This window comes from Alkalicoccus saliphilus, from assembly GCF_003044065.1.
Taxonomy (GTDB): domain Bacteria; phylum Bacillota; class Bacilli; order Bacillales; family Salisediminibacteriaceae; genus Alkalicoccus; species Alkalicoccus saliphilus.
Genome location: NZ_PZJJ01000007.1, coordinates 1 through 57671, shown reverse-complemented (window position 1 = coordinate 57671; position 57671 = coordinate 1). Strand labels below are relative to the sequence as shown.

Annotated in this window: 44 protein-coding genes (1 of these 44 running past the window's edge); 14 read left to right on the top strand and 30 right to left on the bottom strand. The window is 47.4% G+C overall.

Going from position 1 to position 57671, the window contains the following annotated elements; genetic code table 11:
* Positions 1-75, top strand: partial view of a CapA family protein gene (locus tag C6Y45_RS06165; protein ID WP_160058167.1) — the 3' portion only. The gene continues 2688 nt to the left of window position 1, outside the view; only the last 75 of its 2763 coding nucleotides appear in the window; its start codon lies off the left edge, out of view; its stop codon occupies positions 73-75.
* A gap of 168 nt (positions 76-243) precedes the next feature.
* On the opposite strand, the gene C6Y45_RS06160 is transcribed toward C6Y45_RS06165, so the two are convergent.
* From C6Y45_RS06160 to C6Y45_RS06115, 10 genes are all read right to left on the bottom strand, one after another.
* The gene (locus C6Y45_RS06160; protein ID WP_107584321.1) at positions 244-2430 is read right to left on the bottom strand and encodes a CapA family protein; all 2187 of its coding nucleotides are present in this window, start codon (positions 2428-2430) and stop codon (positions 244-246) included.
* A 1041-nt stretch (positions 2431-3471) separates the two neighbouring features.
* Positions 3472-5064 carry an acylphosphatase gene (locus C6Y45_RS06155; RefSeq protein WP_107584319.1) on the bottom strand — a complete coding sequence of 531 codons (1593 nt, stop codon included), beginning with the start codon at positions 5062-5064 and terminating at the stop codon, positions 3472-3474.
* Between the two features lie 27 nt (positions 5065-5091).
* Positions 5092-6639 carry an ATP-grasp domain-containing protein gene (locus tag C6Y45_RS06150; protein ID WP_107584317.1) on the bottom strand — a complete coding sequence of 516 codons (1548 nt, stop codon included), beginning with the start codon at positions 6637-6639 and terminating at the stop codon, positions 5092-5094.
* Between the two features lie 3 nt (positions 6640-6642).
* Positions 6643-8199: a hypothetical protein gene (locus C6Y45_RS06145; RefSeq protein ID WP_107584315.1), complete on the bottom strand. Its 1557-nt coding sequence runs from the start codon at positions 8197-8199 to the stop codon at positions 6643-6645.
* The gene (locus C6Y45_RS06140; RefSeq protein WP_107584313.1) at positions 8196-9407 is read right to left on the bottom strand and encodes an ATP-grasp fold amidoligase family protein; all 1212 of its coding nucleotides are present in this window, start codon (positions 9405-9407) and stop codon (positions 8196-8198) included. Before C6Y45_RS06140 ends, C6Y45_RS06145 begins: the two co-directional genes overlap by 4 nt.
* 12 nt (positions 9408-9419) lie before the next feature.
* Positions 9420-11216 (bottom strand): glycosyltransferase family 2 protein, encoded by a 1797-nt coding sequence (locus C6Y45_RS06135; protein ID WP_107584311.1) that lies wholly within the window; start codon positions 11214-11216, stop codon positions 9420-9422.
* Positions 11217-11258: 42 nt separating this feature from the next.
* Positions 11259-12794: an ABC transporter ATP-binding protein gene (locus C6Y45_RS06130; protein ID WP_107584310.1), complete on the bottom strand. Its 1536-nt coding sequence runs from the start codon at positions 12792-12794 to the stop codon at positions 11259-11261.
* 16 nt (positions 12795-12810) lie between these two features.
* Positions 12811-13587, bottom strand: coding sequence for an ABC transporter permease (locus C6Y45_RS06125; protein WP_107584407.1), 777 nt, complete (start codon positions 13585-13587; stop codon positions 12811-12813).
* 4 nt (positions 13588-13591) lie between these two features.
* Positions 13592-14383 (bottom strand): glycosyltransferase family 2 protein, encoded by a 792-nt coding sequence (locus C6Y45_RS06120; protein ID WP_107584308.1) that lies wholly within the window; start codon positions 14381-14383, stop codon positions 13592-13594.
* On the bottom strand, positions 14373-15515 hold the full coding sequence (locus C6Y45_RS06115) for a glycosyltransferase (RefSeq protein ID WP_107584306.1): 1143 nt from the start codon (positions 15513-15515) through the stop codon (positions 14373-14375). Before C6Y45_RS06115 ends, C6Y45_RS06120 begins: the two co-directional genes overlap by 11 nt.
* Positions 15516-15837: 322 nt before the next feature.
* Here C6Y45_RS06115 and C6Y45_RS06110 point away from each other — a divergent pair, with 322 nt between their 5' ends.
* Positions 15838-19131, top strand: coding sequence for a peptidoglycan-binding protein (locus tag C6Y45_RS06110; protein ID WP_107584304.1), 3294 nt, complete (start codon positions 15838-15840; stop codon positions 19129-19131).
* Positions 19132-19174: 43 nt separating this feature from the next.
* On the opposite strand, the gene C6Y45_RS06105 is transcribed toward C6Y45_RS06110, so the two are convergent.
* From C6Y45_RS06105 to C6Y45_RS06095, 3 genes are all read right to left on the bottom strand, one after another.
* Entirely contained in the window at positions 19175-20029 is an 855-nt protein-coding gene (locus C6Y45_RS06105) for a GNAT family N-acetyltransferase (RefSeq protein ID WP_107584302.1), read from the bottom strand.
* Positions 20030-20482: 453 nt separating this feature from the next.
* Entirely contained in the window at positions 20483-21847 is a 1365-nt protein-coding gene (locus C6Y45_RS06100) for a CAP-associated domain-containing protein (RefSeq protein ID WP_107584300.1), read from the bottom strand.
* Positions 21848-22426: 579 nt separating this feature from the next.
* Positions 22427-23254 (bottom strand): helix-hairpin-helix domain-containing protein, encoded by an 828-nt coding sequence (locus tag C6Y45_RS06095; protein WP_107584298.1) that lies wholly within the window; start codon positions 23252-23254, stop codon positions 22427-22429.
* Positions 23255-23696: 442 nt separating this feature from the next.
* Here C6Y45_RS06095 and C6Y45_RS06085 point away from each other — a divergent pair, with 442 nt between their 5' ends.
* Both C6Y45_RS06085 and C6Y45_RS06080 read left to right on the top strand, forming a co-directional pair.
* A complete protein-coding gene (locus C6Y45_RS06085) occupies positions 23697-24374 on the top strand; it encodes a hypothetical protein (protein ID WP_107584294.1) in 678 nt (225 codons plus the stop codon).
* 235 nt (positions 24375-24609) lie between these two features.
* The gene (locus tag C6Y45_RS06080) at positions 24610-25557 is read left to right on the top strand and encodes a D-alanyl-D-alanine carboxypeptidase family protein (protein WP_107584292.1); all 948 of its coding nucleotides are present in this window, start codon (positions 24610-24612) and stop codon (positions 25555-25557) included.
* 195 nt (positions 25558-25752) lie between these two features.
* Here the strand turns inward: C6Y45_RS06080 and C6Y45_RS06075 are convergent, their stop codons facing one another.
* Together C6Y45_RS06075 and C6Y45_RS06070 are read right to left on the bottom strand one after the other, a co-directional pair.
* On the bottom strand, positions 25753-26079 hold the full coding sequence (locus tag C6Y45_RS06075) for an NfeD family membrane protein (protein ID WP_107584290.1): 327 nt from the start codon (positions 26077-26079) through the stop codon (positions 25753-25755).
* A gap of 341 nt (positions 26080-26420) precedes the next feature.
* Positions 26421-26897 carry an MgtC/SapB family protein gene (locus C6Y45_RS06070; RefSeq protein ID WP_107584288.1) on the bottom strand — a complete coding sequence of 159 codons (477 nt, stop codon included), beginning with the start codon at positions 26895-26897 and terminating at the stop codon, positions 26421-26423.
* Positions 26898-27107: 210 nt separating this feature from the next.
* Here C6Y45_RS06070 and C6Y45_RS06065 point away from each other — a divergent pair, with 210 nt between their 5' ends.
* Positions 27108-27440 carry a metal-sulfur cluster assembly factor gene (locus C6Y45_RS06065; protein WP_107584286.1) on the top strand — a complete coding sequence of 111 codons (333 nt, stop codon included), beginning with the start codon at positions 27108-27110 and terminating at the stop codon, positions 27438-27440.
* 601 nt (positions 27441-28041) lie between these two features.
* Here C6Y45_RS06065 and C6Y45_RS06055 read toward each other — a convergent pair.
* Positions 28042-28824 carry a formate/nitrite transporter family protein gene (locus C6Y45_RS06055; protein WP_107584282.1) on the bottom strand — a complete coding sequence of 261 codons (783 nt, stop codon included), beginning with the start codon at positions 28822-28824 and terminating at the stop codon, positions 28042-28044.
* A 675-nt stretch (positions 28825-29499) separates the two neighbouring features.
* Between C6Y45_RS06055 and C6Y45_RS06050 the strand changes: the two genes are divergently transcribed.
* Complete coding sequence (locus C6Y45_RS06050; protein WP_107584280.1) at positions 29500-29913, top strand: potassium channel family protein; 414 nt, start codon at positions 29500-29502, stop codon at positions 29911-29913.
* A gap of 54 nt (positions 29914-29967) precedes the next feature.
* Here C6Y45_RS06050 and C6Y45_RS17390 read toward each other — a convergent pair whose 3' ends face one another.
* Together C6Y45_RS17390 and C6Y45_RS06040 are read right to left on the bottom strand one after the other, a co-directional pair.
* Positions 29968-30348 carry a hypothetical protein gene (locus C6Y45_RS17390; RefSeq protein ID WP_160058165.1) on the bottom strand — a complete coding sequence of 127 codons (381 nt, stop codon included), beginning with the start codon at positions 30346-30348 and terminating at the stop codon, positions 29968-29970.
* Positions 30349-30415: 67 nt separating this feature from the next.
* A complete protein-coding gene (locus C6Y45_RS06040) occupies positions 30416-31864 on the bottom strand; it encodes a DASH family cryptochrome (protein ID WP_107584276.1) in 1449 nt (482 codons plus the stop codon).
* A 121-nt stretch (positions 31865-31985) separates the two neighbouring features.
* Here C6Y45_RS06040 and C6Y45_RS06035 point away from each other — a divergent pair, with 121 nt between their 5' ends.
* The 3 genes from C6Y45_RS06035 (at position 31986) to C6Y45_RS06025 (ending at position 34639) form a co-directional block, all read left to right on the top strand.
* On the top strand, positions 31986-32786 hold the full coding sequence (locus C6Y45_RS06035) for a carbon-nitrogen family hydrolase (RefSeq protein ID WP_107584274.1): 801 nt from the start codon (positions 31986-31988) through the stop codon (positions 32784-32786).
* A 225-nt stretch (positions 32787-33011) separates the two neighbouring features.
* Entirely contained in the window at positions 33012-34193 is a 1182-nt protein-coding gene (locus C6Y45_RS06030; protein ID WP_107584273.1) for a DUF2157 domain-containing protein, read from the top strand.
* A complete protein-coding gene (locus tag C6Y45_RS06025; RefSeq protein ID WP_107584271.1) occupies positions 34190-34639 on the top strand; it encodes a GDYXXLXY domain-containing protein in 450 nt (149 codons plus the stop codon). Before C6Y45_RS06030 ends, C6Y45_RS06025 begins: the two co-directional genes overlap by 4 nt.
* 165 nt (positions 34640-34804) lie before the next feature.
* Here the strand turns inward: C6Y45_RS06025 and C6Y45_RS06020 are convergent, their stop codons facing one another.
* Positions 34805-35539: a sulfite exporter TauE/SafE family protein gene (locus tag C6Y45_RS06020; RefSeq protein WP_107584269.1), complete on the bottom strand. Its 735-nt coding sequence runs from the start codon at positions 35537-35539 to the stop codon at positions 34805-34807.
* Positions 35540-35717: 178 nt separating this feature from the next.
* On the opposite strand from C6Y45_RS06020, the gene C6Y45_RS06015 reads away from it, so the two are divergent.
* Entirely contained in the window at positions 35718-36653 is a 936-nt protein-coding gene (locus C6Y45_RS06015; RefSeq protein ID WP_107584267.1) for an AEC family transporter, read from the top strand.
* Positions 36654-36796: 143 nt separating this feature from the next.
* A complete protein-coding gene (locus C6Y45_RS06010; protein ID WP_107584265.1) occupies positions 36797-37135 on the top strand; it encodes a hypothetical protein in 339 nt (112 codons plus the stop codon).
* Positions 37136-37613: 478 nt separating this feature from the next.
* Here the strand turns inward: C6Y45_RS06010 and C6Y45_RS06000 are convergent, their stop codons facing one another.
* The 10 genes from C6Y45_RS06000 to C6Y45_RS05955 form a co-directional block, all read right to left on the bottom strand.
* Positions 37614-41315: a chitobiase/beta-hexosaminidase C-terminal domain-containing protein gene (locus tag C6Y45_RS06000; protein ID WP_107584261.1), complete on the bottom strand. Its 3702-nt coding sequence runs from the start codon at positions 41313-41315 to the stop codon at positions 37614-37616.
* Between the two features lie 481 nt (positions 41316-41796).
* Positions 41797-42741: a 5-oxoprolinase subunit C family protein gene (locus C6Y45_RS05995; RefSeq protein WP_107584259.1), complete on the bottom strand. Its 945-nt coding sequence runs from the start codon at positions 42739-42741 to the stop codon at positions 41797-41799.
* Positions 42738-43505, bottom strand: a complete 768-nt coding sequence (locus C6Y45_RS05990) for a LamB/YcsF family protein (protein ID WP_107584257.1) — start codon at positions 43503-43505, stop codon at positions 42738-42740. Before C6Y45_RS05990 ends, C6Y45_RS05995 begins: the two co-directional genes overlap by 4 nt.
* On the bottom strand, positions 43502-44221 hold the full coding sequence (gene pxpB, locus C6Y45_RS05985) for a 5-oxoprolinase subunit PxpB (RefSeq protein WP_425427858.1): 720 nt from the start codon (positions 44219-44221) through the stop codon (positions 43502-43504). Before pxpB ends, C6Y45_RS05990 begins: the two co-directional genes overlap by 4 nt.
* A 66-nt stretch (positions 44222-44287) precedes the next feature.
* Positions 44288-46090: a sensor histidine kinase gene (locus tag C6Y45_RS05980; protein ID WP_107584253.1), complete on the bottom strand. Its 1803-nt coding sequence runs from the start codon at positions 46088-46090 to the stop codon at positions 44288-44290.
* Positions 46091-46120: 30 nt separating this feature from the next.
* Positions 46121-47122, bottom strand: coding sequence for a BMP family ABC transporter substrate-binding protein (locus tag C6Y45_RS05975; RefSeq protein ID WP_107584251.1), 1002 nt, complete (start codon positions 47120-47122; stop codon positions 46121-46123).
* Positions 47123-47417: 295 nt separating this feature from the next.
* On the bottom strand, positions 47418-50180 hold the full coding sequence (gene ppc / locus C6Y45_RS05970; RefSeq protein WP_107584249.1) for a phosphoenolpyruvate carboxylase: 2763 nt from the start codon (positions 50178-50180) through the stop codon (positions 47418-47420).
* Between the two features lie 513 nt (positions 50181-50693).
* Positions 50694-51146 (bottom strand): hypothetical protein, encoded by a 453-nt coding sequence (locus C6Y45_RS05965; RefSeq protein WP_107584247.1) that lies wholly within the window; start codon positions 51144-51146, stop codon positions 50694-50696.
* Positions 51139-51942 carry a DUF3100 domain-containing protein gene (locus C6Y45_RS05960; protein ID WP_107584245.1) on the bottom strand — a complete coding sequence of 268 codons (804 nt, stop codon included), beginning with the start codon at positions 51940-51942 and terminating at the stop codon, positions 51139-51141. Before C6Y45_RS05960 ends, C6Y45_RS05965 begins: the two co-directional genes overlap by 8 nt.
* An 11-nt stretch (positions 51943-51953) precedes the next feature.
* Positions 51954-53255, bottom strand: a complete 1302-nt coding sequence (locus tag C6Y45_RS05955; RefSeq protein ID WP_107584243.1) for a M20 family metallo-hydrolase — start codon at positions 53253-53255, stop codon at positions 51954-51956.
* Between the two features lie 369 nt (positions 53256-53624).
* Between C6Y45_RS05955 and C6Y45_RS17385 the strand changes: the two genes are divergently transcribed.
* Positions 53625-53783, top strand: a complete 159-nt coding sequence (locus tag C6Y45_RS17385) for a hypothetical protein (RefSeq protein WP_160058163.1) — start codon at positions 53625-53627, stop codon at positions 53781-53783.
* 153 nt (positions 53784-53936) lie between these two features.
* Here C6Y45_RS17385 and putP read toward each other — a convergent pair whose 3' ends face one another.
* Positions 53937-55418 carry a sodium/proline symporter PutP gene (putP, locus tag C6Y45_RS05950; RefSeq protein ID WP_107584241.1) on the bottom strand — a complete coding sequence of 494 codons (1482 nt, stop codon included), beginning with the start codon at positions 55416-55418 and terminating at the stop codon, positions 53937-53939.
* Positions 55419-55742: 324 nt separating this feature from the next.
* Between putP and C6Y45_RS05945 the strand changes: the two genes are divergently transcribed.
* A complete protein-coding gene (locus C6Y45_RS05945; protein WP_107584238.1) occupies positions 55743-57191 on the top strand; it encodes an aldehyde dehydrogenase family protein in 1449 nt (482 codons plus the stop codon).
* Between the two features lie 220 nt (positions 57192-57411).
* On the top strand, positions 57412-57671 hold a 260-nt coding region (locus C6Y45_RS05940; protein ID WP_107584236.1), incomplete at its 3' end, for a transposase.

Below are 57671 nucleotides of genomic sequence, written 5' to 3'. Positions count from 1 at the left end.
CTTGAAGCTTCTCCTGAAAAGCTTCCTTTCAAGAAAAACCCAATTTCAAAAGTACTAAAAAAAGTATTACCTTAATTAATAAACTAGAGATGAGCCTGCGGCTCATCTCTAGTTTATAAGTAGTGTATCTAAAATGTATGACAGCTAGTGTTGAAAGTTCTCTAGAAACTTGACAGCAAAAAATATTTGCATCAGGTAAGTAGTTCCATAGGTAGATTCAAAAAGTCGATTCTGCATGTATTATTATTCCTTTTTATAAAAATGTTCAGGCACACGATCACGGCTTCCTTTTCTTACTCTTCTTTCCTTCATAACGAAAGAAATAACTTCCTCAGTCAAATCTCCAAATACACTTCGTTGAGAGGCTAATTGATAGAGCCAAGTTGCTCCACTAAAGTTTGCTTCCATTAGAATTGGTTTCTCGTCTTCGCCTACTACGATATCCCAAGAAATGTAATCTTGATGCAGAACTTGTTCATGGAGTTCTTTTGCGAACTTTATATATTCTTCAAAATTTGGAATTTTAACTTGATTTTTAAATGAATATCCGGAGGTTGGGTGAGTTTCATGTTTACGTGCATGTTCGTCTACTGCAAAATTCATAAACTCTCCCTCGTCCGTTATACCTAGACAGACTCCTCCAGTCCCCGCATTATCATTCACACTATTATTCGCTCCAAATCTAGCAAATGTTAGGAGATATTCAATCTTGCCTTTCCAACGCAAAGTTACCATTCTAAGCGAGTTTACTGAACTTGGGTGAGGTTCAGCCATAATAGGATGCTGTTTAAGAACATCTTGGATTACAAAATTAGGACCAAACCGTTCTTCTAACGTTTCCAATGATATTTCTTCATCTTTGATATAAGCTCTGTTGTTGTCGAAATGAATTTTATTTATTCCAACTCCATTATTTGTGACGGTAGGCTTTATTATTACTGCTTCTTTTTGAGATAATAAATGATCCCAAGCCTCTTTCTTGTTTAAATGTTTGTTATCCCCGGTGAAATAATTCTCTCTTACTCTTTTCAATACTGCTTTAACTAAACGATCCGTTTGGAAAAACATATCATATAAATTTTTATCGGCATACATATTAAGTTTCCCAAGAATGTTGAAATAAGGTATAACTTCAAATTTCATTACTTCGCGAGGCATCACTCTAACTTCTTTTTTACCTGTCAGGTTCTGAAAAGCTATGTGAAGTGCAGGGTCTACTTGCTTCCCTGAAAGATTGTTCCAATAGTCAGTTACTTCTTGAGCAAACTTTTCATCTACTGGAGATAACAACTCTGCCAATTCATATTTTTTATACATATTCCCAGTTATATTACTTCCATACTTAGCTAAAAGTTTATCTGAATACTCGGTAACAAAATATTGTCCCTTTTGATTTTTTTTCCTTTTGATGCGATAAGAACTTTTCAATTCAGAAGTTTTTTCTAAAATATCTGATTGAATATCTTTAAATTCGGTTCTTCTCACTTTTCTCGTTTTATATTTGGTAGATTTGTTGTTGGTTACAATCGGATAAATTAAAGGCTCTACACTCCATTCATCCTCTGTTTCTTTGACTTCTAAATTTACTATATAACCGTATGGAGGTGCTGCCTCACTTTCAAATCGACCTGCAGAGTTAAATATATAGTTGCCCAAGGAGTAGATAATAATGCCGTCTTCATTTCTTTCGATTGGAGAGATCGTATGAGTCCCATGCCCTAATACAAGGTCAGCACCAGCTTTTAAAAAATTTTGACATAGATCTCTATATTTCTCTATAAGGCTGAATGTTTGATAATCATTTTTTATCCAATGAGGACTTACAACAATAATACTATTCAAATCTTTTTCTTTAATTTTTTTAATTTGCTTAACTATTTTGTTGGTTTGCAAAGCATTCCATCCTGGTTTAGTTTCTTCTGCGAAATAAGGGTTTTGCTCTTTAAATTGTTTAGAGGTTCTCATTCCACTTAAAATATATAGGTTTCTACTAGAATTATCTCCTTCAAGTGTTCGAATGATAGGTTTCTCCGCTTCACTTTGATTATTTCCAGCACCCACCGTTTCGATCCCTTGTTTTTCAAGGGATTGTTTCATGAATTGCGCCTTTTCCAAACCAAAATTCATTGTATGATCGTTCGCAATATTTACACCTTTAACTCCTAATTCTTTCAAAAGAGATATACTTCTTTGCAGCTCATCCCAATTTTTTCTATTATTTTCATTTAACTCTTCCTTAGGGTTTGTTAATAACGTCGTCTCTAAATTCAAGAAGAAATAATCACTTTCTGATGTGATAGGTATCACTTTTTCAAAGAAAGATAACGGGTGCTCTTGTAATCTTTTTTTTAGTACTTTTTCCCCCTTTTTATCGAAGTAATAATCTCCAATACTCATGTCTCCAGCAAAAGATAATGTGAATTTTTTCAAAAAATCCTCCCCTATTAATAATATAATTTGATATAAAGATTCGATATTTCATACTCCCGAGTGTACTATCAAAGGCCTCTAGAGAACAACAACACGTGGGTTTCGCACTACTAAAAAAATAATTTGGGAAAGCCATGAGTGAGGCGTATGGTCATAAATTCGAGTGTTCACAAAAGAAAGAACTAAGCTGGAGCATTTACCTCAACTACAAAAAGGTTGTATTTGTATTGCTGTCTATAAAAAAGCAGATATTTCGAGGTCAGTACTTGGCTACTCTTCAAAAAAACAATGATTAATAACTATATAGAAGGCATAACTTGTTGAAATCTCTACAATTACCCCCCCCCCCCGACCGATGTCGGTGTTTTTTCCATATTCGACCGGACTCTTGAATTGACCATCCAGTATATAGAAAATGAATAGTGGACTCGTGCTAATTTGTGGGGTGTCACTTTTTTAAAATACCTTGAACTCAGAAGTACTCTTTGACCTCCGGACTAAAAAACACCCTCAAAGAAGTAACTGAAGCTTAAAGAGAAATCAGCACTATTTTATTTGAAAATAAATTGATGGTTCAATATTACTAAGTGATCCAGCGAACGTAGTTTTAGAAATGAAAGCACCGAAGTGCTCCTACATATTCCCAGCCTTAAAGTATCAACCTCATCGGTGCTTTAAACTATGAAATCGGATCAAATATATGTTCGAGAAATCAAATGTAAGATTCAACCATTTTTCTTAAGTTCCTCAAAAAAGTATTTCATCATTATCAGCCTGGAAAAATCTTAATGACCTTAGATAACATATGGATTTTTTGGCTTTTTCTGAAAGAGAATCACCGCAGAACAAAACTCGTATTCTTGTCGCCTTGTAATTACTTTTAAATCTAATATGTGGATAGAAGAAGTTGCTATTAGAATTATATATTAACAATAGCTTTTTTGAGCATACAAAAGATTGCAAAAATCCCCAAGTTCCCGCACTTCTTCGTTTTTTCCAGGAGATCGTTAAACAGTATTTCTCCAGCATACTTCAATTACATCACTTCTTCCCTTTACGGATAATTTTCTTTATGATGTCAAGCGTCATACGGACAGGCTTTGTCATTTTCCACGTAGTACTGTGGACAAGCTGGTCATACTTTCTCGCTACTTTTTTGTATTCCGATTTAGAGAGCCCGCGGTAATTACCCTTATTGTATTTCTTTTTTGCCTGTTTCGTCGCAAAGCCCATTCGGACCGGCTTCGTCCATTCTTCTTCGAGAATTTCTTCCACTACAGCTTTTTCCGGTCCTTCTATAACAACTTTTTTAAAAGTCTCTACCTTCTTTTTGTCGGGATGACAAACTACGACAGAAACGGATCCGTCTGCTTCATTTCTCGCATATCCGTGCAGCTCACGTTTCAACGCTTCACGTTTGATCCACGCGCGGTAGCCGACACCCTGAACATTTCCCCTTACAGTATACAGCTTTCCGTAAAGTTCCCCTTCCGGAGGTTTCGGCACTTCCACCATTGTGGCGGACCGGCTTTTAATCGGGGCGATGACATTATCGAAATCGAAGTACAGATTGGATCTCGGATAATCGGCCGTTTCGGGAAAATAGTAGTCGATAAACGCCTTCGCAAAGTCGCGTGGTGTCCCGAGCATCGGGAAAAGATGTCCGCCAAGACCGGGACGGGAGTTGACTTCGATGACCGATCCGGCCCCTGTTTCGTCGTCCACGATAATATCCACACCGCTCTGGGCAAGTCCCGGTATCGCCTTCGTTGCCTCGATCGCAATACGTTCGAGTTCCGGAGACAGCTCTTCCGTTACATCCACAGAATCCCCGCCGTTCGATAAGTTACTCTGCACGCGCAGGTAAATCCGCTTACCGTCTTCCAGTACAGAATCCAGTTCGTACCCCGCCTGATCAATCATATAAAGTACTTCTTTATCGATACGGATCATCCGGCTCGTTAAATGAGGATTCAGCTGGCGGAACTTGTTTTTATCCTGAATCAGCTTACGGATCGTCCGCTGGCCGTCCCCGACAACATTTGCCGGAATACGGTGCATGGCACCGAGTACGATTTCTCCGAGTACAATCACCCGGAATTCCTTCTCCCCGGGAATGTGCGTTTCAATAATTACTTCTTTGTAGCCGAGTTCATCCCGGACATATTCAATCGCTTCTTTCAGTACCTGTTCTTCCCGGACGTTTGCAAAAACGCCTTTCCCTCCGTTTGCACTTACCGGCTTCAGAACGAGTGGGTAGCCGAGCTCATTACCGTAGGCCAGAATTTCTTCATTGGAACTGTCCTCGGGAAACTTTCTTCCGAGCGGTGTCGGTACGCCTGCTTCTGCCAAATATTTTTTTGTCAAATCTTTATCATCACATATGTCGAAAGCTTCATCTGTTACAAGATCTCCTTTAGACAAGGCAAAATGATGTTCTTTATCATTATGCTTCAATGAGTAACGGACTTTCAGCTTCATTTCTTCATCAAATTCCCGGTAGAAGCGGAGGCGGATTCCCCGTCTCCATCCTTCGAGTGCGACAGTGTACGTGCTGATACGTTTTCCCTGGCCTGCTTTAGGTACGGCCCCTTCAAGATGAGAGAGCCATTGATAAGTCGTTTCCTGTATCACGCTTGTTTTCCTCCTGTACGCGCAGATTTATTCTCTGCCGAATCGTTTCTTTAATCTGCTGCGGAAGCCGGACGCTTCTCTCGCTGTCCGGGCGGCAGCTTTTTCTTCTGTCTTCCACTCTTCCACGAGCCGGCGTCTTTCCACATAGGTTTCCACATAGGACGGATTTGTATCATCCTTCCATGTTAATTCGTTGGCCGTCGGTCCATCAGCTGCCGATAAAGTGAGGTTTTCCGGGAACAGCTCTTTCAGAAAAGAAGCCGCCCGTTCCAGATCGCCCGGTTTTCCGGCGAGCTTTGCACTGATGGATTTATTTTTTATAATATGAACTGTGCCGATAAGCGGCAGCTCCTTGATAAACCGCTCCAGCCGGTGTTTTTTCTGTTTCAGATCAGGGACGGTCCCTTCTGTCAGTCTTACTTCCGGCTTTTCATCCGGTGCAGGGGCCACCGTGATTTCCGAGGCTCCAGCTGCTTTCACCGCCGCTTCAATCGTGCGGAGATCAAAAAATACGTCGTCAGCGCGCGGCGTTTTTTTTGTTTCAGGAAAATAAAAGTCGATCAGTGCCCGGGGAACATCACGGCTTCTTCCGGTAATCGGAAACAGGTGTGAGCCAAGTCCGGGCTTCGTATTTACTTCGATCACGACTGCTTCCTTCCAGTCCGGGTCCACCATTAAGTCTACACCACAATGGGGCAGTCCGGGAACCGCTTCTGCCGCTCGCACTGCTGTTTTTTTTATCCCTTCGGAAAGAAGATCGGTCACATCCACCGGATCCCCCCCTGCGGAAATATTGCTCACGCGTTTTACAACGATTGTTTCTCCTGCTTTCGGCACCGTGCGGAGCGTCCAGTTGGATGCGTGCATCGTATTGTAAAACTGCCGGTCAAGCTTGATCGGCCGGTGAAACAGGTGGGGTACCTGCCGTCTGTCTTCATTTTTCTGTTCAATTAACCGTGCGACCGTTTTTTTTCCGTCGCCTGTAACACTTGCCGGGCGCCTCTGCACCGCTCCAAGCACTTTGCCGTCGAGTACCATGACACGGCACTCTTCCCCTTCGACAAATTGTTCTACGATCACATGCTTTAAGTTCAGCTCCTGCCGGACGTATGCAACAGCCCGCCGGAAAGTTTCTTCATCACGGATGTTGACGATGACTCCTTTTCCGCCGGAGGCATTAGTCGGCTTTAGTACGAGCGGAAATCCTTTTTCCAGAGCATAAGCCGTAATTTCTTCATCACCGGCCGCTTCGGAAAAAGTTTTTCCATGAGGTACAGGAACACCGTGCTTTTTAAGCGCTTCGTTAGTAAGGGATTTATCGTCACAGACAGCGTCCGCCTCGTCGGTAATTTTATCTCCTCTGGATCCTTGAAACTGATGGGTTGTGCGGCCGTCCGACAGCTGAAAGCGGAGCTGAAACTCCCCGTCGTCTCCACGGATGGACCAGAATGTCAGTTCCAGACCTCTGCGCCATCCTTCCAGAGCGATGGTGTAGAGGCTGATTTTTTTATCTTTTGCGGAGAGCGGTACCGCCCCCTCCAGATGAGGGAGCCAGACCGGTTTTGTCTGTTCCATCCGCTACGACCTCCTTTTCATAAGCTGCAGCGGAAGCCTCCCGGGAAGTCCGGCACTGCTCTTAAGCGCTGTAAGTACTTTTTCAGTACGCCGGCGCTTTTTCGCTGTTTTCTCTATCAGTGTCCGAAGCTCTCTGCTGTCACGCCTGATTTCTTCCCGGCTTTCAAAGACGGTGAACGACGGTGTCACAAATGCCGGCCCGGTGCTGAGCTGTGCTCCTGATCCTGCTGCTTTTAAAGCCATTCCGCCCAGTTCGCCGGCTTTTTCCCCGGCGGCGTAGAGATGCCACCCGGGCGCTTTTTGTTTCAGCCATCCCATAAGATGAAGTTCCATCGCTTTCGTACGTATGTCCTCACGCTCTGTTACCGTAAGATCGCCTTCCAGTATCCAGTGGATGCCGTGCGGCGTTTCAGCTGGACAGTCCGGTACTCTGGAGCGCATTGCAGCTCCTGTTTCCAGTGCCATAAGGCTGCCTGCGAGCGAAAAATAGGCGTGGGAAGCCCGCTTCTTTCCTATTGTTTCCGGAAAATAATAATCAATAATCGCTTTTGGAATATCCCTTCCGGTTCCGCTCATCGGGAACACCATGAGGGCAATCTGGGCAGTCGGGTTTACTTCAAGCACGACAGGTCCCCGGTCCGGCGAATGAATAATGTCCACTCCACCGTGCGGAAAATCCGGGAAAGCTTTTAACGTGCGGACGGCCGTCGCTTTCATTTGTTCAGGTATATCGTCCAGCACGTCCACCGGATCGCCGCCGAGGGAAACGTTGCTCTGCTTTCGGAGCGGAACAAGTTTGCCTTCCGGAGGAGAGCTGTCGAGCGTCAGTCCCTGGTGCTGAAGTTCGGTTTCCAGCGCACGATCAACTGTAATAAGAGCAGTTGCCAGCCGTGGATTCTTTTTCCGCTGACGGTTTTTCTGCTCTATAAGTGCCCGCACCGTGCTTTTTCCATCCCCGGTTACGGAAGCCGGATCCCGCCGTACCGCTCCTACTGTGTTTTTCCCTACCACGTACAGCCGGTACTCCGGCCCCTCCACGTGTTCCTCCAGCAGAATTTCCTCGCCGGGGTGCTCCTGCTTTAATTCTTCAAATGCTTTCCACAGGTCAGGAGTCGTTTGAAGGTTTGTTATTACCCCTTTTCCGAAGCTTCCTTTACTGACCTTGAGTACGAACGGTCCGGAAAGGCGGGCGGCTTCTTTCTCCAGCTCCTCTTTCCCATGGATAAGAGCACCCCGCGGTACCGGCACTCCTGCTTCATCAAGGAAAGTTTTCGATACAGCTTTATCAGCACCGGATTTCACCGTTTCCGGTGCTGTGCCTTCCCCCCGAGAACGAAAAAAGCGGACGGAATGATCCCCGTCGGAAAGTGTGAACAGCCGGCCCGGCCGGTGTGTGTACCAGACAGGTATATCTTCAAAAAGACTGCTTTTATTTGAATGGAAGTGAAGATCGAGTCCTCGGCGCCAGCCTTCAAGCGCAATTAAGTAACCGCAGAGAAGCGGGCCTTCTGCCTGCCGGACGATATCTTCGGGCAGATGAGGGGGCCATGATCGATTCATAACAAATTCCTCCAGTGTGGGTAGGTCGCTCCGTTCAGGAGATCCTGAAACAGCCGCTCTTCCGCGTCAAGAAACGCTTCACCGAGTGCTGTATCAATTTTTTCATTAAACTGGTCGTAGTTTCCCGGTTTCGGGGTGCATTCCCCGAAAACGAGACCTTCTGTCGTCCGGAGAAAATCAAAGCGGCAGAAAGGGGCCGGGAGGGCTCCGCCTAAACGGCCGGCTGCCTCCAGCTCCTCCTCCCTGATCCCGCTTCCCTGCATAAGGCTCTCACTGTATTTACCAGTATTCACCGATTCTCCTTCCGGCGTCCACCAGCAGTAGCCGATTTCCGGACTGCGGGTAATCTCCAGAATGAGTACTGTTTTCCCGTAAAACGTGTAGCACTTAATATCCCGTGCAGGCCCGTACGATTCGTCGTCATAATACAGTTTTTCCACAGTCCAGCTGTCTTCTGCCACACGGCCTTTGTTTAGATCTTCGTGCATAAGTTCTTTCAGTTCAGACGTTGAAGTCAGGAGACCGGACGTTTTAACATTCAATATATCCGCTTCGGAGCGGATAATATACACGCCCCGTCCTCCGGCACCGGAAGACGGCTTAACAACCGTGCCTTTCTGCAGCGGCAGCTCTTTCAGCGGCGTCTTTTCTTTCAGCACTTCCGGTACACGGAGCCCGAGGTCTGAAGCAAACCGGGTGGCCTTCTGCTTATCGTCCACCACCCATTCCGGCAGCTGATGTCCCTTCTGCCTGCGCCTCACGCGGGAAGTCAGCTGACCGCGGAAGGAAGCGATTGGTTCCAGTGACGGTACGTCCCGGGACTCAATGCCACGGACAAACCGCTCGGGAAGCTCCGATGCCGTAAACGAAGGCAGCAGCAGATGACGCATCCGGTCCTCTGCTGCTTCTCCTTCTCCGGAGGCCTGTTTGAGTGCTTCCAGCATTGCTTCCCGGAAATAATCACCCGCCCCCTGCCTGCTTAAAGCAATATCAGCAGCCAGCTCAAACAGCGTCCCTTCCCGCCGGGCGGCACGGACGGTTTCTCTCACACGCTCCAGCTCTACCGGCTGCTTTTCCGGGAGCGGGGGCGGGGAGGTTACTTCCTGTTCATAAATCCGGCGGCGGAGCTTTTGATTTTCCTTCTCCAGCCTCGTTATTTTACTGCCGAGCAACCGCGCCCGCAGTCGGGAAATCGGAGATGGCTGCATGCAATTCCTCCTTTACTCGTTCCACTCAGGTGCTTTACCGCTTATGCGGTGCACCGCTTTTTCAATTTCAACATGATCTCTGTTCCGGGTCTTTCCGCTGATTACAGCTCTGCCGGCTTCGATAAGCGGCACGTAACGCTGTTTTTCCTGCAGAGCTTCAATGTCCGGAAAACGGACTTCCCCGGCTTGGATTTTTTCCCGGTAAACGAGCATTTCCGCTGCACCATTGTTAATAAGCTTTCTCCACCTCGGGTGAACGTGGGGGAACGGCGAAGCATTGTATCGGTATAAAAGTACAAAGCCGATTCGTTTATTTTCCTGTTCGGCAGACTGGAACTCTTCGGACGGCAGGGCATCTTCTTCACGGAAATCTGCCGCAAAAACGATATCAAACTTCCGGCGCCCATTTTCCTTTTCCTCGCGCTCGGGAAGCATCGGTTCCGGCACGGCGAACGGCCTTTCTGTCTGATCCGGATCGTAGTAGAGCGAGCGGCCGTGCTTATGATGATAGTCATGCGCCATCTCATACTCACGGCGCACACCCATTTTGTAGTTTGGAAGCCCGAAAGCTTCGTTTCCTGTGAGCGACTGGTCCGACTGGCGCTGAAAAGACAGCGGTCCGGTCGTCAGTTCCACAACAGACTGCTCTCCGAAAAGACGCCTTACACGGAAAATAAATTCCGAATCTGCAGCAAAACGGACCCTGTCCCATGAACCGAGCTTTTCGAGTACCTTTTCTCTGCGGAACATAAAGGAGGACATGTTGTTAAAGACAAATTCCCCTGGTCTTGCCCGTCGGTGAAGGGTAAGGTCTTCAAACATCCGTGCCTGCTGAGACATATTTCCTACGACGTTGTCGTTCGCGAGCAGGTGCCTTACCTGCTTTTCTATTTTTTCCGGATGAGACCAGTCGTCCGCGTCGTTCACCGTAACAAACATTCCTTCCGCCTGTTTCAACGCGAGGTTGCGTGCAGCATAAGGGCCGCCGTTCTGTTCCACCTGAAGCACTTTAATGCGCTCATCTTTTTTAGCCAGGGCTTCTGCTGCCTCGACTGTACTATCTGTGGATGCATCATCAATAATGAAAATTTCCAGATTCGACCACGTCTGAGCCTGCAGTGAGCGTACAGCGGTCTGGAGCGTTTTTTCTGCGTGATACACCGGCACGAGAACGGTTACTTTCACATCTTTAAGCGACGGCTGATTGACAAGCTCTTTTTTCACACGCGCCTCGAGCGCATCGTAGGCCGACAGTTTCTTCTGAACGTCCTCGTTCAGCTTCACTTTTAAAAGCCCTGCGTCGGAAAGTACTTTATTTAAATAAGGAATCCGGAATTCGCTGCCTTTCAGCGTGTTCACACGGGCCAGGTAAAGATCAGGGTGCGGCTTCTTTTTAATAAGCGCATCGAGCATCACTCCTGCGCGGTCGGTCACACCGAGATGTACCATCGCTTCCGCTGCGAGAATAGAAGCCCGCCGGATTGTTTCCTGGTTCACCTCTGTCTTCAGCATGTCCAGCAGATAGTCGAGTGCTTTCTCCGAACCCTCTCTGGAGTACTGATTTATATACCAGAGAGCCAGCTCAAAAGCTGCAAATCTTTTTATTACCGGATTTTTTGCGTGCTCGTACAAATACTCCATATCCTGAAGACCCCGTTCGGTAAAGCCGAGGTTGTTCAGCTTCCATTTCGCTGTTTCAACTTTTGCTGTGGGAAGACCGATAAACGGAAGGATCTGTTTCATCCGGTCCCGCTGTTCTTTTGTCATTCTCGAACTTACGCTTTTTTTCATTGTCTGCAGTCTGCTCATGAATTGGTCCACCTGCTTTCGTTATTACACGCGCTGGAAAGGTTATTTTTTGCGTGTTTTCAGTCTGGTTTTCTTTTTCACGTTATACTTTTCCTTGTAGCGGGAAATCGCTTCCCCCGGGTCGCCGTCGTAAAGAATACGTCCCTGGTCCATCCAGATGACACGGGTGCAGATTTTTTCGACAAAGCTCATGCTGTGGGAAACGATGATAACGCACTTTGCCATTTCGATCATTTCCTGAATCTTTTCGCTCGCTTTCTGCTTAAAGGCGATGTCACCGGTCGACAGGGCTTCATCAAGAATGAAGATATCAGGCTTCAGCGTCGCGGCAATGCTGAAGCCGAGCCGGGCCTGCATACCGCTCGAATAGTTCTTTACCGGCTGGTCAATCGCCCGGCGGATACCGGAAAATTCCACGATCTGCTCGTAGTCCTCATCAATTTTCTTTTTGGATATTCCGAGGAGCATGCCGTTCAGGTAAATATTGTCGCGGCCTGTAAGCTGCGTATTAAATCCGGTTCCGTAACCGAGAAGTGAGGTTGTTTCCCCATTCAGTTCGAGCTTCCCTTCGTCAGGAGTGAGAATATTTGTCATCAGTTTACACAGCGTACTCTTTCCTGCCCCGTTATGACCGATGATACCGACAACTTCTCCTTCCTTTATAGAGAATGAATTCTCTTTCAACGCCCAGAAATCCTCTTTATTAATATGGTATCTCACACCAATATTTTCTGCTTTTACAATTGTTTCGTCAGTGATGGTCGTTTCTGTCTTTTCAATATCCAGACGCTTCTGGGCACGCGGCTTTCGTTCAGGAACCGATTCTTTATACTGCTCCGTCACTTTTTTCGGGTTGCCGTCTGCACGTATGACACCTTTATCCAGCCAGATGAGCCGGTCACAGTTTCTTCTTGCATATTTCAGGCTGTGCGTCACAAGAATAACCATTTTTGCTTTTTCCACAAGCTCTTTCATTTTGTCAGCGGCACGCTGGCCGAAGGAAGCATCCCCGGTGTTGAGTGCCTCATCGAGAATCAGAATTTCCGGCTCCAGATGAGCGGCCACGCTGAATCCAAGACGTGCTTTCATTCCGCTGGAGTATGTTTTCGTCGGCCGGTCAAGAAACTTTCCAAGACCGGAAAACTCATGAATATCATCGATAAATTCGTTAATGCGGTCTTTGGAGATTCCGAGCATCATTCCGTTCAGATAGGCGTTTTCACGTCCTGTCAGCTCTTTGTCAAAGCCCATACCCATCGAAAACAGGGCCGACACCCGGCCGTTTACCATAAGCTCTCCTTCATCTTTTTCGAGTATGCCGGAAAGCATTTTGCATACGGTCGTTTTACCGGAACCGTTGGAACCGATAATACCGAGAATTTCTCCTTTGTATCCCTTAAAGCTGAGATCCCGGAGCGGCCAGAAAGCTTCTCCGGCATTTGGATCCTTCTCCCGTTTAATGAAGCGGAGAGCGAATGATTTATAGTCGTCCGTGCGGTTTCCGGTATGGAATTTAACACCGAGGTTCTTCGCTTCGATCACCACTTCCCGGTTCTCCGCAGCTTGTTGTTCACTCATGCTTCCACCTCCTTACTTAAAGAGCTTTAATAATTTTATATTCGTTCCGGCTGTAGTAGAAAAGGAACGCGTAAACGAGCAGCGCCGACACTCCGAGAATGATGGACAGCGCAAGAAAATTCGGCGACTGCTGGTACATCAGAACGTCCCGGTAGGAATTGACGATGTGAGCAATGGGGTTGATATCCACTACCCACTGGTACTCCTCCGGAAGCCGTCCTCCTTCCCAGATAATCGGGGAGGAGTAAAACAGGATTCTCGTAACATGCGTAAGCAGGTTTTCAATATCCCGGACAAACACGGAAGTGTATGCCAGAAATAGACCGATCGCCAGCAGAAAGACGAGCTGTACGATGATAATCACCGGCAGATAGACCGCCTGCCAGCCCGGCATTACGCCGAATGCAACGAGAAAGACGGCTACAATAACGAGCCCGAATGAAAAGTTGACGAGCTGGGAAAATGTTCTCGTAATTGGAAAAATCGACTTCGGCAGATACACCTGATTAATAATCGAGGCATACCGCAGAATAGATTTCGCCGAGCTGTTAATAACTGTATTCGTCCACCGCCAGGAAACGAGTCCGATGACGAGGAAGACGGCAAAGTTTTCTCCGCCGCGTCCGAGTATAAAACTGATTAAAAAGTAATAGACGACCACGCCGAGCAGCGGGTCGAGAAGCCACCAGAAATAGCCGAGATAGCTGTTCCGGTGCTCCGCTTTCAGTCCGGATTTGATCAAATAAACGATCAAGTCCTTCCGCTTTATTATTTCATCCATGTATTGTCGCATAGCGTTACCTGACACCGCCGTTTCCTGACGTTGAAGCACGTCGGTATTTTTTCCATTTGTTTAGTGCATAATGCATAAAGTAATAGCTGCTTTTCAGCAGATTCAGACGCTCTACTTCCCGGTACACTTTCCAGTTCTGCCGGGCCATCTTCTTTTTGTCGCTGGAAATCGATACATTCCGGCGGCGGTAAACAGCCAGCGGCTCGCCGAGTCCATAGGCGGTGAATCCCCGCCGGCACAGTTCGAGCCACAGCACGTAGTCCTGACGTGTGCGTATGTCTACCATCCGGAGCGGGCCTGTCTGTGTCAGGTCCACCACTACCGTCAGGCAGCCGATCATGTTCTGCTTAAGGAGATCCCGGTAGCTCACCTGCGGTGGAATAACGTCTCCCAGTCCGAGGTTCCGGCCGTCACTGTCAATGACGTAGTACTGGCTGAACGTAAATGCCGCTCCGTATTTTTTCATCCAGGCGATCTGGCGCTCTAGCTTATTCGGGAGCCACTGGTCATCACTGTCGAGAAAGGCAGCAAACGATCCTGACGCCTGCTCCAGTGCCGCATTTCGGGCAACTGCTGCTCCGCTGTTTTCCTTCAGTTCAATAAGGCGGATACGGCTGTCCGCTCGTTCGTATTCCCGGACAATATTTCTCGTTTCGTCTGTGGAGCAGTCATCGACGATGAGCATCTCCCAGTTTGTATGAGACTGCTTCATAACGGAAGTCATCGTTTCTTCTATAACTGCTGCTGCGTTATATGCCGGTGTGATCACCGACACAAGCGGCTGATTATCTGTCATCATCTTCACCTGCTTTAATGCCGTTAAGGCGGTCGTATAGTGCGGTCAGTTTTTCTTCTTCCCGTCCCCAGTGAAGATGTTCCCTGACGGCCTTCCTCCCCCGTTCTCCCATCGCTTTTGCTTCGGCAGGATTTTGGCGGAGTGTTTCCACGGCTGTTTTTATTTCCTCCGCGTTTTCCGGATCTACGCAGATGCCGCATCTGTATGTATCCATAAACTTTTTCCAGGCCGGGTAATCGGAGCAGAGAACCGGCAGCCCCGCGGCCATGTATTCAAAAAACTTCGTCAGTTCTTTCTTCATATAATGCTCGGTCTTCGGGAAGAGTGCAACCCCTGCAAGCCATCCGTTCTGTGCGTAGGCAGCATCAATGTCTTTTTTCGGTACGTAATATCCTTCGCCGTGCAGATGGAGTTGTGCTGCGTTTTTCCCTGCGGTCTGCTTCATTTCCGCTGCAAGATTTTCCGGGCAGTAGCCGTAAAGATGCACGTTAAGATGATCAGCTGCTCCGGGAAGCACCGCGTGCTGAAGAGCACCCCGGTCTTTCGTAACGTTTCCGGTATAAAGAAGGCTGTCTGCTTTTTCAAAGGAACGGTCGATTCCCGTTAACTTCTCCTGAAGCAGCGGATAGTTTAAAATGCATGTGCCCTTTGGATATTTTTCCTGATAATACTTTTCCGCAAGGATGAGCTCCATTTTCCGGGTACATACCGATTCCACTTTTTTGTAAATGAATGCGATAAACTTTCGGACAGGCTGGTTGAAATACTGTCTCTGCACGATGCCTGTTTCATAGTCTTCATGTATATCGTAAATAACGTGGTTCCCCTTTTTTTTTAACAGCCAGCCAACCGGAAGAAGCTCCGGGTCATGGATATGATACACATCCGCCTTTTTTTTTCTGGCACGAAAATAGGCGCGTACCGTTCCAAAAAGAAGACCTTTCCAGCGGCTTTTGTATTTCGGAAGCGGCTCAAACGGAACCTCTCCCTCTTTTATGTCTGACGGCACCGGTGCAAGAAGCGTTACGTCGTATCCGGCTTTTTTTAATGAAGCACACTGTTTATAATAAATTCTTGGATCGAGCGGGTGATGCAGTGTCGTCATGTGCAGCACCTTAACTGACTGTCTCATATGAAAACTCCCGGTTTTTCGGATTTTGTAGCGGATGTCACGGGCATTCCAACGTCATATTATATCATAATGAAAGTCATTTTCGTTTAATTGAAATGATATTTCATACAATTGAAAGGAAAGAAATGTTACAAGATTATTAAGTTTGCTTATCTACGAAGAATATCAAGAAAAGTAGCATGTATTATTGTTTAGGATGTAATAAACTTACTATCGTGGTGAATATTTTCCTTAATTTTTCATCCATACAAAACAATGTAAGTTGTCTGGAAGCTCAAGTCATTCACGACAAAGAACACAAATAGAGAAAGGAGCGGATTTATTGAAGAAGCACTTAGCAAAAAACACAGGTATTACTGGCCTTGCTTCGCTGTTATTTATGACTTCCGCCCTCCCTGCATCTGCAGGATCGGCAGAGGACGTTTTAAATGATTTATTTCCAGAAAAGGAAACAGCTGAAGCAGAAATTTCACCAGCTCTGTTTAACCAGCAGCTGGAAGAGGAGCTGCATCTCTCATTTGAGAAAACTCCTGATGATGATGCGCTCGCATTACTCGACGAAGACGGTTTATTAGGTGAAATGAAGCTGGAAGAAGAAGAAAAGGGATTTAACTGGTCCTTTGAACTTTTGGAAGATGAAGAAATTATTGAGCTGGATCTCGAGGACGGCCGGTACTTTATCGGGTCTTTAGAAGATCCGGATATTACGTATGGCTCTTTCATTCACTTAAGTGAACAACCTAAGCTGGATATCGAAGATGAAACTTTATCCGGTACTGCTGCGAGTCCTCTGGAAGATTACGGACTCAGTGCGCAGAACCTGGAATTAACGATGGATTCCAAAGCTCTTGAAGAGGTTGAGGAGCTCCATATCGAAATTGCCGAAGACGGCACTTTTTCCATCGAGCTTCCAGAAATCACTGAGGACACAGAATTCATTTTTCAACTGCTGGATCCAGCCGGTAACAAAACAGAAACTGCTCTCGAGCTCAGCGCTGAATCGACAGATGAAGAAAACGCTGTAAACGAAGACGAAAACTCCGAGGAACACGCTGTTGAAGAAAACAGCTCCGAAAATTCCTCCGAAGAAAACGCTGTAAACGAAGACGAAAACTCCGAGGAACACGCTGTTGAAGAAGACAGCTCTGAAAATTCCTCCGAAGAAAACGCTGTAAACGAAGACGAAAACTCCGAGGAACACGCTGTTGAAGAAGACAGCTCCGAAGAAAAAGCTTCTTTCTCTTCCTTCTCTACGTTTTCTACTTTCACTGCAGATAACGACTCTACCTACACATACATTGGTGACTTCTACAACGGTGCTTCCGGCGAGTATATCCGAGACTTGAAACTTGACCTGACGAACCTCGGGTTTGGAAACTTCCCGTCCTCCCCCTCTGACCGTTTCGGTCCAGTAACAATGGGTGTTGTCGAAGATTTCCAACGGGCTTTCGGTCTTAAAGTAGATGGTCTGCCAACAAATGAAATGCTCGATATGATGAAAGCGGAATTAAATGGTGACTTGAAAGCATTAAGTCAAACTTCTACTTCTATCGGTGAATTTTATGACGGTGCTTCCGGTGAGTATATCCGCAGCTTGAAGCATGACCTGACAAACCTTGGGTTTGGAAATTTTCCGTCTTCTCCCTCTGACCGTTTCGGTCCAGTAACAATGGGTGTTGTCGAGGATTTCCAAAAAGCTTACGGCCTTGAAACAACAGGCCTTCCCACGGAAACCATGCTGACTCTGATCGCAGAGGAACTTGAGGGAAGCTTTTATAACGGGGCATCTGGCGATTATATCCGCGATTTGAAGCATGACCTGACAAACCTCGGGTTCGGAAACTTTCCGTCCTCACCGTCCGACCGCTTTGGTCCGGTAACGATGGGTGTTGTCGAAGATTTCCAGCGGGCTCACGGGCTTTCCGTCACCGGCATCCCGGATCAGCGCACGCTTGATGCGGTGACCCAGGCTCTGACAACCGCTTTTTATGACGGAGCTTCCGGCGAACACATCCGCGATTTGAAGCATGACCTGACAAACCTCGGGTTCGGAAACTTTCCGTCCTCACCGTCCGACCGTTTCGGTCCGGTAACGATGGGTGTTGTCGAAGATTTCCAGCGGGCTCACGGGCTTTCCGTCACCGGCATCCCGGATCAGCGCACGCTTGATGCGGTGGCCCAGGCTCTGACAACCGCTTTTTATGACGGAGCTTCCGGCGAACATATCCGCGACCTTAAAATCAATTTAACGAACCTCGGGTTTGGAAACTTCCCGTCCTCACCGTCCAACAAATTCGGCCCGGTAACAATGGGCGTTGTTGAAGATTTCCAGCTGGCCTACACCCTTCCGGCGACTGGTATCCCGGATCAGTTCGTACTTGATACTATTACTGAAGCTTTAAAAACTGCTTTTTATGAGGGAGCTTCCGGTGATCATGTCCGTGAGCTGAAACGGGACCTCGCTGATCTCGGCTATGGTAACTTTTCATCCACTCCATCAGCTTCTTATGATGCCGCTACAGTTCAAGCTGTACGTGCTTTCCAGTCTGCCAATGGACTTACAGTAAACGGCATTGCAGATGATTCAACGCTCGAAACTTTGTCAAAACTGCTCAATGAGGCAGCTATGACTGGTGTTGTTACAGCCACTGCACTAAATGTACGCAGCGGGCCGAGTACGAGTTATGGTATCGTCGGTTCTATTGCCAACGGCACGGTAGTAACGATTGTTGGTGAACAGAGCGGCTGGTATCGAATTATCTTTAACGGAGGAACCGCCTTTGTTTCCGGAAGCCTTATTAATACCTCTTCAACTCCGGATCCAGGAAGCGATTTTAATGGGCCGAATCAGATTGCCTACACGAACGGAACTTCTTTAAATGTTCGTTCCGGTCCAGGGTCCGGTCACAGAGTCCTTGATAATCTCGGTTCTAATACACGAGTTGAAGTTCTTTCCACTCACAGCTCTGGTTCTGCAAACAGCTGGCATCAGATCCGCTATGATGGTAATAAGACCGGATATGTTTCTGCTGGTTACGTGCAGTTCGCCTCGAAGTCGTCTGCAGGTTCCGGCCCACTAGCTGGACGCACAGTTGTGCTCGATGCCGGACATGGTGGGCATGATCCAGGCGCTGTATCGGGCAGTCTTAGAGAAAAAGATATTGTACTCGATGTTAGTCTTCGTGCGGAAGAACTGCTGCGTGCTGCAGGTGCGGAAGTAATTATGGTCCGCCGTACAGATATCTTTTTCTCCTTAAGTCAACGTGCCTTTGTGGCAAACCGTTCCGGTGCCGATGCATTCCTGAGCATTCATACAAATGCATTTAATGGAGCGGCACACGGGACTGAAACATTCTGGAACAACCGTTTTCAGGCTAATAACAGCCAGAGACTTGCCAATCATATGCAGAATCATACAGTAGCAAAAATGGGGACACGGTACCGCCGTGTTGATCAAGCTAACTTCACTGTGATCAGTTCCACCCAGATTCCAAGTGCCCTGCTTGAAATAGCTTTTACAGATCATCCTACTGACGGAAACAAACTCCGTCAGAATTCCTACCGCGAGCTTGCAGCGGAAGCTATACGCGATGCCTTTATCGACTATTTCAATTAATTTTTCAGAAAAAAACTTCCACCTCATCCGGTGGAAGTTTTTTCTAGTTTGTTTGTTTGCCATAAAGCGTCCATCTTGACCGCAGTTCAAACGGGTGGTTTTCAGGCAGGGCCCCGCCGTCCTGAACATCCAGCCAGATCTGCAGCTGTTCCTGAAGTTCATGCTCTGACCGTGCTTGTTCAGCAGCAATTGTTTCCCACAGGCCGTTTTGATTCCTGTAATCCTGCCACGGATAAATGACGTGCAGGTAGGTCCGGTCCTTCGTATCAATTTTCGTGAGCATATAGCGGGTGCCTGAAGAATTTTCATAAAAACGCCACGTATTTAAATTTTCATGACCAAAAAGTGCTTCATCAGCCGGAAAAGGATAGTAGCACTCATACGGAAATATTCTCCCTGATTCAAGAAACGTTTCCCGCAGCCAGAGACGTTTCTTTTTATCATCGGTGATCTGCCGCCACGGGGCTTCTCCTGAAGCAAGGTCGTTGACTTGATCGGCAGCTGCGATCTGCAGTACAGCCTGCTTCTCCAGTCCGATATTGGAGAGTACATGTCTTGCCGGTGCATTCTGCTCCTCGGTGTTTCCCCCAACCCATTGAATATGCGGCCTCGAGAGCGCCTGTTCTTTCACATAATTCATGAGTGTCGTCGCGAAGGAACGGCCGCGGTAATTTCTGTCGCTCCTGAGACGACCGAGCATCGCGTAGCAGCCGGCAAACAGCGTATAACCGGCTGTGCTGACGAGACGGTCCTCTGTAAACAGGCCGTACATCTCACTGCGCCCTTCTGTCAGCCGGTCGAAAATACGGACGATATAGTCGTTTTCAATTCCCGTATCCATTTTCTCATAAAGCCGGATATCGTCCCCGTTAAGCATCCGTATGCTGTAATCGTTCATAAGGCTTCCTCCCCGTCTCAAATTCCATCTTTGTAAAGTATAGCTGAATTAGAAATCAGCGGCAAAGAAAAACGGCAGGGCTTAATGGAACAAAAGAGGAGGGTGGGACAAAACTCAGTTTATAGAAAGAGAGCTCTCCTTTTTAGCAGATCTCTCTTTTTGAGCGGCTATCTGTATAGGAAGGGCGCAGCCCAACGCTCGCTTGCCGCCGGCAAGGCTTCAGCTAACCGGGGAATGTCTTCCCCGGTGGATCTTCAGCTCTTGCTTTCCCGCAGGCGTCCCGCGATGGCCCCCCGCCCGGAAACGTCCTGCGGAGGCGAAAGCAGGGAAGTGCATAGGCATGTATAAAAAACACTTTATAAACCAGCCTGAAGACCCGCTGTCAGTTTAAAGACAGCGGGTCTTTTTTTATGAAGAGTAATATTCCGGAAGAGCAGCTTCATCCCGGCAGAATTACCTCGTATAAAATTTCTGCGTAAAGAATGGACGATCTTCCTCGTCAAAATCTGTTCCAACTCCCAGCTCCTCAAACTGGCTGCTGAGAATGTTGCGGCGGTGGCCTTCTGAGTTCATGAGTCCCTGCTCTGCCATAATCGCACTCGGCTGGCCCGCTGCAATATTTTCTCCTGCACGGGTATACGTCAGGCCTTCATCGTCCAGTCTGTCAAAAGGAGACGTCCCTTCCGGTGACTCGTGACCAAAATAGCCTCTTTCTGCCATATCTTCACTATGCCCGAGAGCTGCCCGGGCTACTTCATCGTTCCATTCCAGTGGTTCCTCATCAAATTTCACACGGTCGGCATTAACAAGATCGAACATCTGCCTCGAGAAGTCTTCTGCGAGCTCTTCGGAACCTTCTGCATAATAGCCGCTCAGTTCCTGCTCAACATCTTCGTCTATCAGCTGCACTGCTGTAGCCGCATCTTCCCTGTGTACGTCGTAGTAAACGGTTAAATAGCCATCGTAAACTCGGAACAGATCCGTTTCCTCTGTGTCTCCCTGAGTATACCTGGTTGTCCCTTTCAAAATAGCTTCTTCCGGCTCCCCGAAAATATCACGGACCTCATTCCGTGATGTTTCCAATTCCAAATTGTCCGGAGAATGCAGTTCATTTGTATTTGTGTACAGAGCTGCCACTTCCCCGTTCACTATACCGGCTTTTCGAAAATTGTCATAATCGTCATGATACGTATACCATTCAAAGCTGTAGTGGCTGTCAGTTACTCTCTCAGGGTCTCCCCATGCCTCTGTCACTTCGCTCTGAGAATCCCCGAGTGAAACACCATATACTTCCAATGTTTCTGCTGTGTCACTTTCCTTCGTGGCTTCTTCAGATTCGTCTTCCTCTATCAGTACCTTAATTTCCCGGTGGTCATCTTCGATCAGCACCGTACTTTCTTCTTCCAGCCAGCTCACTTCCGCATCAAAAGCTTCGGCAGTAAAACGAACAGGAACATAGACTGTATCCTCCATTTCAACCGGAGGAGTTTCCATTTCTTCTTCCTCTTCGTTTACAAAAACGGCTGTTTCTCCAACTGTGAAAGAGATCCGCTCCTCTTCACGCTCCGCATCAATCGTATCTTCCTCTTCCTCCCATGACACGTCCATCGCTTCAAACAGCTCCCTTAAAGAAACCATGGTGTGCCCATCTTCTATTTTCCCGCCTTCAATAACTATTTCTTCCGTGGAAAGTGTTTCCACGCTTTCTGAATCGGCATCCCTCAGCTCCTCTGTCACTTCAAACGGATAAAGCCAGATGAAGAAAATAACTCCGATAAACAAAAACGTGGAAAACCCGCCCCCCTGGTTTCTTCGCATTGTATGTTTCCTCCTGTTTTCTCTGGAGTAATTTTCTCGTTTTCAAAGCAGTAATTCAGCTCCGGAAGTATATTATAAAACGTTTTTCATCCGAGGCATACCTTTCTGCCTGAAAAGCAGAAGAGGCATGGAAAACTTTTTTCAAGCCTGCATTCATTATATAACACAGCTCTATTAGAGCTCCGTAATGACAGAGGGACCGTGGCAGCTTTTGCTGCGAAACGTTTACGTTCGGTCTTAACTAATAGGCTGCCTTAAAAATAAAGCTATGTTAAAGTTCGCTGTTGATGCCAGGAGAAACACTTCGCTTCCAACCGGCCTGCCGTGGAGGAGATTTTCAGCTTCCTCAGGCTTCGCCCTGCGGGATCTTCCAATCTCCTTCTTCCACGGGCTGCTTTCCGCTTCGTTTTTTTCTTCGTAAATATAAAAATACTGCTTTTCATGAACGATGCTCTTAAGGCCGTAAAATCAATGCCCGGGCAGAGACGCCTCCAGTTCTTAAAAACAACCCGGAACTTTAACAAAGTCCATAAAAAAAGAAAAGCACACCAGGAAAAATCGCGTCCTGGTGTGCCTGTATTAAGCTTCGACGAATCGGCTGATCTGTGTCAGCTTCCGCTGACCGATGCCGCGGACTCTTCCGAGATCATCCACACTTTTAAACCGGCCGTTCTCTTTCCTGTCCTCTACAATACGGGCTGCGAGATCGGCACCAATGCTCGGGACATTTTCCAGATCTTCGGCTGAAGCTTCGTTAATATTATAAAAAACCGGCCCCAGCTTTTCAGGTGTTTCTTCGTCTTCTTCTTTCTCTTTTGTTTCAGAGGAATCACTTGCTTCCTTATTTTCTGCTTTTTGTTTCTGTTTACCTTTTGCCGCTGATGTTCCCTTTACTTCTTTTTCATCGGATGTCTGCTCTGGTGCTTCTTCCGTTTCCTCTGCATCTATCCGCCTGCCTTCATCTGCAGGTGGTTTTCCTTCCGCTTCTGCCTCCCCTTCAAGCAGGGAGGTTTGTACGTAGGATTCTTCTTCCGTAGAACTCTTTTCAGCGTCTGCTTTTTCTGCACTTTTCTTTTGTGTTTTACCGGTATTTTTATAAGTATCTTTTTTTGCAGCACTCTTTTTCCCGGTTCCTGACTTTTTCTTAACTGCCGAAGCAGCTTTTTTCTTTTTTCCTTCTACGGTCGTACCGGCCTTTTTCGCTCCGCTTTTCGTGCCTGATTTTGTACCGGTACTTTTTTCACTGCTGCTTTTCGTGGTTTTTTTCTTTGGAGCCGAGCCTTTTTTACGAGAGCTATCTTTGTCATCTTCTTCAGTGTTTCTCCATTTTTCCACTGACTTTCTGGCGTATGGTGCCAGTTTCCATGCTGCCAGTGCAGATGATACGACTGTAATCCATCTTCTCATGAATATAAACCCCTCTCCCTGTGCACGTTGAGGTGCACATTATTGGCAGACAAATCCCGTTACGTGATTCCATAAATAGTCTTTTCCCTATATCCAGCTGAAAAACACCTCTTTTTTTCATTCTGTAAAATTTTTCTTCAAAATAGAGGACTTTTGGAAAAGATGTGGAATTATTTATTACTGAAAGAGGCGTCGGCAGGTTCCGGCATGAGGACCTGCATGTAAACCGCCCTATAGTTTAAAGTGCTCTCTGCAGAATTGGATTTATTAGTACAGGCTCTCCTTTTTTTGAGTCCGGAATCCGGAAATGAAATTTTCCACCGGCTCTGCTTTCTCACAGCAATTATATAAAGATACATATTACTCCTGCAGCCTTTTTATAAAGAAAGTATTTTATCGATCCGCCCTATCATGACTACTATAATAGAATAGGAAGATTTCCATGATCCGCAGTTCTCATATGTATAACGGAAATTTTGTATGTGTCCAGGCAGACACCGATGCCGGTTTTCTGGAAGAAGCCAACCGCTTTAAATTTCTTGCCCTTGTCAGCGAGGCTAAAACTATTTTTTCTTTCCATCTGCATGCTTACAGCCTTACGCCCCGCCGGACACTTCTTTTAATTGAAACGGCTGCTCCTCCAGGTGCTGTTATCCGTTTTTTGCAAAACGCCTACCGACAATACCTGACGGATAAATACCCGGCGGAAAGTCACGCAATGAAAATTCATTATATAGAACAGAAGGTGTGGACCAGACATTTTTTTATTGAGCTCTGTAAATTTATACATCTTGCTCCATGCTTTGAAGGGCTCTGCAGCCGTCCATCTGAATGGAAATGGAGCAGCTATGATTCCTATATCCATATCAAACCTGCCTCTCTGACCGACAGAGCACTTTTATACTCTTTTTTTCCTGCAGAAACCTTGAGTGCTCTCCGTACGTTTCATGAAAGAGAACTGGAAAGCGGAACAGCTGCCGGAGACTTATTTGCTATCTACACGTCCTACCTTGCTTCGATGCACGCTATCCACAAGAAAACGTCTCTGTTTTCCTTTGATCAGCAGCAGGATAACGCATCTTTTTTCCTTTCTGAAAACGTTTCCTGTACAATAGAGTAAATAAAAAGCCCCCGCTTCTGACCAGCACCACCGGGCTGCAATACCGCTTTTCGTCTTTGCTGCAACGGTTAGAGATAAACATTGAGCTGGACGTTTTTATCCCTTTAAGAATTCGAGATAAACCGCACCATCTGAAGTGAAAAGTATTACACACGGCTTTCTGTCCGTATAAAGCACAATTTCCTGAAAACACCTTAAGAATAACTACACCCTCTCTTAGAAAGGATTTTTCTTTATGCACCCATGGAAAGCTTCATTACTGTCTTTTCTGCTTCTGCTGTTTGTTTTTCCTTTTTCTGCAGAAGGTAAGACGAACGAGTATTACGCACTGAGCAGCTTCTCCAAAAAAAGTTCCTACGGGGAGGAAGCTTTATACGATCTCCCGGTCAATCCAAAATCCGCCGGAGTTCTTATAGCAGAAAACGAACCGGATAATATACTTTACCATCAAAATGGCCAATCTTTGTTTTACCCTTCGAGTACCACAAAAGTCATGACCTTATATCTTGCCCTTAAATACGGGGACCTTGATGAAGAGGTGGTTGTTCCGGAAGAAATACAGGAAGTTCCCTACGACAGCTCTCTCGCACATCTAAAGCCCGGGGAAAAAATGACATTCGAAACGCTCCTGCACGGGCTGATGCTCCCTTCCGGCAACGATGCCGCTGTAGCAGTTGCACACCACATCAGTGGCTCTGTATCCGATTTTGTCGAGCTGATGAATGAAGAAGCACAGAATCTCGGTGCAGAGAATACTCATTTTATGAACCCGCACGGCTATCACGAAAGCAGTCATTATTCAACTGCTTACGATTTAAGCTTGTTTATGTTCGCTGCTCTGGAGTATGAAAAAGGTGAGGAAATTATGGGGAGTCATACTTATTCCGCTTCCTACGTAAATCCGGACGGAGCAGAACGGAAAAGAACGTGGCGGACGACAAATGACCAGCTGCTGCCTGACTCCCCTCATGCCTCCCGGTATGTATCCGGTGGGAAAACAGGATATACGAGCCAGTCCCTTTACAACCTTTTAAGTTTTTCCAGAGTAAACGGTGATTTATATGTTACAGCGGCTTTGAGAAGCGGACGCCAGAACCGCTACCAGGATACTACCCGGATGGTTCTTCAAGTACTTTCAAAAAAACAGGAGCAGAACTACTCCCACCGCCCGGTTTCTCTTTAAAAATCAGATTCCCGGTCCTGATGCAGAATAGAAGCACGCAGCTTTATTTATATTACAGACTGAAAAAAGAGAGCAGGACGGAATTTGTCCTGCTCTCTTTTTTCATCCAGTTCTTATTGGGGCGCCGTTAATAGAGCTGCGGCTTCCTTTCCTGTAACGTTTCATCGCAGCCTCCTATTCTTCGGCACCGATTCACTACCAGCCTCTTCTTTCTTTTCTTCGCTTTCTTTTTAAAGGAATTACTACGTTGTAATTAATAAGTGCCATAATAACTGCCGCAAGAATAATACTGGCAATTAAAATCACCGCACTCGGCGCAATTCCGAGTACCTCCCCAACGTATCCGAGGCCGCCGAGCAGAGTGATGTAGCCGATCAGGCTGACGGCATTTAACGCGTCTCCTGCGAAGTTAAGCAGTCCTTCCATCCATTCTCCCATAACAATGTACAAAAATGCCAGACTGACTCCGGTAAAGAGCAGTACGAGATAAACAACTGACATAGGAAGACCGAATAATTCCATTATAATGCCTCCTTATCTGTGGTCGATGGCTCTCCTCTGCTTATCTCCTCAATAAAAAAGAGAAAGCTCCGGTTCTTTTTTCAAAACCGCAGGATAAAACCAGCCTTTATTTAGTAGTGCTTTAGTATTTATTTACCCTGTGAGCTTCTCTGTTAATCCAGTTCATTTTCACCTTCCGGCAGATAGAGAGAGACTTTATCCCCAGACGGGCCTTTATACTTCAGGCTTATATTGTTCTATCGAAAATCGCAGTTTGCTCATGCGGTATGAAAACGAAAAAGAAGCTCATCTCAGGTATATTTAAAGTTCAAGCAGTCCTCCCGGCAGAACGCGGCTTTTCATTATCTCACTTTGCCATCGAGTTTTTCTTCAATAAAATTCCCCGTATGTGCAAGAATAATGGTAGCAATAACCGCTGTAAGCGCCAGCCCGTAAAATCCTGCAGCAATACCTATTCCCACGCCGCCGACAAAGAAAATCATTGCAGCTGACGTCAGTCCGGTTACGTTAAACCCGTCCTTCAGAATAACCCCGGCTCCCAGGAAACCAAGTCCAGAGACAATCTGGGCAGCGAGACGCATTGGATCCATCATAATATTATCGGAGCTTTCGGCAAAATGAGTAACACTGTGAATTGAAATAAGTGTAATAAGACATGTCGAGGCACACACATACATATATGTTTTAATCCCTGCTGGTTTACTTTTCGAATAACGGTCCAAGCCAATAATAAAGCCAATCACGGAACTCGCTATAATTTGCAGAAGCATTTCCAGATAAGGAGTCACATACTCCCCTAAATAATGCCATTCAAGCATTTTTACATCCCTCCTTATACATCGAGTAACGATCTGCCTACAGTTTACTGTATCCAGGCAATTCAATGTTAAACTATTTTTCCCTTTTTCTCATTATTTCATTCAGTTCTTTTTTAAATTACTCAAACTTCTTTTCTATACATAATTGAGCGCTCCTCTTTTCATTTCCTCCCTGTTTTTAGTATCATGAGAGGAAAGGAGGTGGCGAGCATGAGTGATGAAAAACAGGAATTAAAAGACCGGGTGATGGCGGAACTGGAAAATGTAACCGACCCGGAACTTGGGGTCGACATTGTAAACCTCGGCCTCATATATGAAATTCAGCTGGATGAAAAAGATAATGTAACGGTCATCATGACGTTGACGTCAATGGGCTGTCCACTCGCCGGCACCATTGTAGGTGACATTAAAAAAGCGCTCAGCGAACTTCAGGAAATTCAGGAAATTGGAGAAGTGGAAGTCGACATCGTCTTTACCCCTCCGTGGGATAAGTCTATGATGTCCCGTTATGCCAAGCTGGCTCTCGGAGTAGCTGACAATTAAACATCCACAGCTTCTTTCGTACGAATCAAAAACCGGCAGTGCCTCCCTGGCACTGCCGGTTTTTCAGACTGTTGATTACGTCTTGATTTCAGAATAATTATGCTTTTGAGCGTACAGCTTTCTCCTGCACTCTCCGGCGGAAGCTTGCCGTGGGGCTCGCCGTCAGCTGTTTGCCCTGCGGTCGTGTAGGATCTTCCGACTTCGCTTTATCCCACCGGCGTCCCCGCCGGACGTTCCGGAGGAAAAAAGCCTCTCCTGAATGGAAGAAAGGGCAGAATTCACACGTTTTTTAGAAAAGAAACCTTCTTTTTATTTTCCTGCTGGAGCTGCAGCAGGCGACTCCCGAGGCGAAATAGGACGAGCAGAAGATCCATTTCTTCCGAGCGTTGTGAGGAAGAAATTAGCTGAAGCCGGCCCGCCCGGAAAGCGTCCTGTGGAGGCGGAAGCAGGCAGATGTCTACGCCTGTATAAAAAACACTTTATCAACCGCCGGTCTTTACATAAAAAAGCCCTTCTCATCTTGCTGATTGACTCTTCCTGCTGAGGTAATTATTCGATTATATAACTATATAGTTTCTGTTATTCATTACAAACACTGCTTTTATTTGTCACCAAGAAACGGACGGTTGATGTAATGGTAAATGACTGCCATAAAAATAACTCCTCCGACGATGTTTCCGAGAGTAACCGGGATCAGATTCCGTACCATTCCCTGAATGGACACAGCGTCCGGATTATCCAGTACAAGTGCGATCGCAAAGGTACACATATTGGCGATACTGTGTTCATAGCCCGAAATAAAGAAACAGAATACAAAGAAAACCATAGCTGCCATTTTAGCAATGTCTTCTTTCATCGATAAAGGCACAAAAAAAGCAAGACAGATCAGCCAGTTACAAAGAATTGCCCGAAAGAAAAGCTCCATTACCGGATCGGTCATTTTCTGTTCGGAAACCGTCAAAAGAAAGGCGTTCACTTCCGGATCGTTAAAGAGCCCCGTCGTGTATATTAAAAAGGCGAACGTCAGTGCACCAAGAATGTTTCCGATATACGTATAAATCCACAGCTTTCCTACTACGAGCCATTTCATTTTTTTCCGGATGGCCGCATAGGTATGGTAAAACGTATCTCCGGTAAACAAATCCGCTCCTCCGTAGGCAATTAAAATGATAGCGACACTGAACGTAATGCCTGCCATCGGGTACGTCCAGGGAGACTGTTCCAAATAAAAAAAGCTTCCTGTCCGGAAAGCTACGATCACACCGAATCCAATAAACATACTGGCCATCATTGCCCGGATAATATAGCGTATTTTCCCCGTATTAAATATTTTTTCTTTTTTTAGAGCCAGTTTTTCAACCTGCTCCAGTGAATTTGTTTCCATTCATTTTTCCCCTTTTCGTATAGCTGCTTTTTTCACTATACGCCTCTGTTTCAGAAAAGAAAACAACGTATTTCGATGTAAACGGAACCAATTTTTAATTCTAATAATGCATACGTTTGCATTTCTTTTCTTTTCTTTTCTTTTCTTTTCTTTTCTTTTCTTCCGACCAGGATAATCCCCTTTTTTTCAGCAGACAAATTTCATAACTGCCTTTTCCGGTAAACGAACAATCTGCATTTTTTAATGGCGGTCTCTTTCAAAAGTGGTCGCCCTTAATAGACAGCTGATCCATTGTTAGTATTTCCTAATTTCGTTTTCCATTATAAATACATCCGCTTGAATCGATTAACACAATCCTTTTCAAATTCTTTTATAGATTATTTTCTTTATGGCTGCCTTTAAAAACAGCTCGTTTAAGAAATGGACACAACGCTGCTGCGCTCTCAGCGGGGCTTACCCGAGGGCTTGTTCCCGACTAATTTTGGCGGGAAAACCGTCCACCAAAATAGATCCTCAATCGGCGCTCATCCTCTCGGGATCCCTCCTTCGTTACACAGCGTATTTGACATACGCTTTTTATTAATAACCTATGAAAGTCTTTCATTTATATGAAAATCTTTTCCTTATTGTGTTACAACCGGATTGTGTAAGGGAAACAGGTTTTTATGAGGAGGGATGAAAGTGAACGTTATTCTTACAGGGGCAGCTATTATTTTTATTCTGCTGAACCTTATTTACTTTTTTCGTAAAAAACGCTTCCGTGAAAGCAGTATACATACAGGCCTTCTGCTGCAGATGTTTTTTACACTTACTGGATTGACGCTCGGCTTTGCCCTGCTGTATTACTTTCTTTCCATGCAGGAGACGATCCTCCGCGTAAACGACCCGACGGACGCTGCGGTAGATCCGACATTTCTTGAAGCATTATATTTCAGCGGTGTCACTATTTTATCTGTCGGTTACGGTGACCTTGTTCCTGTCGGATCGGCCCGTTTCTTTTCACTCATACAGGCGGCCCTCGGACTTCTTATCCCAAGTGCTTTTTTTCTCACAGCTATTGGACAAAAAATGCAGGAAAAAGAAGAATAAACAAAAAGCACCGGTATTCTCTTTTTATTAGAATACCGGTGCTCAGAGTGTTGATTAAGTCTTGATTTCAGAATAATTATTCTTCTGAATGTATAGCTTTCTCCTGCGCTCAGCCCTTGCCGTGGGGCTCGCCGTCAGCTGTTTACCCTGCGGCCGTGTAAAGGATCTTCTGACTTCGCTCCAATCCCACCGGTTTTCCCGCCGGACGTTCCGGAGGAAAAAGCCTCTCCTGAATGGAAGAAAGGGCGGAATCAACACATTTCTTAAAAAGAGAAACCTTCTTTTATTTTCCTGCTGGAGCTGCAGCAGGCTCCGAGGCGAGATAGGACGAGCAGAAGATCCATTTCTTCCGAGCATTGGGAGGAAGAAATTAGCTGAAGCCGGCCCGCCCGGAAAGCGTCCTGCGGAGGCGAAAGCAGGAAAATGCATAGTCATGTATAAAAAACACTTTATAAACAGCCTGAGCACCGGTATTCTCTTTTACTGGAATACCGGTGTTTTTTTACGAGCTGCTTCTCACAGAGCGGCTGTAAATTTCGCGCCGTTCCTGTGTGGCCGCCTCCAGCGAAACAATCGGGTAAGGGTAGTCATGTCCCAGATCAAGCGCCGCTTCTTTCCGGTCTTTTTCACTCATTAAGTATGGAGAAAAAAGATGTTCCAGCGGCACAAATTCAAGTTCCGGAACCCACTTCTTCACGAATGTTCCATCCGGATCGTATGTACGGCCGTCTTCCACTGCTCCGACTTCCTGAAACCCCCGGTCCCCCGTACCGATCCCGGCAAGCTCCATCCAGCTTCCATAGTTAACCGAAACATCGTGATCAATTAAGTGAGCTTCAAACCATGCGGCTCCCCAGCGCCAATCCACTCCAAGGACGTTCGTCAGAAAAGCTGCAGCAATCCGCCGGGCACAGTCTGCTGTGTGTCCGCACGCTTTCAACTGTCTCATTCCCGCATCAACGAGAGGGTACCCGGTATTGCCGCTGCACCAGGCTTCAAACACCTCCCTGTCTTTTTTCCATTCAATAGGAATTTTCCGGAGGCCGCCTTCTGCAAAGCACTTTTCTTTTTCTTTATAAAGGAGAAAGTGGAAATAGTCCCGTTTCAGAAGAGAAGTATAAAGTCGCTGCACACTGCTTTCTGCATCTTCCTCTTTTCTCACTTCTTCCAGCCTCACAGCAACATACCTTGGAGAAAGAGCTCCTCCGGCTATCCACGGAGACAGTTTGGAAGCCGCATCAAATTCAAGCATTTCGTTTCTGCGCTGACGATAGTGCAGTACATGCCTGCTTTTGAAAAAATAGTCGTCCAGACGGCGGAGCGCCTCCTTTTCCCCGCCATTCACGAGCGTTTCGGCCTGACTGTCCCGGAAAAGCCGCATCAATTCCTCGCCGGTCGCCGCGTGTTCTTCTAAGTATAGAGGAGTCTGCTCTCTCGGCATTTCCACTTCATGACGGGGTTCAACCTTTTCTTCCAGCAGTTTTTCTTCAAATTCGTGAAAACTCCCGGGGAGGTCTTCCAGTGAAAAGGGCAGGTCTTCCGGGTGAATCAGCGTATCTCCGTAATACCATGACGTCCCGGCCTCTGCTTCGCGGGCTGCTTCTTCAAGTCCGGCTTCGTCTTCCGCTTCTTCGATTCCAGGCAGCCGGTAGGCGCGGATGTTTGTTACAGGATATTCTTTCATCCACTGCCGAAGTTCCTGCACGGGGTCCCCGCTGCTCACGACGAGCGGTACACCGAGAAGTCCAAGCTGCTGGTGAAGCTCCAGCAGATTTTCAATTAAAAAGCGAAGTCTTTTTGCATCCATTCGCTGAAAGCCAGCCTCCGTCTTTTCCTCATTTCTCCGGTCGAAAACGAACCCTGCCATTACCGGCTGTTCAGAAGCCAGTGCTTCAACGAGAGGCAGATGATCATGCACTCTCGTATCATGCCGTATCCACACAAACTCCATAGCTTTCCCCCCTTAGCAGTATTTATGATAATTGTCCTATTCCCTTGTTCTACCGTTAAGAAACACACTGTTCTTCATCCCGCTCTTTCCTGTATACTGGATAAAAAAGGAGGAGTCGTTCATGCGTTTAAAAACAGCAGTAGTTCAGATGGACGTAGCCTTTGGGCATCCGGAAACGAATTACAAAAAAGTCGAACAAAATATAAATGACGCCGTCGAAGCGAAAGCAGACGTCGTAGTACTTCCGGAGCTGTGGCCGACCGGATATGATTTTCAATATATGAAAGACCATCCCGATACAGAAGCGGATCAGGCTGTGAAATTTCTGTCGGAGCTCGCACGCAGACACCGGGTCAACCTGATAGCAGGGTCTGTCCCAAAACAGACAGAGAATGGGTTATTCAACACGATGCTCGTTTTCAACCGCCACGGCGCTTTCGTCAAAGAGTACAGCAAGGCCCATCTTTTTCGTCTGATGGAGGAAGAAAAGCATTTGAGTGAAGGTAATGAAGGCGGGTTGTTTAAACTGGAGCACGGCTACGCGGCCGGCTTTATCTGCTATGACATTCGTTTTCCAGAGTGGGTTCGCACGCACATGCTTCATCCGAAGCACACACCGTCAATACTATACGTTGTCGCAGAATGGCCAAAACCAAGGATTGACCAATGGCGTGCTCTCCTTATTGCAAGAGCAATTGAAAACCAGTGCTTTGTAGTAGCCTGCAACCGCATCGGTTCCGACCCAAATAACACCTTCGGCGGCAGCTCCCTTGTCATCAGTCCACTCGGAGAAATCATTGCGGATGCCGGTGAAAAAGAGATGATTCTTTATGCTGAAATTGAAACAGACGACGTGCACGAGATCCGTGAAAATATCCCTGTCTTCCAGGACCGTCGTACAGAACTTTATCGTTATGAATAAAATCATCGAAAACCTGTCCGTCAATCGACCGGCAGGTTTTTCAGCTTATTGATGAAGTAACCAGACGGAATTATTGCTGACCGGCTGTCGTTTTTCCGTACTCCCTGGGAGGAATCCACCTTTCTTTTAATCCCGGCCGTCTCCCCTCTCAGGACAGGAAATATTTGTAGTTATTTTCCTGTTTCCGGATTATACTGTAAGTAATACGCGGGGAGGTGTTCTGCTGTGAAATTGGAAGATAAACTGCAGGAATGGGAAAAAGAGAAGCTTCTCGATCGCAGTACTGTCACCCGTATACTTTCTTACGAAAAGGATCGTTATCCCGTCAGGAAAAAACACCGGCTGCCACTGCTCACGATAATAGGCCTCATATTTTTCACTCTGGCTGTCTTCAGCTTTATCGCTGCCAACTGGCAGGTTATGCCGGCGCTTCTTAAAACAGGACTCGTCCTTTTCCTGATGTGGGCCTTTTATGTACTCGGATATTTTTCTGAAAAGAAACATTTTGCCCGCCCTGTCATTTTCCGCCTGATCGGCCTCGCGATGTTTGGGGCTTCCATTATCGTGACAGCCCAGGCCTTCCATTTTTCTACAAGCGGTTCTCTTCTTCCATGGGCATTGTTTCTCGCAGCGCTTGCCCACTATGCTGTCTGGCGGCACGCTGCCTATACTGTTACAGCGTTCATTTTTGGTATCTTTACATTGACCGCTTCTATTCCGGTCGTCAGCTGGGTGGAATGGAGCTTTTTTACCGCAGTCGTGCTCGCCTGGTTTCTTACTTCCCGAAAAGATGAAACGACGTTTTTCAGCTGGTTTCTTCTATTCGGATCCGGTTTAAAGCTCTGGAGCGCAGCGGAATATGCGAGCCCTTTCTGGCCTGTCTGGACACTATTTGTTCTCTTTCTGCTGCTGTTCCTCATTCCCGATGAGAAAGCACAGAAGCTTCTTCCGCTTTACACCGGCACCGGTGCTCTGCTGCTCGTTATTTATCTCGCCGTACGTGGTGAAGCTGGCTTGACGCTCGTCGATCTTAACTGGTCCGAGGCATCTGCTTTAGCTGCTGCCGGTGCCCTCGTTCTTATCCTGGCTTTCTGGAAATTCCCTGCAGCAGCCTGGACTGCCGTTCTCGGAGGTCTCGGTTTTATGATGTTTGACGAAACAGCCATCGCTCTCGCAGTAACAGCAGAAATTACAGCGCTTGCCTATTTATTCGTTTCGCATCGCCGAAGCCTGCCGCTTGCTCCCGGCTTTACTTATTTTATTCTCGTTCAGCTTGTCATTTACGTCATTTTTGCATGGGGAAGGCTGGATATGGCCTTGTTCTTCCTTATCGGCGCACTCCTTCTCTTTGCTTTTTCCGGCACAGCCTGGTGGCTTAACCACCGGAAGGAGGAGGCAGCATCATGAAAAACTGGATATTACCTCTCATTCAGACACTTTTCACTGCACTCGTCGTCCTCAGCTTTTACGCTGTCAGCTGGTGGGGGGAAGAATTCACGCTCCGCGCAGAGCCGTATGATCCGTTCGATCCCTTCTTAGGTGAATACGTTATGCTGCAGTATCCGGATCTCGACCCCCCTGCCGGCCTGGATAACCAGACGGTGTACTTCACGCTGGAGGAGGGTGCTGATGGATATGCTGTCATAGACAGAATCGACGATCAGCCTTTCTTCGGGTCCATTGAAGGGCATACGTACCAGCAGTTCGTCACTGCTCCGCAGCTCGAGCAGTATTATGTGGAGCAGGGAGAAGGGCCGGTACTGGAAGAAGCCGGCGATCTCGAAGTAACTGTGGACGTTGCCCCCTGGGGAGCTGTACGCCCCGTCAATCTGGAAGAAAGGTCTTCCGAATAGCATAAAGAGGCTGTCTTAAAAGGGTCATAGAGACAGCCTGAACAGCACGAGTGGAGCCGGACCAAGGTTTTAAAAACCCTGTCAGACCGGGATTTATCTGACAGGGTTTAGTCCGCGCGAAGCCGTGCTCTCTCCCTTATAGGACATACGCTTTTGTTATAAATTCTACTGCAGGAAAATAAGGTTGATTGCAGCAAGAGCCACAACAGCTCCGGCCAGACGCCTCATGTTTTCCTGGGAAATACGGCGCAGACACGAAACTCCGAGCTTTGTTCCGATAAGAACCGTCACAATTCCAACTAAAAAGTAAAGTAGAAAGTCCACATTGTAGTCCCCATTCACCCCGTGAAGCGTGACCGTCATGAGATTCGTGAAGAAAAATGTAATCTGCAGATTTGCACTGTAGGCGTACTTGTCGTCAGCGAAGGCAAGCATCAGGAAAAAGACGAAAAACGGTCCCCCGATAGCAAACACTCCCCCGACAAACCCGCCGAGCAGCCCAGCAAGAATGGGAATCCAAATGGCCGTAGAGTTGATTTTCTGCATTCTTTTCGCTCCATAAAAAAGGTAAACGACAATCAGAAGAAGGAATACCCCGAGAAAATCCCTCATAATATCCAGTTCTCCATATGTAGAAAGAACATAAAACGCGCCAATCCGCCCGAAAAAAGCAGCACTCAACAGTACCACGAGCGATTTCCACCGCACGTGCTTCCAAATCTGAAAAGCGATGCTTGCTGCGACAAACAGTGAAAGCGACATCACGAGCAGTGTACTTTCTATTACGGTAAACATGAGCGGAAGGAAGCTCATCGCAATCAGGCCGAAGCCAAATCCGCTCACTCCCTGAATAAAACTGCCCGCCAGCAGTACGAGAAATACTATCAACAGTTCAATCATAAATACGACCCGGCTTTCTGTAATTTACTCATCTCCGCTTATTGTACGCCAATCGAAAGATAATTCCCACCCGGACTCTCGTTTTTTTCCTGGAATTCATGCTATCCTTAACTGGAAGCCACTTCCTTTCCGGTATTTAGACATCTATAATTGAAATGTTTTTGTGGAGGTCCTGCTTATGGAAACTGCTGTCGTAGCCACAGCGATCACAGTCATGGGACTGATGGTCGCTTTAGGTGTTTTTCTCTCCTATAAAGTACATATTACTACCGAAACCAAACAGCTTCTCGTTGTCGTCGTATTAAACATAGCTGTGCCATCCGTCATTTTAAACGGGGTATTCAACACGGACGTTTCCGATCAGCTGCTCCGTCAGGTCGGCATTATTTTTGGACTTTCTATCATTTTTCATCTTGGGGCAATCGTATTTGCTCTTTTATTTGCGAAAATAGCAGGCTTCCGCTCCACGTTTGCGAAAAGAATGACGGTCCTCGCCGCCCTCGGAAATACCGGCTTTATCGGCATTCCGCTCTGCGCCACGATTTTCGGGCCGACCGGCGGGCTTCTCGCTGCGATTTTTGATGCTGGACTGGACTTCGTTATTTTTACTGTCGGCCTTTATCTTCTGCAGTCCGGACGCTCGTTCCGGCTGAAGCAGCTGAAATCTCTTATCAATCTGCCGCTCGCTGCGGTCATTATCGGCATCAGCTCCGCGTTTCTTGAGCTTGAGCCGCCGGCCGTCATCCGCCAGCTTGTAGAGCTTTTATCGGGTCTTGCCGCTCCGCTTGCCATGCTGTATACCGGCATTCTCCTGCAGCAGCTGCTCCGGCGGACCGGGTTCCGGGTGTATCCCCAGATCTGGTTCCCGCTCACGGTCCGGCTGCTTGCCATCCCTGCATTAACACTCACTATTCTTCCGTTTATTCCGCTGGAGGAAATGACGAGAAACGTCGTCATCGTGCTTTCCGGCATGCCGACCTTTATGCTCGCGGCCATTCTCTTTACCCGCTATACGGATGACGAAGATAGCGCGGTTATGACTATTTCCTTTTCAACAATCCTGTCGATGGGAACAATCCCGCTCGTCGTCTACGCCGCTTCATTTCTTTTTTAAATACGGGGTGAAAAAAGACGGCCGGACCTTACGGTTATGAGACTTTCGGAATGAGAGTAAAAGAGCCAACTGAAAACTTTGAAGTATTAAAAGATCACACGATGAAACCACCCTCCCACTCGTAAAATTAAGGAGAGATCTTTATGGAAACCTTTCAGCGCCAGGTAAGATGGCTCGTACCGGCTTTTCTTTTACTTACCGTTCTTGACCGGACGATATCCTTCCCTGCTATCTGGACTATTATTGTTATTATTTTATTCGTTATAGGCCTTCTTGCTTTTTTCCGCGTTGAACTGCCGCTTCTCCGGCTGCACATCTTCCAGCTTTCGGCCGGCATGATGTTCAGCGGTGCAATAATCGGTAGTATTCTGACTTCCGGAACCGGCGCTTTTTTCGACTGGATTTACATTATTTTCTCTGTATGCTGGATCTATATACTTAGTAAAGAAACTAAAAAATTACCGGGAGAAGAATCCGCCTAGACTGTTCTCTCCGCTATACTGTATAGATCTTCCCGGAACGCAGCCCTTAAAGATCCTGAAAAGGGATCAGCTGCGCCTCTGAGAGTTGGCAGTATTCGGTGGAAAGTTGGGAGAAATACGCTTGCATTTGGTAGAAATATTCTTATTTGGTAGAAATACTTAGAAGGTTGGTAGAATTCCGGGGACGAGTTGGTACTATTCCGGACCGTGTTGGTAGAAATACGCTTTCCTTTGGTAGAATTGCCTCGCCGCCCCTTCCAAAACACCCCATTTCAAAGCAAAACAGAACGCAGAAGTGGATTTCTTCTGCGAAGGTCACTAAAGAGTGTTTTCTTTCAGGAGGCTGGCAGAAATACGAAGAAAATTAATGGAGGCGACGGCTTCTCTTCCCGAATTACCGCATAGTCTTCCCGTTCCCAACTGCTGCTCAGCAAAAAAAGCCCCGCCGTCCACCGGCAGGGCTTTTTCTTCGCTTCTTTTACTCCTTTTCCACTTCCACTTGATCAACAAGCAGATGCTCTCCGGAAGTGTTTCTTACAGAGAAAATAATTTCTGCTTCTCCGTTCCCCGGTGCTTCGTATTCCCACGTTACTTCCTGCCAGTCACTGTCTTCCAGTACAGTGTAGCCGGAGTAATTACTGTAATTGTTTCCATGGTAGCCGGGGGCGTACATCGCGTTACGGATTTCCCCGGTGCCTTTCACCTGGAAAGTCACTTCGTACACCGCTCCTTCTTCCATGCGGTAGGCTTCCGTAGTAAACCGCTGATGGCTTGTATTGTCACGTTCAAGCTGCACTGCATATTCCCCGTCAAACGAGTCATCCGACTGGTTTACACGGGACATCGCAGTATTCGAAGCTTCTCCATACCAGCCCACAGGAAGGCCGTCCTCCCACTCTTCAAAAGAGCCGTTAGCGAGTTCTTCGAGAGCGTCAGCGTCGGACTGAACAACAACCGTCAGCGTGAGCTGGCCGCGGTTGCCCGCTTCGTCTGCTGCTTCATAGCGCACCGTATACGTACCGGCACTGTCCGGATCCACGTTATTAGTCACTTCCACCTGGTCCGTAATATCACCGTCCACGTCGTCGACAGCCGTTACTTCCGGAACCGTAAACTCTTCTCCGGCTGTCATTTCAATCCGTGGATTTTCATTCAGCTCATCATCCACAAACGTTATTTCCGGCGGTGTCACATCCCCCATATCGTAGTCCGGATCGATGTCCGGAACTTCGAGCTGTACCATGATTGGATCGTGGTCACTCGCCCGGCCGTGAGTTTCCATGAATTCGGAGTTGATCGCCATGGCATCCACGTCAAGTCCTGACTGAAGGTGCTCGGATACAACGATCGAATCAAGGGACTGGGAACTGCCGTTGTAGTTGTACGTATACTGCTCGCTGCGCGGCAGTTCATATATCGCATTGTAAAGGTCACCCATTTCCACCATTGTTTCTACCGGCGGGGACCATGGGAAGTCGTTAAAGTCGCCGAGTACCACAACGTTCGGATCGTCTGCCTTCTGATTCAGCTCTTCGACAAATCCGCCGACAACTTCTGCAATTTCCATACGCTGCTCCCGGCTTCCCTGTACGGGCGGCTGTTCCATACCGTAAGGAGCGAGGTCGCCGCGCTTCGAGTTCCAGTGATTGCCGATTACGTAAACAGACTCACCTTTAAAAATAAATTCGGATACTACCGGTTTACGGGAGTTTTGGAAAGCCTCATTTTCCGGATCAATAAAACCCGTTCCGTGGCTCAGTTCTCCGTTTTCACCGATCTGCACTGCTTCTGTCGCGTCAGCGGTGCTGTCATCCGCGAGTTCCACACGGTCGGTGCGGTAAATATGGCCGACACGGATGTTTCCTCCTGGAATACCGCCGTCCATGCCGTCGACCGGTGCTACATCCGTAAAGGCATACTGCGGACCGCCCTGGTCACGGATTTCATCAATCAGCGTCTGATAGCTTTCATCCGCTTCTGTATTGCCGCTGTCTGTCGTGCCATCGTTATCCATTACTTCCACGAGCGTAATGATGTCCGGAGCGTCCAGTTCATTTGCCATTGAATTGGCAAGGCGCTCTGTTTTCTCAGATGACACACCCGGGTAGTAGTTTTCCACGTTATACGTAGCTACCGTCAGCTTATCTTCTTCAAAATCGATTGTCGTTTCGTCACGGCGCTCGTTACCGCCGTCCATCAGCTCCGGAAAGCCTCCGTCCACCGGCTCCAGTTTGAAGTTGCCGAAATTGTACGACATAACGCCTGTTACTGCTTCTTCAAAATAGTCGCCGGTTTTAGCGACTGTGTTGCGCGGAGCATTTACGAACATAATTTCTGTATTCAGTTCCGCATCGAATTCCGATTCCTCCAGGTAAACTCCGCCGGAATCGGTGCGGTTTTCAACGTCCCATTCTTCTGAAATAACAGTCAGCTCATCGTATTTCTGCGGCCCGGTTACTGTTACCTGCCCCGGAATTTCCACGAGCATCCCTTCGAGACTTTCATAAAAATCCAGTGCGTTGTTTTCTGCATCGAATGTGTCCGGATCGTAAATGTCATAGCTTTCCGGATCAGCGACGAGTTCTTCCGGAATGTCCCGATCCTCACCGATCACAATCGGGTCCGGCAGGTCATTCCCTTCCGAAACCACCTGGACTTCCGACCCGGTAATCTGCGTCGTCGTCAGGTCGTCGTTCCCGTCAAAACCGTCTTCCTCCCATTCTGTAACCGTGCCGCTTACGTGCACTTCGTCACCAGTGGACACCCCGTGGTTGGGAAGGTAAACGAAAATTCCCTCCGACGTATTTACGTCTCCGTCCGACTCTTCACTCTGGAAGTAAAAAGCGCTGTTTTCTGTATGAGTGACAATGCCCGGCACTTCACGGACAGCTGTATCTTCGTAAGGCGAGATGTGGGAACTTCCCTGAATGTCGTAAATCTGTACATCCCCTGCTTCCGGCTGAATCGTATACGTGAATTCACGCACTTCGCTCGGCTCCAGCCCGTCGCTCACCGCCACTGCTTTCACTGTAACAGCTTCATCGATAACGATCGGCTCTGTGTAAAGCTCTGCTTCTTCAGACGGTTCACTTCCATCCAGCGTGTAGTAAATTTCCGCTTCTTCTGTTGCAGAAGAAAGCGTTACTTTCGTCCCTGCAGCTACCTGCCCGGTTTCGGGAGCAGCACGCACCGGACGTGTAACCGAAGCGTCCTCAATCAGATCGTCATTGTTTCTCGGCATCAGCTTCAGTTCGTTGAAATGATAATTTACAACGCCGACGATCGAATCGTAGGAGGTGTTTTCCATTACGTCAGAAAACTGTCCCAAAACAAGAAAATCATTTCCTGCCCCGTCTTCTGCATTGAAATCGTTAAAACCAACGTTATCAAGTACAGACACATCCTCAATTTCGATCAGCTTCGCCTGGACATCATCCATCTCCTGATCGAAGAATGAAGCGTCCACCATTTCCGGCTCAATCAGCCCGTGGGAAGCTTCCACGAGCTCTGAATCTTCCACAAGCAGCTGGATCATATCGCGGAATTCGTTCAGTTCCCCGGTAAAGGTTACTTTATCACCGATATTATAGGAGTCTCCAAGCCCCGAACCGCGCACAAGTATCGCCGCTGTTTCGTCCTGGACGTACATGTTCGTCTGGCCGCCTTCTTCAAAATGGGCCGTCACTGTTCCTGTTAAAGTCTGCTCTGTCTCCAGTTCTTCTCCACGTACGTCAGCAATTGTTGGACCAGCCGGCTCTTCTTCCTCCGGCAGAAAATCAAATGCTGCTGTCACGCCGTTCACGTCAAGCTCCCCCGCTGTTTCCGAAAGGTCTGCATCATGCGTCACCTGCACTTCTGAGCGGTTGTCCGCGTTGACTTCATAGTTCGTCAGTTCCGGCTGCAGTTCTTCCCCTTCTGATGTGGTAATAGAGACATCGATCATCCTTTCGATGGCGATGCCCTGTGGGTACGTTTTGTCAAATTCCACTTCGAAATTTGTTTCATCCAAAACTGTGACTTCCTGCACGGCTCTCTTCGGGCCCTCGCCACTCCCTTCCCCTTGTCCGCCGTTCCCATTTCCGTTATTCGCCATAACAGATGGGGAAAATGCTGTTACCGTCAGCAGCACGGCAAGAACAATAAATAAAGCTTTTCTTCCAGCTTTTATGCAAGTTTCCAAACTGGATTCCTCCTCTTATGTATGTAGTTGATTTTCCGGATATTACCGAAATATCAATTCGATCGTATCATGAAACCGCTTTTATAAGAAGCGTGAGCTGAAGGATTGAAGGGAATTAAGCCCGTGTCTTTAGTTTCATATTTGTAGCATGAAAAAGAATTGAAACTTTTCTTATGTTAAAATCCTAGCGTCATCATATTTCCGTTTTATTTTTTCTGAAAATTCGTTCAAATCGTTTTTACCTAAAATCCACGAACAGCACGTATGCTGATCTACCTTTACGATTTTCCCTGGCAGAACAATTAACATACCTGAAAGAACTTTCATCTTTTACTTCAAAGAGAAAAGGATGAAAAAAATGGAGTTATGTGGAAAGCATAACTCCATTTCTTATATACAACTCATATTTTCACATATTTGATTCATCATTCTATATCTTTAGACCTGGTTTTTATTTAAGACTTTAAAAACGATGCGAATGTCACAGGTGCAGCAGTTTCATCAGACAGCGGAAAGCCTGCTCCCGTTTGATTATGAGCTGCTGTGCTTCTTCCACCTTTACCGCGGAAAACTGAATTTTTTCGTGGGGACCGTACTGAGCCACCCGGGGCATGTCCTCCTGTATTACTGTCCCTATTCGTGCATAACCGCCTGCTGTCTGGCGGTCGGCAAGGAGGAGCATCGGCTGCCCTCCTGCCGGGACTTGAATCGTCCCCATCGTAGTAGCATCAGAAAGTATTCCTGCTTCTTTTTCCGGAGCAAGACCCGGCCCTTCCAGCCGGTAGCCCATTCTGTCGACTTCATTTGTTAAATAAAACTCGCTTTCGTAAAAACGGCTCATCGTATCTTCGTTAAACAAATCTTCATCCGGTCCGGAAATAACCCGTACCGGGCGGGTTTTATCGTAGTCCGGAATCAGGGATGGATGAAGTCTGCGTCTCGGAACGTCTGACGTTTTTGGCAGTAGTGAAACGTGATCCCCCTTGTTCAGTTCCCGTCCCTCATAGCCCCCGAGTTCTGCTTTGATGTAAGTAGACCGGCTTCCGAGCACTTCCGGCACATCAATTCCTCCTCCAAAAGCAATATACGCCCTGACACCGGAACGGGGTTTTCCAAACGAAATTGTCTGACCGGCAGAAACCGGTACTGCCGTCCATAAAGGAATATCTTTTCCGTCAATGGAGGCAGAGAGATCTCCTCCACCTACAGCAATCTTCGTGTCAGCTGTCATCACAAGCTCAGGTCCCATCATCGTAATTTCAAGACCTGCGGCGCCGTCCGGATTTCCAACAAGCACGTTGGCAAGCCGCAGTGCCCATGGGTCCATCGCTCCGCCAACAATAATACCGTACTGCTGGTAGCCCGGCCGGCCTTTGTCCTGAACGGTCGTCAGAAGCCCCTGCTTTTCCACTTTAAACCCGCTCATTTTTTCACCATCCCGGGAGCCGCAACTTCGACCCCGGCCTCTGCAAGTGCACGCCGCAGTTCGCGGGCAAACTCTGCGGCAGCATCTCCATCGCCGTGAATACATACTGTGTCAGCCTGAATCGCAAGTTCCCGTCCGTCCTCAGCGGTCACTTTTCCTTCCGTCACCATACGTACCGCCCGCGCCACCGCCGTCGAGGTGTTTGTTATGATCGCGTTCGGTTCACTTCTTGGCGTCAGTGTACCGTCAGCCTGGTACGTTCTGTCTGCAAAAACTTCCTGTGCTGTAACGAGGCCGGCCTTTTCACCCGCATGAATCAGTTCACTCCCTGCCAGGCCGTAAAGAATGAGGGAGCGGTCTGTATCCGCAACTGCCCTGGCTACAGCTTCTGCCGTCCCGGCGTCTACTGCTGCCTTATTGAACAGGGCACCGTGAGGCTTTACATGCTGCAGAGGAACGCCACGGACGCGGCAGAAAGCCTGAAGAGCACCGATCTGATAAAGCACAGCATGATAAATATCCTCGGCTGACGTGTCAATATGCCGGCGTCCGAAGCCGATTAGATCCTGGTATCCGGGGTGGGCCCCGATCCCTACTCCATACCGTACGGCAAGTTCAACCGTCCGGGCCATCACGTTATGATCCCCTGCGTGATAGCCGCAGGCGATATTTACCGACGAAATATGAGGGAGCACACCTTCTTCGTTTCCAACGACGTAAGCTCCAAAGCTTTCTCCAAGATCGCTGTTTAAATCTGTTTTCATGAGCTTCTCCCTCCTTCCACTGTAACTTCATATGCTCCTTTATTGATCTCTTCCTCTATTTGTTCATATTCCTTTTTTGTGACAGCTCTAAAACGAATTTTATCGCCTGCCCTTAAAAATACCGGCTCTTCCCGCTCCGGATCGTAGAGCTTCACCGGAGTCTTTCCGATAATACGCCATCCTCCCGGGGTAGTGAGAGAATAAACGCCGGTCTGCTCCCCGGCAATTCCTACAGAACCCGCTGGAACGGAAGACCGCGGGCTTGTAAGTCTGGGGACAGCAATACCCGGATCCATACCGCCGAGATAGGGAAAGCCTGGGGTAAAGCCGAGCATATAAACGGTGTACAGCGATTCCACATGCCTGTTTACAATTTCATCCGGAGAAATTCCGGTGCTTTCCGAAATACCTTCCAGATCAGGAGCAAATTCACTGCTGTAGCAGACAGGAAGGTGCCAGGTTCTTCCTTCCGGGATCGTTTCTTCCTCAGCCAGCTGCAGAAGTTTTTCTATATGTTCTGCTGCTTCTTTATAGGAAAGATTCCACGGTTCGTAAAAAACGGTTACCGCCGTGTAGGAGGGGACCCATTCAATGATTCCATCTGCGGGCTCTCTTTCAAGAACGGAAGTAAAAGCGCGTACCTGCCGATGTACTTCTTCTGATATTTCCGTACCAAAAGACACTCTGACACCAGCATCTCCAAGGGGTTTGATCAAATCGTCCACATCCTTCCCGGTGTTTTATGTGAAAACCATTCATCGGTTTATATATACAGGAACTGCTCAATTTTTCAGTGGAAACTCCAGGCAGATGACTGTGCCCTCCGGGGATGTTTCCTTTAAAAAGATTCTTCCCCGGTGATTATCCATAATTCGCTCAGCAATCGTCAGCCCGAGTCCTGTGCCGCTTTCTTTCGTAGTGGAAAAAGGATCAAAAATCTGTTCCGCTGCTGCCCCCGGTATACCATGCCCATCATCAATAACCTGCACCTGGTAAGTACCATTTTCCTCTTTTCCAAGGATGGCAATGCGGCCGTGTTCCCCCACCGCTTCAGCGCTGTTCCGGAAAAGGTTATGGAATACCTGCTTCATCTGGCTCGTATCGAGAAACATTTTTTTCTGTTCGAGGTCCATATGAAAAGCGATATTTTTCGTATCCAGTGTTTCTTTCATGAGCGGAAGAATTTCTTCAATAACATCCTGAAGGTACACTTTCTGAAACTTCGGTGCTTCAGGCTTGGAAAGCATGAGCATTTCCTCAATAATTCCATTGATCCGCTCGATTTCTTTAAGAAGCAGGTGCAGGTGGAATTTGTCGACTTCCTCCTCTGTAAGGGACTGCTTCATCAAATTCAAAAAACCGTCAATGACAGCGAGCGGATTCCGGATTTCGTGGGCAGCTCCGGCCGCCAGTTCTCCGATAACTGCAAGTTTTTCCTGTCTGCGCACCTGCTGTTCCAGTTTTTCTGTTTCCGTAATGTTAATAAAATAAAAGATTCTACCGATTGATTCCTGATTTTCATTTACAAGCTCCGACTGGGAAACAAGAAACGTACACGCTTCCTTCCCATCGGTATACCACACTTTTTCGTTTTGAAATATACCTTTTGAGGCGAAGATTTCCCAGAATCGATGGACACCTTCCGCTTCTTTTTTCAGCCTTGGAAGCATCGATACGTCGAAGTCCTCCCCCATCACTTTTCTCGCTGCTTTGTTCAGCTGCACATCTTCTGTCTGCTCATCCGAAGTAACAATTCCGACCGGTAGAGAATCGAGAATCTGTTCTCTGTACTGTTTATCCGCGGTCAGCATATCAAAAGAACGTTTCAGCTGATAGGACATTTCATTGATGGAACGGGCGAGCGGCTGAAGCTCCACCTGGTTTGTTTCCTCCAATACTGCTCCGTAGCTTCCTGCAGCGATATGATTCAGCTGCTGCTCCATTTTCTGCACCGGACGTGTAAACACAGCACTGATTCTGTAGGAGACGAGAATCGACAGAATAACACCTATTGATGTAATAAGCAGCAGCAGATCCAGCGCTTCTTCAATAATAACTCCAAACCGATCCTGCTGGGAGTCCAGCCCGGCATTGGCTACTGTATAATTTTCAGCGAGATTGCCCTGGATTTCCTCAAGCAGGGCCATATATTCTGTTTCAATATAAGAGGCCGCACCTTCCGTATTACCGAGGGCAAGAAGTCCTCCTACGTTATTTTCAATCATAAAGTCCAGCATATCGAGGTCATGCTGAATAAAATCAAGAGAAGCCGGCGGAGCACCATACGTGGCTTCCAGGGAGTTTTCCTCGTTTCCGATATTTTCGTAATTGCTTATAAAATCACAGCAGAAATCTGTTTCTATTCCCATTTCCGTATACTGCTCCTTCATGGCCAGCTCCGTTTCCCAGTGACCAAGCCACAGGAGCTCAGGGACATTATCAGATGTCATCGATTCACTAACTTCACTGATTTCATCGAGAGAGTATATAAAAAAGAAAGAAAGGCTGCTCAGCAGTCCCGTAAGCAGCAGAAGTACAATTAATATTCTTGAGCGAAGGCTCCATGAATGTCGTCTATTCTTCACATATACCCCTCCGCCGATGAAAAAGTTCCGTTACTGTTTATCGGGAAAATCCTGCAGTTTTTCAGCCAGTTCTTCTTTATCCGTGTCCGTAAACATTGGCCCGAGATCACCCGTGCTGCTAATATTTCTGCCTTCCTGATTCGTCAGGTCATATACACCGCTTCCGAGTCCGTCCCTTGATAAATAGTCTTCCAGAATATATTCATATATTTTAGGCACATCAATCAGGACACTCGTAATCATCTGTTCTTCAGCCAGATAAGCCTGGTCGGTAATAAAGCCGATAATGTAAAAATCCTGGACCTGCGCCTGCTCAATCACATAGCGGTTAAATGTATTTCCCCGTGAATAAATAACATCTGCTCCTTCTGCAAGCAGTTCATCCAGAACCTGAAGAGCTTCTTCCTTGTTATTCCTGCTCTCCACTGTCCGATGAATGACTTCTGTTTCATCGCACAGCTCCTGCAGAATAGTTTCTACTTCTTCATGTCTTTTCCAATCTCCTTCTTTGCTGAGAACTCCAATTTTTTTTGTTTCCGATTTGATGGATCCTGCCAGCAGGGCCTGCACCTCAGCCTCCAGGTTGTTGTACGTATATACAGCCTGGTTATCGTGCTCCGGTGTCCCCTGCAGCGAAACAAATTTAGTTTCCGGATAGGAAGCGGCAATGTCATTGAATACTTCCGTGTATTCTCTGCCATGGCCAATAATGAGATCCCGTCCGTTATCTGCTTCTTTTACCGTCCGGTATTCTCTCAATGTTTCCGTAACGAGACCGGAAAAAAGCTCTGCTTTAATTCCAAACTTTTCTTCCACACGAAGGCGGCTGTGATGAGCATGGCTACCCCAGCTCTGATCGGCAATTGCATCGGATACGAGAATCACGGTATCCGGCTTTTCCTCCTTGAGCTCTGAAGTATCCGCTGCCTGGAACATTTGTGTTGATAAATAATACAAAAAACCTATAAGAATGATGGCACAGAGAAACGCTAGGCATAAAATGACACTGCTCTGCTTTATCTGCCGCTGCATAAACGTTCCCCTCCCAATCAACAAATTACGACACGATCCGAGTTTATGTACCCCTATTTTACTAGAATAAAGACCTATTCGTCTATACCGCCATGGGTTTCAAGCGGGAATTATCTTTCGGAAACCGAGAAATACGAGGTGAAAGAAAGACACTAATGTCAAAATAAGTAACCTGTATAAAAAATGGTTAAATAAGACATACGTACCATTACAATAGACATTTCAGTCAGTTTTACTGAAAGGATAAAAAAAGCTGCCTCACGAGTCGACAGCAACTCGAAAGGCAGCGCAGGTATCAGCCTGTATTTAACAGCCCTGCTGCTACACCGCTTATGGTGAGCAGTACTTCTGTGAGAACTTCATCCGTGTGCTCCTCTTCTTTCGTTTCCCGGAGCGTCCGGATCAAATTGACCTGCAGGAAGTTCAGGGGATCCACATACGGGTTCCGCAGGTGAACGGAGCCTTGAATGTTTGGAGTGAAATCCAGCAGCTCTTCCGAACCGGAGATCTTCAGGAGCATTTCTTTTGTTAAATCAAATTCGTCAGAAATAATACCAAAAATACGCTCGCCAATTTCTTTATCTTCTACAAGATCTACGTATTCTTTCGCTGCTGTCAGGTCCGCTTTCATAAGCGCCATCTGCAGGTTATTGATCGTGGAGCGGAAAAACGGCCAGCCTTCATACATTTCTTTCAGTGTCTGCAGCTCTTTTTCTCCTTTTTCTGCATACCGGGCGAGACCGGAGCCGGATGCAAACCACGCGGGAATCATCTGGCGGCACTGGGTCCAGGCGAATACCCATGGAATAGCACGGAGATCTTCAAACTTTTCGCTGTTTTTACGGCTCATTGGACGGGAACCGATGTTCAGCTCACGCAGTTCGTTCAGCGGTGTCGTCTGCTTGAAATAAGTCAGGAAATCGGGATCGCCGAACACGAGATCCTGGTATTTTTTGAGCGAGTGATCAGACATTTCCTCAATGGCATTTTCCCATTCTTTTTTCAGTCCGGTTGCCTGCTCTTCCGTATGGTGCACTTTGGAAGTGGACTGAATTAATGCGGAAGCCGCCTGCTCCAGATTTCTAAAGGCGATGTTTCCGAGCATGTAACGGGAGGAAAGCACTTCCCCCTGTTCCGTAATTTTCACACCGTCACCGAGCGTTTCGGCAGGCTGGGACATGATACTTCGGTTCAAAGGACCACCGCCGCGTCCAAGCGAACCACCGCGTCCATGGAAAAACTTCAGACGGACGTCGTAATCACGCGCCATGTTATGAATTTCCTGCTGGGCTTTAAACAGCTTCCAGTTGGCAGTCAGTGTACCGCCATCCTTACTGCCGTCGGAATAGCCGAGCATAATTTCCTGATGGTTTCCGCGGTGTTCAATATGTTTACGGTATATATCCGCATCAAACAGCGTCTTCATAATTTCCGGTCCGGCAATCAGATCGTCGACTGTCTCCAGCAGCGGGGCAACGTTCAAATTGCTCTCCACCGTACCGTCCACGTGCAGTCGATAAATACCTGCTTCTTTCGCAAGTACGAGTACTTCAAGCAGGTCACTTGCAGACTGTGTCATGCTGACAAGATACACTTCAATGGATCGTTTACCGAACTCCTTATGAGCGTTGTTGATCATTTTAAACACGTCAAAAATATCCCGTGTTTCCTTGGAATAATCTTCATTCAGCAGCATGAGCGGCCGCGGGTCTTTGAGAACGCGAATCAACAGCTCCTGCTTTTTTTCTTCACTGAGGGAAGCATAGTCTCCTTCCAGCCCCACTACCTGAAGCATTTCGGCTACAGCTGACTCGTGCTCGCCGCTGTGATTCCTCACATCAAGTGTCGCAAGGTGGAAGCCGAACAGCTGCACCTGACGGATCATCTTATTGAGTTTTTTCAGGCGGATGTTATCCAGCTGATGTTCTTCTGCGTTTTCCTGAATGAGCATCAAGTCGCGGAGAAGCTCTTCGGCATGGTCATAGGCGTGTTTCCCTTTGGACTCCACCTGACGGAGACGCTTCAGCATAACAGCAAATTTCCTGCGGTATACTTCTCCTTCGATCTGCCATTTTTCGCGTCCGGTTAAATATTTCTTTTCTTCTTCAGCCACATGCTGAAGGAATTCTTCCGAAACGTCCACGCGCGTTGTGGACTGACTGAACCGTTTCATAAGATCCGTCAGCGATTCTTCATACTTCTGAAGAGCGAGCCCGCGCTGCAGCTTGAGCGTTTCCCACGTAATTTCAGGTGTTACGAACGGGTTTCCGTCACGGTCGCCGCCGATCCATGAACCGAAATTAAGAAAGTTCGGAACCTGCCACTGCTTTTCAGGAAAATATTCCTGCAGCTCATCTTCGAGCTCCTGATGAACGGCCGGCAGCACGTCAAAGAGCGTCTGATCAAAATAGTACAGCCCGTTTTTCACTTCATCAATAACTGTCGGCTTCCGGTGGCGGAGTTCGTCTGTCTGCCAGAGAACAGTAACCTCATTGTACAGGCTTTCCTCCAGGTTTTTACGCTTTTTGTAAGGCAGAGCCGGCTGATCCAGCTTTTCAAGGATCGTGGAAATCCGCTTTTGAATTTCCAGTACGGTCCGCTTCGTCGCTTCTGTCGGATGAGCGGTCATAATGAGTTCGATCGACAGATCATCGAGAATTTTCTGGATCGTTTCCTCCGAATGGTTATCTGATTTCAGGGCAAGCACAGCTTCCTGAATGGAATGGCTCTGAATATCCTGATCCCGTTCCCGGCGGTAAAACTGGGACCGGCGCACCCGGTGGTTCTGTTCTGCAATATTTACGAGATGAAAATAAATGGAAAACGCCCGGATCACCTGCTGGCGCATCGGTGGTTCCAATTTTGCAATTTCATCTTTTAAGTAGCTGTATTTGTTTTCATCAAAGGTTTCACGCAGTCCTTTTGTCAGTTCGCGGATCTCTTCGACTTTATTAAACAGTTCTTCTCCTCCATGCTTTTTCAGCACTTCTCCGAGAATACTTCCCAGCTTGTTGACGTCATTTCTCAGCTGCACATTTTGATCCTGTGTTTCTGTCATAAAAAGATCCCTCCTGTAAACATTAATTCAACCTGCGCCTGATGGCACTGTCCAAAGCAAAGTGGGACAACTTGTGTCCTAGGTGACATAAACTGTCCCACCCAGGCCATACGATGAACCGGCGCTTAATAACAAACATATTACCAGAAAGCCTCATTAATAATCAATTTTTTCTTACTATTTTGTCATTGCATGAGCGATCCGGAGAAAAGCTGTGCATAGTAATGATGTCAGCGATTCAGCACCGCTGTCACCGGATCCGGGCCTGTTCTGCCTTCATACTCTGTTTGATATCAAAAGCTCATTCCGTTAGTGCATGCTGAACAACATGGAAAACGCATAACGGGTATTTGCCGGGGGGCATAAATTATCCGGCTCAATCGTTTGTTTTAAAAAGTTCTATTATGAGATTGATCCGGGTGAAAAAATAAAAAAGAGCTGCCCCCTCTTAAAGCGGAGTGTTTCAAAGCTGCAGCCCTCAAAAATACTTACGCTGGATTTCTTCGAAAAAATTTAAATGATGCCCTGAAAACGCAGTACGACTTCCGCTATAAGCGCGGATCCGATAAACGTCCCGAGAAGGACGAGGCTCGCTACGATAAGTGTCCGCCAGCCGAGTTTTGCAAAATCGGCCCATGATCTGCCGATGGAAATTCCGGCATAGGCAAGAATCGGTGTCGTTAATGCAAGAAGCTCCACTTCATTTGTCCACGTAACAATATACTCTGCCCCCGGGGTCCATGGCATGGAAACGAGAATGCCGATAATCGCAATATAGGCAACACTCGGAAACTGAATCGGAATTAAATCACTCAAAATAAATCCTGCGAGACAGATAAGAATCAGCACGATCATCCCCGGTACAGCAGACAAGGGGGCTATCTCGTAGCCGAGCCAGTTGCCGAACAGAGCGGATATTCCAAAAATACAAAGCAGCAGTGTCCATTCCTGAATATTTTTAAGCATTGTTTTTCCGCTCCTTCCGTCTCATCATAAACGCGTACAGTTTCTCGGTAAGAGGCAGCCCGACAAAGATACTTAAGTACAGGCCCGTTGAGAGAGAAAGCAGGTTACTCGCCCCGGCAAATGCTACGATCGAATCTTCCATTTCCGGGAAGGAGCCGACAAGTGATCCGCTTGCCGCTGCCATCATGCTGCCGCTTCCAATGCCTGAAGCCATGGCAAAAGACAGTGGAGAAAGCGGCGTCAGTGTTGCTAAAAAGCCTGCAATCAGCCCCATAAACACCGCACCGAATACCGTACCGAAAATATAGACGGCCATAACGCCCCGTCCTTCGGGGGAATTCATCCCGAATTTATCCATGATCAGTCCGACATTCGGCTCCCGCGCGACAGAGTGCGTCATTCCAATCGCTTCTCTTCTCAGTCCAAGCATAATCGCAATAGGGAGCGCGAGGAAAATCGTGCCGAGATTTCCGAATTCCTGCAGCAGAAGAGCCGGTCCGGCTGCAATAATTTCCGGAAGAGACGGTCCGATAATTACCCCGATTTTTGCGAGCAGCAGTGCCACCCCGAGAACGATCAGCGGCTCGGCATTTTTTGCCTGTTTTTCTGAAATAAATGGTGTGAAGAAAACAATCAGTCCAATGATGATCGCGTAAAGCATCGGCAGCAGAAGCACCACACCCGGTCCAATCGTAAAACTGAACTGGCCGATGCTCTCTGCGATAATAACAATTCCAAGTACTACAACGTGAAGTTTCCAGTCCTTCCAGAGTCCATACGCCTTATCCGCTGCCATATTCTCCTCCTTTATCTCTGTTCAGTAACAGAGCACCTTTTTTCGATCATTTTCTTCAGTACGTGAATCGTATTCATACAGTCTTTTAATGCGGACCATTCCTTCGGGTTATGGCTGATTCCATCCCTGCTTTTCGTAAAGAGCATTGCCATCGGAAGATACCTGCCGATAATCATCGCATCGTGAGCCGCACCGCTCGGAAGGTAGACCGCTTCTGCACCGAGAATCTCCGCGGCGGTTTTCTGAAGATCTTTATCCGCCGGGACCGGATCGATTTTCATACTTACTTCTTTTTCTATGGAGACACCCCAGCTTTTTTCAATTTCTTCAAGCAGCGATGTAATTTTCTTCAGAAGCTTCTCCCTCGTCTTCACCTGAATATCACGCACGTCGACCGTACACGTTACTTCCCCCGGAATAACATTGACACCGTTAGGGAAAACATTCAGTTCTCCGACCGTTGCTACAGCAGTGGACGAGGCTTTAGCAGGAAGCTGGGTCAAAGACGACACAAAGGCTCCGGCTGCTGCCAGCGCATCTTTTCTGTCATTCATCGGTGTATTACCGGCATGTCCTGCTTCTCCTTTAAATCGGAGCTTCAGCCAGGCAGGCCCTGCAATGCCGGTGACGATTCCGGTGGATTGATTTAATTTTTCCAGCTCTTTCCCCTGTTCGATATGTACTTCCATGTAGGAATCATAACGGCTGAGGTCCGCCCCGGCCGACACGACCGATTCCATCGTAAGCCCGTTTTCTTTCATTACTTCCTCGAAGCTTTTTCCGTAAATATCTATACGTTTCGTTTCTTTTTCTTCTTCCAGCTCTCCCATAAATGCTTTACTCCCAGTCATTCCCCCATGAAATCTTGCCCCCTCTTCATCGGAGAAAACAATTGCTTCATAACTTTTTTCAGGAACGTACCCTGCTTCCTGCCAAGCTTCTGCCACTTCAATCGCTGCAATGACTCCGAGCGCACCGTCAAAATGCCCGCCATTTGGCACGGTATCTACGTGGGAACCGCAGAGAACGGTTTTTTCAGAAGCTGTCCCTTCAATCCTTCCGATCACGTTTCCTGCTCCGTCCGTACGGACGATCATGCCGGCTTTTTCCATCCAGTACTGGACGAGCAGCTTTGCTTCTTTTTCCTCTTTGGAAAACGCCAGCCTGTGGGACCCCTGCTGATCTGTCAGACCTATTGCACAGAGGGCCGCGAGCCGGTGGGCTGTGCGTTCCCCGCTGATTCCATCCCGGTCAAGTACCGAATCGTAACCTTCCACGAGCTGTTCGTAAAACTCAAGTGAGAAGTCTTTCATATTCACCGTACTCCTTTCTTCCTAATACTCTTACTTTATTTTTGGGAAAGCTATATTAAAGTTCGCTGACGACTGGAGAAACATTTCGCTTCCAACCGGCCTGCCGTGGAGGAGATTTTCGGGTTTGCTTACGCCCTGCGGGATCTTTCAATCTCCTTCTTCCGCGAGCCGGTTTCCACTTCGTTTTTTCATAGAAAAAGAAAAGTTCTACTTTTCAAAAACACTGTTCTTTCTACCGTAAAACGATGCCCGGGAAGAAACACCTGCGGAATGACATCCGCATGCTTTCTCCGCGGCAGGTGTAAAGAGCCGCAGGCAACCTTCAAATACAACCCGGAGCTTTAACGGAGCGTGCAAAATCGCTGCACCATGAGGAATGAAAAAGGTCCTTTTCCAGTAAGAGTACCTTCTATCCCAACAGGTGGAACGAAGCCTGTTTGTGCCTGGTCTTTTTTACCGGAAGCTGTAGTGGACATGGAGGGACTCCAGAGCGATGAAGGCCGGGCCCCTTGGAAAGCCTCTCCATAGAAACGAAAGCAGACGTTCATTTATTATTTTCAAGGTAGCTTTCGGGAAAAGAAACAGAATCCCTTCTTTTTGCCTGCCTTAAATAAAGTCGGATGCCGGGGCGGTGAAAAATTCCCCCATGACGTTTTTAGTCATGGGGGAATCAGTAAGCTGTTACATTCCTTTGTTCATTGCCCGGGCTTTTTCAAAATCATCTTCCATTGCCTTCGTCGGAGCAGGTCCGATATAACTGAAGAGAATAATCATCAGTGAGGAGATGATAAAGCCAGGTACGAGTTCATAAAGATCAAACAAGCCGCCTGCCTGGATCTGCACCCAGATAAGCACTGTAGCACCACCGGAAATCATTCCGGCGAGCGCCCCGTTTCTCGTCATCCGCTTCCAGAAAAGCGAGAATAGAATCAGCGGACCGAATGTAGCCCCGAGACCGGCCCAGGCGTAACTTACAAGTTCAAGCACTGTACTGTCCGGATCCTGGGCAAGGATCAGCGCAACACCTGCTACAGCAAGAACCCCGAACCGGCCGACCATGACCAGTTCCTTCTGAGACGCATTTTTACGAAGGAATCCTTTGTAAAAGTCTTCCGCCAGCGCAGAAGATGATACGAGAAGCTGGGAGTCAACAGTACTCATAATTGCTGCAAGTACCGCTGCCAGAAGCACCCCGGCTACGACTGGATGAAAGAGTACCTGAGTAAAGGAAAGAAAGACGGTTTCCGGATTATCCAGCGGCTGATCGGCAAAGTAGGCAATACCGACGAGACCGGTAAATACCGCCCCTGTCATCGATAGAATCACCCACGTAATACCGATCGTCTGCGCTTTAGGCAGCTCCTTCATGGAACGGATCGCCATAAAACGAACGATAATGTGCGGCTGACCGAAATACCCAAGCCCCCAACCGAGAAGGGAGATGATCCCGATAATTCCTACACCGCCGAACAGACTTAAGTTGTTCGGATCAATACTGCGGATCGTATCGAAAGTCGGACCGACACCCCCAAAGTCAAAAATTGCGACGATAGGAATAATGATAAGTGCCAGGAACATAAGAATCCCCTGCACAAAGTCTGTCCAGCTTACGGCAAGAAACCCGCCGAGGAACGTATAGGAAATAATGACAATGGCACCGATCCAGAGCGCTGTCTGCTGATCCAGCCCAAACGAGCTCTCAAACAGGATCGCGCCGCCGACAAGACCCGAAGAGGTATAGAACGTAAAGAAAATTAAGATTAGTACGGCTGAAACAATTCTGAGCGACCGTGACTTATCGTTAAATCTGTTTTCAAAAAAGTCCGGAAGTGTAATGGAATCGTTCGCCACCTCTGTATAGGAACGAAGCCGTCCGGCGACGAGCAGCCAGTTAATGACAGCACCGACTGCAAGCCCAATCGCAATCCATGCCTCTACCAGACCGGAAGCGTACAGCGCTCCCGGAAGTCCGAGCAGAAGCCAGCTGCTCATGTCCGAAGCACCGGCAGATAGTGCAGCAACTCCGGCACCGAGACGTCTGCCCCCAAGTACGTAGTCCGATAAGTTTGATGTCATTTTGTATGCGATAAGACCAAGCGTCAGCATACCTAAAAGATAGACAATAAACGTAATAATAATCGGCGTCGTATCTTCTACAAACATGTTAATTCCCCCTTAGCATAAAATAGACTCTCCGTCTACGGTCCTCCCCTCGAAAATTCCGATAATTTTGTTGCATACTTCATTATAGCCTGAAAGTTTCAGCATTGCTACAGCTGATTAACAGACGAAAAGCGCATAGTTATGGGAATATATGGTTCTTTTAAAGCATTTAGACTTGCTGTACAGGAATTACCGTTCCGGATTTCCTTCCCTTCAGTTTCGGTTCGCCGGTACGGGGGAATAGCTGTACGGGAAGCTGCAGAAAGTAATCAAAAAGCTTTTATTTGGTTTTCATCAACTACTTTACATCAGGAGGTACCTCTTATGACCACATATGCTAAGCAGTTTATTAATGGAGAATGGGTGGACGGCTCCAGCAGTAAGTCACTGGAAAATCTGAATCCCTACACCGGAGAAACATTATTTACCATGTCTTCTGCTTCGGCAGAAGATTTGGATAAAGCTTTCCGCTCAGCTGAAGAAGCCTTTAACAGCTGGCAGAAGACCCTCCCCTCGGAAAAGAGGGAGCTTCTAGAAAACGTGGCACACGTCATGGAAAAGAGAAAAGAAGAAATTATAGACTGGCTCGTGAAAGAGTCCGGAAGTACACTCGTTAAAGCAGAAATTGAATTCGGCGCCGCCCTTGGTATTGTGAAAGAGTCTGCTTCTTTTCCTTACCGGATGCAGGGCCGGATTCTCGATTCCGATACTCCCGGAAAGGAAAATCGTATTTATAAGTCTCCAAAAGGCGTCATCGGAGTAATCGGTCCGTGGAATTTCCCTTTCCATCTGTCGCTTCGTTCCGTCGCCCCGGCCATTGCTTCCGGCAACACGGTCGTTTTGAAGCCTGCATCGGATACGATCGTGACGGCCGGCACGCTCATTGCGGATATTTTCCGGGAAGCCGGAGCTCCGGCAGGCGTTCTTAACGTAACGGCAGGTCGCGGCTCGGAAATCGGGGATGCGTTTGTCGAACATCCTGTTCCCGGTGTTATATCTTTTACCGGGTCAACGGAAGTCGGCTCCCATATCGCAAGTCTCGCCGGTTCGCAGATAAAAGATACGGCTCTCGAACTCGGAGGTAATAACGCTGTTGTTGTTCTTGAGGACGCCGATCTGGAGCAGGCTGCCGATGCCGCCGCGTTTGGAAAGTTTCTTCATCAGGGCCAGATATGTATGAGCGCAAATCGTCTGCTCGTGCATGAAGATGTGCACGACGAATTCCTCCGGCTGTTCACCGAGAAAACTGCCCGCCTGAAAACCGGAGACCCTTCTAAAAAAGAGACAGTAATCGGACCGCTTATCCGTGAGGAAGAGACGGAGCGGCTGAAAAAGGAAATTCAGGCCACCGTGGAAGAAGGTGCTGAACTTCATTACGGAGGCGGATCTGACGGAGCCGTAATGGAACCGACAATTTTAACGAACGTGACACGGGATATGCCGGCAGCGGCAAAAGAAATGTTCGGACCGGTCGTTTCCGTTCTCACTTTCCGTACAGAGGAAGAAGCGGTCGAACTCGCTGACAGTACACCTTACGGTTTGAGTGGTGCTGTGCACTCCCGGGACATTCACCGCGCCGTGGAATTTGCTAAAAAGGTGGATACCGGAATGATTCACGTAAACGACCAGCCCGTAAACGACGAAGCCCACGCCGCTTTCGGCGGTGAAAAGCAGTCCGGGCTCGGACGTTTCGGAGGTGAATGGGCACTCGACAAATTCACGACGGAAAAATGGATCTCCGTTCAAAACGGCAGACGAAGCTACCCATTTTAACGCATGAAAAAAGCGGAAGAGAAAATCCGCTTCCTACCTCAAATTCAAAAAGGCTGATCCGGTTAGTTATTGCACCGGATCAGCCTTTTTGAGTGAAACTACGGGATCGGGAGCCGCGCGATTCTGCCAACTTTCTGCGGAATATGAAGTTAGTATAAAAAGTAGACACGCCAAAGTGATAGAATACAGCTAACGAAAGCAACCGGAGGAGGAGAAGGAAATGGAGAAGGAGAAAAAACATTACGACAGAAGATTCCGGCGATATGTCGCGAAGCTGGTGGTGGAGGATGGGCGCCGTCCCGCGGACCTGGAACGGGAACTCGGCATTTCCTACAGTTCCCTGATGCGCTGGGTCAAAGCCTATAAGGACGAACAGAACGAAACGGAAAAAAGCCGGCAGGACAGCCTGTACACGGCCACCGAATACAAGCGCCAGCTGGAAATGTCGGAAAAAGCCCGGCGGGACTTGGCAGAGGAGAA

Excerpts from the sequence above, each read along its gene's own strand:
- C6Y45_RS06150 (WP_107584317.1), bottom strand. The coding sequence starts at position 6,639 with ATGGAACAGACAAAACCGGTCTGGCTCCCTCATCTGGAGGGGGCGGTA.
- C6Y45_RS06145 (WP_107584315.1), bottom strand. The coding sequence starts at position 8,199 with ATGAATCGATCATGGCCCCCTCATCTGCCCGAAGATATCGTCCGGCAG.
- C6Y45_RS06140 (WP_107584313.1), bottom strand. The coding sequence starts at position 9,407 with ATGCAGCCATCTCCGATTTCCCGACTGCGGGCGCGGTTGCTCGGCAGT.
- C6Y45_RS06135 (WP_107584311.1), bottom strand. The coding sequence starts at position 11,216 with ATGAGCAGACTGCAGACAATGAAAAAAAGCGTAAGTTCGAGAATGACA.
- C6Y45_RS06130 (WP_107584310.1), bottom strand. The coding sequence starts at position 12,794 with ATGAGTGAACAACAAGCTGCGGAGAACCGGGAAGTGGTGATCGAAGCG.
- C6Y45_RS06125 (WP_107584407.1), bottom strand. The coding sequence starts at position 13,587 with ATGCGACAATACATGGATGAAATAATAAAGCGGAAGGACTTGATCGTT.
- C6Y45_RS06120 (WP_107584308.1), bottom strand. The coding sequence starts at position 14,383 with ATGACAGATAATCAGCCGCTTGTGTCGGTGATCACACCGGCATATAAC.
- C6Y45_RS06115 (WP_107584306.1), bottom strand. The coding sequence starts at position 15,515 with ATGAGACAGTCAGTTAAGGTGCTGCACATGACGACACTGCATCACCCG.
- C6Y45_RS06105 (WP_107584302.1), bottom strand. The coding sequence starts at position 20,029 with ATGAACGATTACAGCATACGGATGCTTAACGGGGACGATATCCGGCTT.
- C6Y45_RS06100 (WP_107584300.1), bottom strand. The coding sequence starts at position 21,847 with ATGCGAAGAAACCAGGGGGGCGGGTTTTCCACGTTTTTGTTTATCGGA.
- C6Y45_RS06095 (WP_107584298.1), bottom strand. The coding sequence starts at position 23,254 with ATGAGAAGATGGATTACAGTCGTATCATCTGCACTGGCAGCATGGAAA.
- C6Y45_RS06085 (WP_107584294.1), top strand. The coding sequence starts at position 23,697 with ATGATCCGCAGTTCTCATATGTATAACGGAAATTTTGTATGTGTCCAG.
- C6Y45_RS06080 (WP_107584292.1), top strand. The coding sequence starts at position 24,610 with ATGCACCCATGGAAAGCTTCATTACTGTCTTTTCTGCTTCTGCTGTTT.
- C6Y45_RS06075 (WP_107584290.1), bottom strand. The coding sequence starts at position 26,079 with ATGGAATTATTCGGTCTTCCTATGTCAGTTGTTTATCTCGTACTGCTC.
- C6Y45_RS06070 (WP_107584288.1), bottom strand. The coding sequence starts at position 26,897 with ATGCTTGAATGGCATTATTTAGGGGAGTATGTGACTCCTTATCTGGAA.
- C6Y45_RS06065 (WP_107584286.1), top strand. The coding sequence starts at position 27,108 with ATGAGTGATGAAAAACAGGAATTAAAAGACCGGGTGATGGCGGAACTG.
- C6Y45_RS06055 (WP_107584282.1), bottom strand. The coding sequence starts at position 28,824 with ATGGAAACAAATTCACTGGAGCAGGTTGAAAAACTGGCTCTAAAAAAA.
- C6Y45_RS06050 (WP_107584280.1), top strand. The coding sequence starts at position 29,500 with ATGAAAGTGAACGTTATTCTTACAGGGGCAGCTATTATTTTTATTCTG.
- C6Y45_RS17390 (WP_160058165.1), bottom strand. The coding sequence starts at position 30,348 with ATGACTATGCATTTTCCTGCTTTCGCCTCCGCAGGACGCTTTCCGGGC.
- C6Y45_RS06040 (WP_107584276.1), bottom strand. The coding sequence starts at position 31,864 with ATGGAGTTTGTGTGGATACGGCATGATACGAGAGTGCATGATCATCTG.
- C6Y45_RS06035 (WP_107584274.1), top strand. The coding sequence starts at position 31,986 with ATGCGTTTAAAAACAGCAGTAGTTCAGATGGACGTAGCCTTTGGGCAT.
- C6Y45_RS06025 (WP_107584271.1), top strand. The coding sequence starts at position 34,190 with ATGAAAAACTGGATATTACCTCTCATTCAGACACTTTTCACTGCACTC.
- C6Y45_RS06020 (WP_107584269.1), bottom strand. The coding sequence starts at position 35,539 with ATGATTGAACTGTTGATAGTATTTCTCGTACTGCTGGCGGGCAGTTTT.
- C6Y45_RS06015 (WP_107584267.1), top strand. The coding sequence starts at position 35,718 with ATGGAAACTGCTGTCGTAGCCACAGCGATCACAGTCATGGGACTGATG.
- C6Y45_RS06010 (WP_107584265.1), top strand. The coding sequence starts at position 36,797 with ATGGAAACCTTTCAGCGCCAGGTAAGATGGCTCGTACCGGCTTTTCTT.
- C6Y45_RS05995 (WP_107584259.1), bottom strand. The coding sequence starts at position 42,741 with ATGAGCGGGTTTAAAGTGGAAAAGCAGGGGCTTCTGACGACCGTTCAG.
- C6Y45_RS05990 (WP_107584257.1), bottom strand. The coding sequence starts at position 43,505 with ATGAAAACAGATTTAAACAGCGATCTTGGAGAAAGCTTTGGAGCTTAC.
- C6Y45_RS05975 (WP_107584251.1), bottom strand. The coding sequence starts at position 47,122 with ATGCAGCGGCAGATAAAGCAGAGCAGTGTCATTTTATGCCTAGCGTTT.
- ppc (WP_107584249.1), bottom strand. The coding sequence starts at position 50,180 with ATGACAGAAACACAGGATCAAAATGTGCAGCTGAGAAATGACGTCAAC.
- C6Y45_RS05965 (WP_107584247.1), bottom strand. The coding sequence starts at position 51,146 with ATGCTTAAAAATATTCAGGAATGGACACTGCTGCTTTGTATTTTTGGA.
- C6Y45_RS05960 (WP_107584245.1), bottom strand. The coding sequence starts at position 51,942 with ATGGCAGCGGATAAGGCGTATGGACTCTGGAAGGACTGGAAACTTCAC.
- C6Y45_RS05955 (WP_107584243.1), bottom strand. The coding sequence starts at position 53,255 with ATGAAAGACTTCTCACTTGAGTTTTACGAACAGCTCGTGGAAGGTTAC.
- C6Y45_RS17385 (WP_160058163.1), top strand. The coding sequence starts at position 53,625 with ATGAGGAATGAAAAAGGTCCTTTTCCAGTAAGAGTACCTTCTATCCCA.
- putP (WP_107584241.1), bottom strand. The coding sequence starts at position 55,418 with ATGTTTGTAGAAGATACGACGCCGATTATTATTACGTTTATTGTCTAT.
- C6Y45_RS05945 (WP_107584238.1), top strand. The coding sequence starts at position 55,743 with ATGACCACATATGCTAAGCAGTTTATTAATGGAGAATGGGTGGACGGC.